The 57,671-nt window shown below is 40.8% G+C and carries 56 protein-coding genes and 4 pseudogenes (2 of these 60 running past the window's edge); 40 read left to right on the top strand and 20 right to left on the bottom strand.

What is annotated here, in order from left to right; translation table 11 throughout:
• The 3 genes from EEL30_02245 to EEL30_02235 form a co-directional block, all read left to right on the top strand.
• Nucleotides 1–1,214: the 3' portion of a hypothetical protein gene (locus EEL30_02245; GenBank protein QDX91302.1), read on the top strand. The gene continues 175 nt to the left of window position 1, outside the view; the window shows 1,214 of its 1,389 coding nt (coding positions 176–1,389); its start codon lies off the left edge, out of view; it ends in the stop codon at nucleotides 1,212–1,214.
• 172 nt (nucleotides 1,215–1,386) lie between these two features.
• Nucleotides 1,387–2,628 carry a glycosyltransferase family 2 protein gene (locus EEL30_02240; GenBank protein ID QDX91301.1) on the top strand — a complete coding sequence of 414 codons (1,242 nt, stop codon included), beginning with the start codon at nucleotides 1,387–1,389 and terminating at the stop codon, nucleotides 2,626–2,628.
• Between the two features lie 12 nt (nucleotides 2,629–2,640).
• Nucleotides 2,641–4,926, top strand: a complete 2,286-nt coding sequence (locus EEL30_02235; protein QDX91300.1) for a hypothetical protein — start codon at nucleotides 2,641–2,643, stop codon at nucleotides 4,924–4,926.
• Nucleotides 4,927–4,990: 64 nt separating this feature from the next.
• Here the strand turns inward: EEL30_02235 and EEL30_02230 are convergent, their stop codons facing one another.
• Nucleotides 4,991–6,025, bottom strand: coding sequence for a M23 family metallopeptidase (locus EEL30_02230; protein QDX91299.1), 1,035 nt, complete (start codon nucleotides 6,023–6,025; stop codon nucleotides 4,991–4,993).
• 140 nt (nucleotides 6,026–6,165) lie between these two features.
• On the opposite strand from EEL30_02230, the gene EEL30_02225 reads away from it, so the two are divergent.
• The 4 genes from EEL30_02225 (at nucleotide 6,166) to lipA (ending at nucleotide 12,128) form a co-directional block, all read left to right on the top strand.
• Entirely contained in the window at nucleotides 6,166–7,110 is a 945-nt protein-coding gene (locus EEL30_02225) for a DUF111 family protein (GenBank protein ID QDX91298.1), read from the top strand.
• A gap of 103 nt (nucleotides 7,111–7,213) precedes the next feature.
• Nucleotides 7,214–8,338 carry a DNA repair exonuclease gene (locus EEL30_02220; GenBank protein QDX91297.1) on the top strand — a complete coding sequence of 375 codons (1,125 nt, stop codon included), beginning with the start codon at nucleotides 7,214–7,216 and terminating at the stop codon, nucleotides 8,336–8,338.
• Complete coding sequence (locus EEL30_02215) at nucleotides 8,335–11,169, top strand: hypothetical protein (protein QDX91296.1); 2,835 nt, start codon at nucleotides 8,335–8,337, stop codon at nucleotides 11,167–11,169. The genes EEL30_02220 and EEL30_02215 overlap by 4 nt, the downstream gene beginning before the upstream one ends.
• Nucleotides 11,170–11,237: 68 nt before the next feature.
• Nucleotides 11,238–12,128, top strand: coding sequence for a lipoyl synthase (gene lipA / locus EEL30_02210; protein QDX91295.1), 891 nt, complete (start codon nucleotides 11,238–11,240; stop codon nucleotides 12,126–12,128).
• 120 nt (nucleotides 12,129–12,248) lie between these two features.
• Here the strand turns inward: lipA and EEL30_02205 are convergent, their stop codons facing one another.
• A complete protein-coding gene (locus EEL30_02205; protein QDX91294.1) occupies nucleotides 12,249–13,247 on the bottom strand; it encodes a sporulation protein in 999 nt (332 codons plus the stop codon).
• Nucleotides 13,248–13,364: 117 nt separating this feature from the next.
• Here EEL30_02205 and EEL30_02200 point away from each other — a divergent pair, with 117 nt between their 5' ends.
• A complete protein-coding gene (locus tag EEL30_02200; GenBank protein ID QDX91293.1) occupies nucleotides 13,365–13,985 on the top strand; it encodes a DUF1027 domain-containing protein in 621 nt (206 codons plus the stop codon).
• Between the two features lie 203 nt (nucleotides 13,986–14,188).
• Here EEL30_02200 and EEL30_02195 read toward each other — a convergent pair.
• The 3 genes and pseudogenes from EEL30_02195 to glpX all read right to left on the bottom strand — a co-directional run bounded on the left by EEL30_02195 (nucleotide 14,189) and on the right by glpX (nucleotide 15,905).
• Nucleotides 14,189–14,380 (bottom strand): annotated as a pseudogene (locus tag EEL30_02195) (hypothetical protein).
• Between the two features lie 265 nt (nucleotides 14,381–14,645).
• On the bottom strand, nucleotides 14,646–14,918 hold the full coding sequence (locus EEL30_02190; GenBank protein ID QDX91292.1) for a DUF3055 domain-containing protein: 273 nt from the start codon (nucleotides 14,916–14,918) through the stop codon (nucleotides 14,646–14,648).
• Nucleotides 14,919–14,927: 9 nt separating this feature from the next.
• A complete protein-coding gene (gene glpX / locus EEL30_02185; GenBank protein QDX91291.1) occupies nucleotides 14,928–15,905 on the bottom strand; it encodes a class II fructose-bisphosphatase in 978 nt (325 codons plus the stop codon).
• A gap of 351 nt (nucleotides 15,906–16,256) precedes the next feature.
• Between glpX and EEL30_02180 the strand changes: the two genes are divergently transcribed.
• The 3 genes from EEL30_02180 to EEL30_02170 all read left to right on the top strand — a co-directional run bounded on the left by EEL30_02180 (nucleotide 16,257) and on the right by EEL30_02170 (nucleotide 18,345).
• Nucleotides 16,257–16,688 carry a DUF86 domain-containing protein gene (locus EEL30_02180; GenBank protein QDX91290.1) on the top strand — a complete coding sequence of 144 codons (432 nt, stop codon included), beginning with the start codon at nucleotides 16,257–16,259 and terminating at the stop codon, nucleotides 16,686–16,688.
• A 118-nt stretch (nucleotides 16,689–16,806) separates the two neighbouring features.
• Nucleotides 16,807–17,439 (top strand): transcriptional regulator, encoded by a 633-nt coding sequence (locus EEL30_02175; GenBank protein ID QDX95645.1) that lies wholly within the window; start codon nucleotides 16,807–16,809, stop codon nucleotides 17,437–17,439.
• Between the two features lie 120 nt (nucleotides 17,440–17,559).
• Nucleotides 17,560–18,345, top strand: coding sequence for a TIGR01457 family HAD-type hydrolase (locus EEL30_02170; GenBank protein ID QDX91289.1), 786 nt, complete (start codon nucleotides 17,560–17,562; stop codon nucleotides 18,343–18,345).
• Here EEL30_02170 and EEL30_02165 read toward each other — a convergent pair.
• Nucleotides 18,311–18,859 (bottom strand): phosphatidylglycerophosphatase A, encoded by a 549-nt coding sequence (locus EEL30_02165; protein QDX91288.1) that lies wholly within the window; start codon nucleotides 18,857–18,859, stop codon nucleotides 18,311–18,313. The two genes, EEL30_02170 and EEL30_02165, sit on opposite strands and share 35 nt — an antisense overlap.
• A 123-nt stretch (nucleotides 18,860–18,982) precedes the next feature.
• Between EEL30_02165 and EEL30_02160 the strand changes: the two genes are divergently transcribed.
• From EEL30_02160 to EEL30_02150, 3 genes are read left to right on the top strand one after another with little or no spacing between them, the layout of a single operon-like run.
• Nucleotides 18,983–20,107 carry a hypothetical protein gene (locus EEL30_02160; protein QDX91287.1) on the top strand — a complete coding sequence of 375 codons (1,125 nt, stop codon included), beginning with the start codon at nucleotides 18,983–18,985 and terminating at the stop codon, nucleotides 20,105–20,107.
• Complete coding sequence (locus tag EEL30_02155; GenBank protein ID QDX91286.1) at nucleotides 20,025–20,987, top strand: D-glycerate dehydrogenase; 963 nt, start codon at nucleotides 20,025–20,027, stop codon at nucleotides 20,985–20,987. The genes EEL30_02160 and EEL30_02155 overlap by 83 nt, the downstream gene beginning before the upstream one ends.
• Entirely contained in the window at nucleotides 20,984–21,976 is a 993-nt protein-coding gene (locus EEL30_02150; protein ID QDX91285.1) for an alpha/beta fold hydrolase, read from the top strand. The genes EEL30_02155 and EEL30_02150 overlap by 4 nt, the downstream gene beginning before the upstream one ends.
• 91 nt (nucleotides 21,977–22,067) lie before the next feature.
• On the opposite strand, the gene EEL30_02145 is transcribed toward EEL30_02150, so the two are convergent.
• Nucleotides 22,068–22,289 carry a NifU family protein gene (locus tag EEL30_02145; GenBank protein ID QDX91284.1) on the bottom strand — a complete coding sequence of 74 codons (222 nt, stop codon included), beginning with the start codon at nucleotides 22,287–22,289 and terminating at the stop codon, nucleotides 22,068–22,070.
• A gap of 258 nt (nucleotides 22,290–22,547) precedes the next feature.
• Between EEL30_02145 and cysK the strand changes: the two genes are divergently transcribed.
• From cysK to EEL30_02115, 6 genes are all read left to right on the top strand, one after another.
• Nucleotides 22,548–23,471, top strand: coding sequence for a cysteine synthase A (cysK, locus tag EEL30_02140; GenBank protein ID QDX91283.1), 924 nt, complete (start codon nucleotides 22,548–22,550; stop codon nucleotides 23,469–23,471).
• Between the two features lies 1 nt (nucleotide 23,472).
• Entirely contained in the window at nucleotides 23,473–24,606 is a 1,134-nt protein-coding gene (locus EEL30_02135; protein QDX91282.1) for a bifunctional cystathionine gamma-lyase/homocysteine desulfhydrase, read from the top strand.
• A 238-nt stretch (nucleotides 24,607–24,844) separates the two neighbouring features.
• The gene (locus EEL30_02130; GenBank protein ID QDX91281.1) at nucleotides 24,845–25,168 is read left to right on the top strand and encodes a DUF1462 family protein; all 324 of its coding nucleotides are present in this window, start codon (nucleotides 24,845–24,847) and stop codon (nucleotides 25,166–25,168) included.
• 100 nt (nucleotides 25,169–25,268) lie between these two features.
• On the top strand, nucleotides 25,269–25,868 hold the full coding sequence (locus EEL30_02125) for a hypothetical protein (protein ID QDX91280.1): 600 nt from the start codon (nucleotides 25,269–25,271) through the stop codon (nucleotides 25,866–25,868).
• Nucleotides 25,869–26,015: 147 nt separating this feature from the next.
• Nucleotides 26,016–27,119, top strand: a complete 1,104-nt coding sequence (locus EEL30_02120) for a YheC/YheD family protein (protein ID QDX95644.1) — start codon at nucleotides 26,016–26,018, stop codon at nucleotides 27,117–27,119.
• 457 nt (nucleotides 27,120–27,576) lie between these two features.
• A complete protein-coding gene (locus tag EEL30_02115; GenBank protein ID QDX91279.1) occupies nucleotides 27,577–30,597 on the top strand; it encodes an EAL domain-containing protein in 3,021 nt (1,006 codons plus the stop codon).
• 247 nt (nucleotides 30,598–30,844) lie between these two features.
• Here the strand turns inward: EEL30_02115 and EEL30_02110 are convergent, their stop codons facing one another.
• On the bottom strand, nucleotides 30,845–31,912 hold the full coding sequence (locus EEL30_02110; protein QDX91278.1) for an NAD(P)/FAD-dependent oxidoreductase: 1,068 nt from the start codon (nucleotides 31,910–31,912) through the stop codon (nucleotides 30,845–30,847).
• A 192-nt stretch (nucleotides 31,913–32,104) separates the two neighbouring features.
• On the opposite strand from EEL30_02110, the gene EEL30_02105 reads away from it, so the two are divergent.
• Nucleotides 32,105–32,353 carry a DUF1450 domain-containing protein gene (locus tag EEL30_02105; GenBank protein QDX91277.1) on the top strand — a complete coding sequence of 83 codons (249 nt, stop codon included), beginning with the start codon at nucleotides 32,105–32,107 and terminating at the stop codon, nucleotides 32,351–32,353.
• A 91-nt stretch (nucleotides 32,354–32,444) separates the two neighbouring features.
• Here EEL30_02105 and mqnE read toward each other — a convergent pair whose 3' ends face one another.
• Nucleotides 32,445–33,548 (bottom strand): aminofutalosine synthase MqnE, encoded by a 1,104-nt coding sequence (gene mqnE, locus EEL30_02100; GenBank protein QDX91276.1) that lies wholly within the window; start codon nucleotides 33,546–33,548, stop codon nucleotides 32,445–32,447.
• A 245-nt stretch (nucleotides 33,549–33,793) separates the two neighbouring features.
• Between mqnE and EEL30_02095 the strand changes: the two genes are divergently transcribed.
• From EEL30_02095 to EEL30_02085, 3 genes are all read left to right on the top strand, one after another.
• Nucleotides 33,794–34,009, top strand: a complete 216-nt coding sequence (locus tag EEL30_02095) for an aspartyl-phosphate phosphatase Spo0E family protein (protein ID QDX91275.1) — start codon at nucleotides 33,794–33,796, stop codon at nucleotides 34,007–34,009.
• Between the two features lie 192 nt (nucleotides 34,010–34,201).
• Entirely contained in the window at nucleotides 34,202–34,558 is a 357-nt protein-coding gene (locus EEL30_02090) for an iron-sulfur cluster assembly accessory protein (GenBank protein QDX91274.1), read from the top strand.
• A 169-nt stretch (nucleotides 34,559–34,727) separates the two neighbouring features.
• On the top strand, nucleotides 34,728–35,468 hold the full coding sequence (locus EEL30_02085; GenBank protein ID QDX91273.1) for a metallophosphoesterase: 741 nt from the start codon (nucleotides 34,728–34,730) through the stop codon (nucleotides 35,466–35,468).
• Nucleotides 35,469–35,546: 78 nt separating this feature from the next.
• Here the strand turns inward: EEL30_02085 and EEL30_02080 are convergent, their stop codons facing one another.
• The 5 genes from EEL30_02080 to EEL30_02060 all read right to left on the bottom strand — a co-directional run bounded on the left by EEL30_02080 (nucleotide 35,547) and on the right by EEL30_02060 (nucleotide 39,732).
• Complete coding sequence (locus EEL30_02080) at nucleotides 35,547–36,338, bottom strand: DUF4247 domain-containing protein (GenBank protein ID QDX91272.1); 792 nt, start codon at nucleotides 36,336–36,338, stop codon at nucleotides 35,547–35,549.
• Between the two features lie 12 nt (nucleotides 36,339–36,350).
• On the bottom strand, nucleotides 36,351–36,857 hold the full coding sequence (locus tag EEL30_02075; protein QDX91271.1) for a DUF4178 domain-containing protein: 507 nt from the start codon (nucleotides 36,855–36,857) through the stop codon (nucleotides 36,351–36,353).
• A 12-nt stretch (nucleotides 36,858–36,869) separates the two neighbouring features.
• The gene (locus EEL30_02070; GenBank protein ID QDX91270.1) at nucleotides 36,870–37,280 is read right to left on the bottom strand and encodes a DUF350 domain-containing protein; all 411 of its coding nucleotides are present in this window, start codon (nucleotides 37,278–37,280) and stop codon (nucleotides 36,870–36,872) included.
• Nucleotides 37,281–37,381: 101 nt separating this feature from the next.
• The gene (locus EEL30_02065) at nucleotides 37,382–38,047 is read right to left on the bottom strand and encodes a PspA/IM30 family protein (GenBank protein QDX91269.1); all 666 of its coding nucleotides are present in this window, start codon (nucleotides 38,045–38,047) and stop codon (nucleotides 37,382–37,384) included.
• Between the two features lie 680 nt (nucleotides 38,048–38,727).
• A complete protein-coding gene (locus EEL30_02060) occupies nucleotides 38,728–39,732 on the bottom strand; it encodes an NAD(P)/FAD-dependent oxidoreductase (protein QDX91268.1) in 1,005 nt (334 codons plus the stop codon).
• A 388-nt stretch (nucleotides 39,733–40,120) separates the two neighbouring features.
• Between EEL30_02060 and EEL30_02055 the strand changes: the two genes are divergently transcribed.
• The 6 genes from EEL30_02055 (at nucleotide 40,121) to EEL30_02030 (ending at nucleotide 45,293) form a co-directional block, all read left to right on the top strand.
• Nucleotides 40,121–41,320, top strand: coding sequence for an NAD(P)/FAD-dependent oxidoreductase (locus EEL30_02055; GenBank protein QDX91267.1), 1,200 nt, complete (start codon nucleotides 40,121–40,123; stop codon nucleotides 41,318–41,320).
• Between the two features lie 11 nt (nucleotides 41,321–41,331).
• Complete coding sequence (locus EEL30_02050; protein ID QDX91266.1) at nucleotides 41,332–41,586, top strand: hypothetical protein; 255 nt, start codon at nucleotides 41,332–41,334, stop codon at nucleotides 41,584–41,586.
• 123 nt (nucleotides 41,587–41,709) lie between these two features.
• Nucleotides 41,710–42,186, top strand: a complete 477-nt coding sequence (locus EEL30_02045) for an NUDIX domain-containing protein (GenBank protein ID QDX91265.1) — start codon at nucleotides 41,710–41,712, stop codon at nucleotides 42,184–42,186.
• Nucleotides 42,187–42,703: 517 nt separating this feature from the next.
• Nucleotides 42,704–43,893 (top strand): IS3 family transposase gene (locus tag EEL30_02040; GenBank protein QDX91264.1). Its coding sequence is split into 2 segments (ribosomal slippage): nucleotides 42,704–43,004 and nucleotides 43,004–43,893, totalling 1,191 coding nucleotides; the frame shifts between segments, so codons are not numbered across the junction.
• Nucleotides 43,894–44,076: 183 nt separating this feature from the next.
• On the top strand, nucleotides 44,077–44,352 hold the full coding sequence (locus EEL30_02035) for a hypothetical protein (GenBank protein QDX95643.1): 276 nt from the start codon (nucleotides 44,077–44,079) through the stop codon (nucleotides 44,350–44,352).
• A 260-nt stretch (nucleotides 44,353–44,612) separates the two neighbouring features.
• Nucleotides 44,613–45,293, top strand: a complete 681-nt coding sequence (locus EEL30_02030) for a hypothetical protein (protein ID QDX95642.1) — start codon at nucleotides 44,613–44,615, stop codon at nucleotides 45,291–45,293.
• Nucleotides 45,294–45,388: 95 nt separating this feature from the next.
• On the opposite strand, the gene EEL30_02025 is transcribed toward EEL30_02030, so the two are convergent.
• Together EEL30_02025 and EEL30_02020 are read right to left on the bottom strand one after the other, a co-directional pair.
• Entirely contained in the window at nucleotides 45,389–46,216 is an 828-nt protein-coding gene (locus EEL30_02025) for a cobalamin-binding protein (protein QDX91263.1), read from the bottom strand.
• A gap of 66 nt (nucleotides 46,217–46,282) precedes the next feature.
• Nucleotides 46,283–46,717: a divergent PAP2 family protein gene (locus tag EEL30_02020; GenBank protein ID QDX91262.1), complete on the bottom strand. Its 435-nt coding sequence runs from the start codon at nucleotides 46,715–46,717 to the stop codon at nucleotides 46,283–46,285.
• 239 nt (nucleotides 46,718–46,956) lie between these two features.
• Between EEL30_02020 and EEL30_02015 the strand changes: the two genes are divergently transcribed.
• The 4 genes from EEL30_02015 to EEL30_02000 all read left to right on the top strand — a co-directional run bounded on the left by EEL30_02015 (nucleotide 46,957) and on the right by EEL30_02000 (nucleotide 50,009).
• Entirely contained in the window at nucleotides 46,957–47,355 is a 399-nt protein-coding gene (locus EEL30_02015) for a DUF309 domain-containing protein (GenBank protein QDX91261.1), read from the top strand.
• Nucleotides 47,356–47,441: 86 nt separating this feature from the next.
• Entirely contained in the window at nucleotides 47,442–48,938 is a 1,497-nt protein-coding gene (locus tag EEL30_02010; GenBank protein QDX91260.1) for a leucyl aminopeptidase, read from the top strand.
• Between the two features lie 31 nt (nucleotides 48,939–48,969).
• A complete protein-coding gene (locus EEL30_02005; protein ID QDX91259.1) occupies nucleotides 48,970–49,401 on the top strand; it encodes a CoA-binding protein in 432 nt (143 codons plus the stop codon).
• A gap of 14 nt (nucleotides 49,402–49,415) precedes the next feature.
• On the top strand, nucleotides 49,416–50,009 hold the full coding sequence (locus EEL30_02000; GenBank protein ID QDX91258.1) for a sulfite oxidase-like oxidoreductase: 594 nt from the start codon (nucleotides 49,416–49,418) through the stop codon (nucleotides 50,007–50,009).
• A gap of 122 nt (nucleotides 50,010–50,131) precedes the next feature.
• Here EEL30_02000 and EEL30_01995 read toward each other — a convergent pair.
• A pseudogene (locus tag EEL30_01995) lies at nucleotides 50,132–51,433 on the bottom strand (IS1182 family transposase).
• Between the two features lie 188 nt (nucleotides 51,434–51,621).
• Here EEL30_01995 and EEL30_01990 point away from each other — a divergent pair.
• Nucleotides 51,622–53,073 (top strand): IS1182 family transposase, encoded by a 1,452-nt coding sequence (locus EEL30_01990; protein ID QDX91257.1) that lies wholly within the window; start codon nucleotides 51,622–51,624, stop codon nucleotides 53,071–53,073.
• A 218-nt stretch (nucleotides 53,074–53,291) separates the two neighbouring features.
• Here the strand turns inward: EEL30_01990 and EEL30_01985 are convergent, their stop codons facing one another.
• Nucleotides 53,292–54,053 carry a hypothetical protein gene (locus tag EEL30_01985; GenBank protein QDX91256.1) on the bottom strand — a complete coding sequence of 254 codons (762 nt, stop codon included), beginning with the start codon at nucleotides 54,051–54,053 and terminating at the stop codon, nucleotides 53,292–53,294.
• The gene (locus EEL30_01980; GenBank protein ID QDX91255.1) at nucleotides 54,043–54,627 is read right to left on the bottom strand and encodes a sigma-70 family RNA polymerase sigma factor; all 585 of its coding nucleotides are present in this window, start codon (nucleotides 54,625–54,627) and stop codon (nucleotides 54,043–54,045) included. The genes EEL30_01985 and EEL30_01980 overlap by 11 nt, the downstream gene beginning before the upstream one ends.
• A gap of 400 nt (nucleotides 54,628–55,027) precedes the next feature.
• Between EEL30_01980 and EEL30_01975 the strand changes: the two are divergent.
• The 5 genes and pseudogenes from EEL30_01975 (at nucleotide 55,028) to EEL30_01955 (ending at nucleotide 57,328) form a co-directional block, all read left to right on the top strand.
• A pseudogene (locus EEL30_01975) lies at nucleotides 55,028–55,325 on the top strand (PBSX family phage terminase large subunit).
• Between the two features lie 177 nt (nucleotides 55,326–55,502).
• Nucleotides 55,503–55,952 carry a LytTR family transcriptional regulator gene (locus EEL30_01970; protein ID QDX91254.1) on the top strand — a complete coding sequence of 150 codons (450 nt, stop codon included), beginning with the start codon at nucleotides 55,503–55,505 and terminating at the stop codon, nucleotides 55,950–55,952.
• On the top strand, nucleotides 55,952–56,371 hold the full coding sequence (locus EEL30_01965; GenBank protein ID QDX91253.1) for a DUF3021 domain-containing protein: 420 nt from the start codon (nucleotides 55,952–55,954) through the stop codon (nucleotides 56,369–56,371). The genes EEL30_01970 and EEL30_01965 overlap by 1 nt, the downstream gene beginning before the upstream one ends.
• A gap of 325 nt (nucleotides 56,372–56,696) precedes the next feature.
• Nucleotides 56,697–56,771: pseudogene (locus tag EEL30_01960) on the top strand (DNA mismatch repair protein MutT).
• A gap of 77 nt (nucleotides 56,772–56,848) precedes the next feature.
• Nucleotides 56,849–57,328: a DUF2306 domain-containing protein gene (locus tag EEL30_01955; protein QDX91252.1), complete on the top strand. Its 480-nt coding sequence runs from the start codon at nucleotides 56,849–56,851 to the stop codon at nucleotides 57,326–57,328.
• Between the two features lie 188 nt (nucleotides 57,329–57,516).
• Here the strand turns inward: EEL30_01955 and EEL30_01950 are convergent, their stop codons facing one another.
• On the bottom strand, nucleotides 57,517–57,671 hold the 3' portion of the coding sequence (locus EEL30_01950; GenBank protein ID QDX91251.1) for a CapA family protein. The gene runs 1,003 nt beyond the window's last position; 155 of the gene's 1,158 nt are visible here — the last part of the coding sequence; the start codon falls outside the window, past its right edge; its stop codon occupies nucleotides 57,517–57,519.

The raw sequence follows: 57,671 nt of genomic DNA, 5'->3' as shown, positions 1-57,671 counted from the left end.
AAAATGAACTTTTGCTAATGCTTTCCCTATTTCAAGAGAAGGTAATGCCGATTAATATCGACCAACAGATACCGCCACAGTCTAGCTTTGATTGCCTTGTGTATGTAGGGAATGGTGCTCAGTCAAACGGTGCGCTCACTAAAGAATGGCAACAAGTAATGAAAAAAAGTCATGTTCCTGTTTATGTAGTTGGGGGAAATCCAGCCAGTTTAGCATTACATACTCCCTATAAAATCACAGGTATGATTGATGAGGCGCATCTGTTTACGATAAAGGGAAATAGATACCCACTCGATCAGTTAATGGATATTCCTATGTTATCTGTACCTTATGAAAAACAGAGTGCAATCACAGCATTTATAGAAAATGGCGTACAGAAAGCACCTTATTTACTTGCAGATCATCTGGGAGTGGAGGGCAGACCTTTCTATTATAGTGCTCAATTTGTTGGAACAGGAGAGCTAAGCTATGCCTTTCTCGATTCATTGTATGATTTTTATCAGCAAAAAGTAGTAACCCGACACTCTCTTCATGTTTATTTGGACGGGATAACTCTTACATCTGATCCTAACAAGCTACTGACTAAGGCACGTTTACTAAAGGATTTGGGCATTCCCTTTAGTATTTCGCTAGATCCGATCGAACGTGGGAATCAGACTGATTTACGCCATTATCCTGATTTGGCTAAAGCATTATTGCTGATCCAACAAGATTTAGGAGGGCAGGTTGTTGTAAAAGGACACAAGGTTACTCTACAACCAGATAGCCCAACAGATTTGCTCAACAAAAAAGAGATTTTATATGAGCTTGGAATCTCGCCTGTTGCTGTCGAATTACCAGAACAAGGTGTATCGATGAACCAAGCGATGGAGGCAGCTCCTTTATTTCAACAAGCGATCGGCTTACCCGATTTGGGGGCAGAGTGGCCTAAGGTTGCCTTATCAAGACCGCTATGGGAACAAGAACCAAATCAACTGGCCTTTTACTCCAAAGTGCCAATTTCTAATATGGACCCTGGACAGTATGTATCATCCGCTTTGCAACAAGTTCAGACATCCATGATCATGCGACATACCCAAATGATTTTACCAGTGCCAAGCAACTTACCTGATGCTGAATTAAAAGATTTGATTCTTAGATTGAAAAACATGCGAGTTCTGTTCTATTTCTTACCAGAAGGAGAGGGCCCCCGATACAGCCTCAGCAACAAATAAAGGTCGATGAACAAACCAGGGTACAGAAGGCTAGCTTTTATATATCCTGGGGTCTTGTCATTGTGGTGAGTAGCGTTGTACTGTATTTCCTTCTAGAGGTGAGTATCCTTCGCAAAAAGAGAGCACAGCGTATGTTTGAAGAAAGTAGTAAGGAAGTGGGAGGGTCAGGGTAATGACTGATCATATTTTTATCTTTTCATTGCTAATGATTTGGGTCATGCTTTTGTACCACGTTATCTTAGCGATGTCAGGTTATCGTTATGAAAAAAAGCTATATGAGATCGGCAAAACTCTGCGATTTCCTGAACAGCCCCCTTTTGTGAGCGTTCTGGTTCCTGCCCATAATGAAGAAATGGTGATTGAGCGAACGGTAAAAGCGCTGTGCTCTTTTGATTATCCGGAAGATTCTTTTGAAGTTATCGTTATAAATGACTGCTCTACGGATCGCACAGGCGACATTTTGGATCGTCTGGCGAAACAATATCCGATGCTACGACCATTGCACATTCATCCGCCAGAAGGAGGGACAGGGAAATCGGCTGCATTAAATAATGGCTTGCGACACGCTAGAGGCGAGGTTTTGGCTGTTTATGATGCAGATAATACACCGGAACGAACGGCTTTGCGAAGGTTGGTAGCTACCTTGGTTAGCAATCCTGATTATGGGGTGGTTGTGGGTAAGTTTCGGGTCATTAATGCAAAAAACACCTTACTTACAAGGTTTATCAATATTGAAACGATTAACTTTCAGTGGATGGTACAGGGAGGGCGCTGGAGTCTGTTTGGCATCGCCAGCATTCCAGGGACCAACTTTGTAATTTGGCGGGATGTGTTAGAGGAAGCTGGAAGCTGGGATGAGAAGGCACTAGCAGAGGATACTGAACTTAGCATCCGTATTTATGAAGCTGGAAAGAAAATCTGTTTCATGCCTGTCGCGGTTACGTGGGAGCAGGAACCAGAGACTTGGAATGTTTGGTTAAAACAACGAACACGTTGGGTTAGAGGTAATAGCTACGTAGTCATGAAGTTTATTCGAATGATTTTCTCTTTAAAAAATAAACGGATTATGTTTGATATTTTTTATTTCTTCTTTACGTACTTTGTTTTTTTATGTGGTGTACTCATTTCTGACGTTATTTTTGTACTGTCTCTAGTTGGTGTGGTGGATTTAACGGTGGAAGGTCCTTATTTTATCATCTGGGTACTAGCCTACTTATTGTTTATTGTTGAGATCATGGTTACCTTAGAGATTGAGAAAACCCAATTAACCTGGTCGAATTTATTCATTGTCATGCTGATGTACTTCACGTATTCACAATTATGGATTTTCCTAGTAATTCGCGGGATGTTGATTCAGCTAAAAAGCGTACTGTTACAGGAAAAAGTCGTCTGGTACAAGACCGACCGCTTTTAAAAAGGAAAGGGGATGACGTGCATGAAGAAAGAAGAGAAACAGGTCGTCACGGGCAGTCAGGTATTCTCTTTCCCTGGTTGGGTCACATGTCTTCTGATTACTTGTCTGTTTAGCTTGAGTGTTTTGAGCTTCATTCCAACTCAAGCAGATGCAATGGCGAATGTTAGCAATACATTTATCACCAAGGAAGATCAGAGCTTAAATCCCACGCACAGCCAGTATGATTACTACCTGAAAATCTCGGACCAATGGGAGATTAAACAGGCAGAATTTCAGGTGTATTTCCGCTATTCTCCCACATTAATATCAGAGTCTAATGTAAGTCTTTTCATGGATGGAAAACCGTATGGGACGACTCGTCTGATCAAAGGAAGGAATGGTCAGGGAAGCCTAAAGGTAGTTATTCCTGCTAAGGATTTGACGCCGGGATTCCATCAATTCTCGGTGGGAACGTATTTGCAATCAAGCCCTTATTTTTGTGCGGATCGACTAAACCCAGCTAACTGGCTGGTGTTAGATAAAAAGAGTTACATTCATGTAGCCTATGAACCTTTATATCCAAAGTCAACCATTCAGAGCTTCCCGCAGTCATTCATTGGAGACGACGCTAGTCCGTCATGGAATACGGAGATAGTTGTCCCAAATAAGGCAACGGATGCGGAATTAGAAGCGGCTTATCAGGTGGTAGCTACGCTTGCTAGTTATGTGCCTCAGGAAAGCCAGGCTGCTCGCGTACTTAGGTATAATGATTGGAAAAAGGCGCCCTCCAAGCGGAATGTCATAGCAGTGGGCCAGGCTAGTAGTTTTCCAACTGAATGGCAAAAGAAACTTACACCTTTGTTAAAAAACAAAACGCAAGAAGGACTGCTCCATCAAATGACACTCTATGATGGAGATCAAAGTAGCACACGTACCTATTTGTTTGTATCAGGAGAAAAAGAACAGCAGGTGCAAGTAGCTGCAAAAGCATTACGATATCCTTTATTGACCAAGCAAATAAATGGATACACAGCTACTGTATCAGATAACATGGTAAGAAAGGCAGAGAACCTAGCACAAACCCAGCTTGCCCCATGGCAGAAAGCTAGTAGTGATTCTGTTACTTTACGGGATCTGGGGTATCATCAGGTAACGTTGTCCAATGTCTTTAGTGAATCCACTAGCTATCAATTCGCAACCCCACCTGACTGGCAGTATGTAAAAGGTGCTGGATTTCGTCTTGTTTACCAACATTCTGAGCAGGTAAATAAAAAAACAAGCTCAATTACTGTACGGATTAATGGGGTGCCGGTTAATACGATCGCTTTAGAGGGAACAACGGGTAAGCCAAAAGAGGCATTCATTCCCTTTCCGTCAACTTTGCGTACGGGAGAACCAATTAACGTAGTGGTGCAGGCCAATTTAAATATCAGAGACACAGGATGTGACGAAGTAACGAATCGTTTGGAGCATTTTGTTAGCATTTTGCCAGAAAGTCAGTTTGTAGGTAAGCATGAGCAAATGAAAACAGCGGCACTCTCCCATTTCCCCAATTTATTTGTTGATCAGGATAATCAGGTGAAAGCAACAGCCTTGTTATCAAAAGAACCAAACAGTGTTGAATTAACAGCACTAGCTCAACTGACAGCAGGGGCTATGAAGAATGTTCATGACTTACAAGTAACACTTAAGCAAGGTCCTGAGACATTAGAAACAAATAGTGAACACGTATGGATCTTGGATGTAAATAAGCAAAATAAGCTACTAAATCAGTGGAAGCAGGATCAGGGTTTACAGATTCATACTACACCAAATGGGCTTTCCAGTGATGTAGTTCCTGTGCTTGAGTCTTCGCAAGTTAATGGAGCAAGCATTCAGCAGATTTTTGCACATAAAGAAGGTCAGGTAGCTTTAGTCATAAGTGCCAACACGCCCGAAATGTTACTAGCGGCAACAACTGCAATGAGTGATCAAACAAAAGTCCCGGCGGAATCTAAAGAAGAGGCAGCGATTGTAACCTCGAATGGTAAAGTGATATTACTACCTCTCACAAGTGAAGCCCCGATTCCCGTCAGAACCAAACTGGTGAATAAGGTAAAGGGCTGGTATGAATATGTGAATACCGCCGAAGGTCAGGCAATGATGGCAGTTGTCGTATTTGTCATTACGGTTCTTATCGTTCTCTTTTTCCTGATACGCTCGTGGAAAAGAAAACGTCGTCTAGAAAATAGTAATCAAAAGGACAAGACAGATTCAGATTTTAGAGGCAAAAATGGTCAAAGTCTGACTAGAATAGGTCGTGGACCGAAGAAAAAATAAATGAAATGTAAAACAGAAGCCCCTGCAACGGGGCTTCTTCTCGTATCAAGGATTTTAACAAGGGTTATTTGTAAATAGGTTTTGGCTGTTTTTTCTGCATTTCCCAACGCTTTAATAGCGGGTAGGGATCAAATGCCCATTCATTATTTCCATTGTCCCGATACGTTCCATAATGAAGGTGGGGTGGGAATTTACCTGAGGTACCAGGCTTACCATAACCAGAACTGCCAACATAGCCGATTACTTCGCCAGGGACGACAATATCACCCTCTTTTAAACCCTTCTTAAAGGAGGACAAGTGAGCAAAATAATGATAAATATTGTCGATGTCCCGAATACCTACACGCCAACCACCATAGCGGTTCCAGCCTAATACCTCAACGACTCCATATCCAGTACTCATAACCGGTGTAGAGTATCCGGCAAAAATATCAACGCCTTCATGAATGCGGCGTCCCCCCCAGCCACGCGGGTCTCCCCACGTACTCCGATAACTATAAGAGAAACGTTTGGGGATAGGAAAAGCATGTTCATGCAATTCAAGTGTTTGGTATTTCTCATAGATCCGTGAGAACTGCATGATGGTTCTTACCGCCGAGTCGCGCTTATAATAGTTCCATAGACCAATCTTGAAATCATCGGAGGTATAGCCATAGGTACCTAGGAAACGAACAAGACTAGTTAATACGTCTCGGTCATTTTCTTGATCAGCTACACCATCACCAGAACCATCTAAACCGATCCCATGAAAGAAAGTAATCGAAATCAAATTATGATCTTCGGAATCAGGATTAAAAACGCCACACCATAATTCAGTGGGTACCTTGATTGCGGTGAGCCGTTTTTTCTCAGACTCTGCTTCACTGTTTTTTCGTTTCTTTTTGATGGTTCGTTCGTACTGATCAATAGCAGCTAAATACTTCCATGGGATTCCATATAATGCTTCGTATTCAATAAATAATTCCATACGTTCATCCCACTCTGACTTAGCAGGGGAAGTTATTGGTGCCTTAGTCGGTATAGATGCTGCTAATCCTTGAGATGGAACCATAAGGATAATAGCTATGATCCAACATGAATAAAGGCGTAGAAAACGCATACGTCTCCCTCCAGCCATTAGTCTCCTTATGATAGAATGACCGATACGATTATGATTTATGCTTATAAATTTTGGTAATGGTTACGAGTGGTCAAAATGACTTTTATGATAAATGGTGAGGGGAAAGGAGGCGTTTTAGTATGAGCCGACATTACATTTATATCGGAGGCGAAGGAGCGTATCAACTAGCGTCGCTAGTACCACTCTGGCAGCAACTGCAAGCAAATGAGAATCTGCCTTTTTCAAAATTGCTCGTTTCATCGATTGACACAAGTGATTGGGATATAAAGGAAACAGATGCTTGGAATGCTCTAGTAGAAATAGGAATTCCAGAAGATTGCCAAGTCATGGTGAGCCATTTGATCCTTCCCGAAGATGATCAGATGAATGGCACATTGCTTAAGCTGGCAATAGGTCATTACATTAAAAAATGGCAAAGGAAAGAGGACGGGGAAGCGTGTAGCCCACAATTTCTTAGGTGGTTACAAATGGTGGGGGCACTCTCTGTAGCAAATCCACCATCTGGTAGGATGCAGAGGGTGTGGAGTGGAAAAGGCTTATATATAGCTTTAATTAGCCCTATGGATGAAGGCGTGAAATCAACTGGTGACAGCAGCAGGCGTAATAAAACTAATTCCTATAAAAATCAGGCCATGATTCTCTTACAAGCGAATCTGGAGGATACGCCTCAAGAATGGTTGGGATATACCATGCAAAGCCTATATGCAGCTGGAGCCAAAGACGTTTCTTATATGACGATTACCATGAAGAAGAATCGTCCGGGCCTGATGTTGCAAGTGATGTGTTATGAAAGCCAACAGGAGATAATGAAAAGTATCATGTTTCAGGAGACGACAACGTTTGGTATTCGCTATTTTCCCGTTACATGCCACCGTTTAACCGAACAAGTACTGGATGTGAAAACAAGATGGGGAGAAGTGAAAGTAAAGTTAGGCTTTTATCACGGAGATTGTGTCCAGATTGCTCCTGATTTTGAAATTTGCTCGAAGCTGGCGGAAGAACATGATACTCCGTTACGCAAAATCTACCAAAAGGCAATGATGATGGCTAAGGCGCGCTTATAAGCGTGCTTTTTGTATTTTTATTCGGAAGGGAAGATATGTTCGTAATATAAGCAGGAACATAGTGGGAAAGTGAAGAAATTAGCCATAGACGGGAGGGGCGAATATGATCAGATTTATTCATACTGCTGATGTCCATCTGGATGCACCTTTAACGAACTTATCTTCCATTTATGAAGTAAGACAGGATGACTTTCGGCGTACCATGCGACGAATGCGTGATGTAGTGATAGAAAAGCAAGTTGATTTTTGGCTAATTGCTGGGGACTTATTAGAATATCATGGAGGTACGAGAGCCACTGCATTATTTTTGCGAGAACTGTTTGAAAGTATGGCTCCTATTCCTATATTCATCTCACCAGGCAATCACGATCCTTGGCAGGAAGGTTCATTTTATCAGACAATGGAGTGGCCTGCACATGTTCATATTTTCACAGATGAATGGGGTGTATATGAGTATCCAGAGAAATCGTGCGTACTGTATGGATGGGGTTTCCCACAAGCCCACGTTACCACGTCACCTTTAGATACCTTTCCTGGAAAGTTACCTGATTATCGCTTTCATCTGATGGTCATTCACGGTTCCGTGGTTACGGGAGAACATATGGATCATTCTGTCTATGCCCCGATGACAATCGGAGGACTCGCCGATACAGGAGTAAACTATGTGGCACTTGGACATATTCATAAACCGATGCAATTTTTACATCCCCAGACCAAACAAGTGCTGGCAGCATATCCAGGTTCACCCGAAGGACTTTCAATCAAGGAAAGTGGAGAGCGGTATGCCATCTTTGGAACTATTTCTGATACAGGTGTGGTAACGATAGAACCTATTTCTGTGGAAAGTCGAATCATCAAAAAGATGACTATTTCACTTAAAGGATTAGAGACAGTGGATACAATTGTTGAGCGAGTGGAGAGGGAACTCTCTCAAGAAAATAAGGATTACCTGCTCCATGTGACATTTGCAGGAGAGCGAGCCAGTCACCTGCATGTACCCTTAGAGATAATAAAGGCACGGTGCAAGGACTATTTCTTTATTCAATTTACAGACCTGACATATCCAGACATAGATGAACAGCAAGTGAGAGAAAAAGGTGGCGTTTTTGGGAAATGGTTGGAAAAGCTAAATGATTTAGAACAGGCTACAACAGATGAACGGGAGAAGGCGGTAATCCAATTGGCGAAACGAGAAGCCTTACAGCGGATAGGAGGTGTGTTTCGTTGATCATCCATGATATACATATTAAAGGTTTTGGTAAATGGCAGGAGCAAGCCTTTACCTTTGCACCAGGTCTAAACTTATTTTATGCCCCAAATGAGGCTGGAAAGTCTACCTTACTACAAGCACTTGTGGCTAGTTTGTATGGAATGAAAAAAGATTTTATTAAAGTTTCCCGCTATTTAGAGGAATATGACCGTTACTATCCTTGGCATCAGACCTCTTATGAAACGATCGTGCGGTATACATTAGCAGATCAACACTTCCGTTTACATCGAATTCTAGATAAAGAGCGTGAGCAAATGAAGCTTTATCTAGAGCCAGAATTAACAGAGGCTTTGGCTTTATATAAAGAGGATAGGCGTCGGGAATACAACGTTATCGAGAAGCATCTCGGACTTAACCGTAGTTTATTTACCGATATTACTTGGATAAAACGAGAAGGGTTGCAGGCAGCGGAACATTTACTACCAAATCTCGCACAACAAGGTGAAGTGGACCCTGCAGTACAAGGTGTTTTAGCTACATTAGAACAAGAGTATAGTGCTATCGGGAAAAAAGAGAATGCTGAAAGTACACTATGGGGCAAAGTTAACCGTCAATGGCAGCAAGCCAATCAGGCTCTGCAACAAGCGGAAGAAATCTGGCATACAAACAAGCATCTTCACCAATCTGTGATCGATTGGCAAAAGGAAGAAGAGCTAATACAGGCACGATATGACACACTATCCAAGCGATTGGCCTATCATCAACATTTTATGGAAATCTGGCAGGAGTGGTGGGCATACACTTATCAGACTATGCATAGCTCTCAATTGATTCGTTGGTTAACAGACTCTACTGAAACACTGCCTTCTTTATACAATGGGACGCCAGAGCTTATCGAGTGTCATCGATCCACGCAACAACAACTCGCTGAGCTAGAGCAAGAGAAGATGGTAGACCAAGAGAAGGTGAATGCAGATGGAGTTGATGCATATGAGAGTAATCGGATTGAAACGGGAGCAAAAGGAGAGCCAGAGGAAGCGGTAGATAAACCCGCAGAATGGGTGAAACGCGACGAATTAGCACAGGAAGATGTAGAGCAATTGAACCGTGATTACCAATTAGCGCGTACCATGTATAAGCATCTAGAAGATTTACGCCATCAACGATATCAGCAGGAGAATTTGTTGGCTCAGTTGAAAGCTACGTTACAAAAAAAGATAAGTATTCATGACAAAAGTGAGGAACAAATCCAGCTTCTACAACAATCACCCCAACTGGCTTATTATGATGAATTAATGGCTATACAAGCGGAGAACTATCTTCGACAAAATAAGCTGGATGAAGTAGAACTTTTTGTTTCAGTGAGTAGCCGTCGTGCCAAACATCGAAAGCAACAGCTAGAAAGGTCAAAACAACAGACAGCACGAACAAAAACCAAAATGCCACTTCTCGTCTGGGTAGGTGGTGAGATAGCAATCGTTACTGCTATCTGGAGTATCTGGATGGTAATCGAACAGCGCTGGGATATAGGGAAGATCGGTGCAGGAATAGCCCTCTTTTCTGGATTACTTGGTATGACTTCTTATTTACTTTATAAGTTCAAAGTCATTGATAATAGTTTGGGGAATTCGCAAGTTTTGCAAATTCCTGAGGCTGTCCAGCAATGGCTTACCCTGATGGATATTCAATCAGGAGAACAAGTTCGCACATTACGGGAGAAATATGTCAGATTACAGCATTGTAGACGCGAGATAGAGGATATTTCGCAAGATATAGACGAACAGGCTTCCTCATTAAGTAAGATACCATCAGAAATTAGAGGGCTTCAGCAGCAATTCGATCACTCTGAACAGGCTCTACTGCAACTGATTGAGCAGGAGCAAAAGCAGATTACTACTCTCACTACTATTTTTTCTGTTTATCAGGTAGATAATTGGGAAGAATTTACCGATAAACGGGAATCCTTATTAGTAAAGATTCATGTATTAACCGCGAATCAAGGACAATTACAAGAGATTGAGCGATTAGAGGAAGAATTACATGCGGAAAGATTACGAGTAGAACAGTCATCATATATGGAGAGACAAGAACAACAACGGCAAACGCTTCTGTTGAATTGGGCAGAAAAAATACGAGAGGCGATGTTGATAACCAAAGAGATAAAGGAGCACGAGCAGGCTACAAGCTTGCAGGAAGCCAAGGAGTTGGAACAACAACTTGTTCTTCTGAGAGAGCGTATAGCTAGGGCCAGAGGAGAGATTGGACAGCGTGATCAAAGCTCATGGGCTAGAGCTAAAACAGCCTTTGATGAGGCTGAGATGGCAGTAGAAGAGGTACAATTACGACGAGATAGTTTGCAGATCGCTCGTGACACTCTTCAAGAAGCTATGAGGGAATGGCATAGGGAAATCTCCCCAGACATTAGCCAGATTGCTTCAGAAGTGACGAGTCATGTGACAGAGGGACGATACCAAGATGTGCGAATTGATCCCATCAATCAATTTTCGATGAAAGTGATCGAACCTGAATTACATCGAGTTATTGACCAGGAAAAACTTTCCAATGGCATGCAAGATCAACTCTATTTTGCCCAACGAATAGCTTTTATTTTGCAAATTAGTAAGGCCAAAGAGCCGCTTCCGATCTTTTTAGATGATCATTTTGTGCATTATGATGAACGTCGTTTGCAGAGCACAGTAGCGTACCTACTTGCTTTAGCTGAGACTCATCAGATTTTTTTATTTTCTTGTCAACAGAGAGAAATGTTATTATTAGGTGAACAATTAAAAAATCATCCGCGTCATCGGCTTCATAACTGGTACAATAAAGTAGCAAACAGTAACACCTAATAGGTTGCAGATAATAATCATTCTAATTATAATTGAGACACTGAAAAATGTTAGGAGTGTGACGGTAGATGGCACAACGCAAACCAGATTGGTTAAAAATAAATCTCGCATCTGGACAAGATTTGGACAACTTCCGTGAAATTAAGCAAATGATGCGTGGGAGAACCCTGCATACGGTTTGCGAGGAAGCAAAATGTCCCAACATACATGAATGCTGGGTGAATCGAACCGCCACTTTTATGATTTTAGGCGATATCTGCACACGTGCTTGTCGTTTCTGTGCAATTAAAACAGGTCTACCAACCGAGTTGGATCTGGCAGAACCAGAACGCGTAGCAGAAGCAGCTGAACAAATGGGCTTAAAGCATGTCGTTGTTACTTCTGTAGCGCGTGATGATTTAGCAGATGGAGGAGCAAGTATCTTTGCAGCTACGATCAAGGCTATTCGTACTCGACTTCCTCTTGCTACGATCGAAGTCCTTATCCCTGACTTTATGGGGAACTGGGATGCCTTGAAATTGGTTATGGATGCGCGCCCTGATGTATTGAATCATAACATTGAAGCGGTACGCCGCTTATCTGACCGTGTACGGGCACGTGCTAAATATGATCGTACTCTAGAGTTATTGCGTCGTGCAAAAGAGATGCAACCAACTATTCCAACCAAATCAAGCTTGATGATTGGTGTAGGTGAGGAGATTGAAGATATTATAGAAACAATGGATGACTTGCGTGCAGTTGACGTGAATATCATGACCATTGGGCAATACCTACAACCAACGAAAAAACATATCGCTGTATCTAAGTACTACCATCCAGACGAATTCCGCATGATGAAAGAAGAAGGAATGAAGCGTGGATTTAGTCACGTAGAATCAGGTCCGTTGGTGCGAAGTTCTTATCATGCACACGAACAAGCCAATGCAGCAAAAGATACCATTGCAGCCGCTAACGCTTAATAGATAACGGATAAGAAATTCAAGCATGCGTCTACTACAAACGCATAATAAGTTCATTATTATAATGGAAAAGCACCCTTATACCAGAGGCTTCGCTGGCAAAGGGTGCTTTGTTGTCTCTTAGCGTGTCTTACTTTGTGTCTTGTTCATCATGCTTTTTGTTTTTTCGTAATCGGTCATTCCACCAAAGCTTTTAACAAGGTGATCTACCGTCTGGGAATGAGCAGTCCCATTGGTGCTATGAGTGCTTACTGTTTTTGTAGAGGCACTCGCGACATGAGACAATTCCTTGGACATCTTTGGATCGTTGGTTAAATAGACCTTGTAATAACGTGGTGCAATAGACAAGGCGCTATTACGAGCTTTTACTGTAGCGGAGCGAGTATCTTTATCGGATACTTTCACACCAACAAAAATCTCTTCATCCGTTACTAAGACAGTAGCATTTTCAATCCCTGGAACACTAGAAACCACTTGTCCTACTGCTTGTGCCAATGCATCACGGTCAATATAGACGCGAGATGTTTTTTCATACCCGCGTAATTGATTACGTTGTACAACAGCATATCCTGTTGTATTTGCATTTTGGCCATAGGAGGTGTTATAGGTACTATAAATACTCGGAGTACCTGTGCCATTCATTGCATTGTAATACGGATAAGAATGCGTACTGTTTGAGTTGCCATATGCGTTGTAGGTGCCTACACCGTTCATGCGATAGCTTTGTCCATAGCTTTCATTGGAATATAGGCTGGCTCCTTTGGTTAAAGAACGACCAGAATAGGGATAACCACTCTTGCTGTACGGATTTGCGTTATACATAGAGCTAGGAGTAGTAGTTCCATAAGAGGTTGTTCGATAAGCAGAAGTTGTCCCATCTTTTAGGTAATCATTGTAATTAGGCTCACTACCATAGAAGAAGGTTGGTCGCCCAGAATTGTTACGATAACCAAAACCATAATCATGGCCATATGTGCTTGTACGGTAATCCATACGATTCATATGAGAAGAGTTGGTATAGGATTTCGTCTGGGCTGTTCCGTTACCAGAGATGTTTCCACAAGCAGATGTAAGCAATGCTAAGCTGGCTACAGTAGCAAAAATCCATTTCTTTTGCATGGATGGACACCTCCTGAGAATAGGTTGCCCTTTAGAGGATATGTTTTTCCGTAAAAAATGTGGTAAGATTGGAGAAGATGTTCATGTTCTGAGGTTTAAGAAGAGGAGGAAGTACTCTTGATTCGCTTGCAAGCAGGTGTTTATGAATTAATGGAAGAAAATCGTGATGGCTGGAATCTGGAAGTCTGTAAGGAACGCTACAGCGATGTATTGGATAAATACGATTACATCGTTGGTGACTGGGGCTATGGCCAGCTTCGTTTACGTGGATTCTTTGAGAATACGAATCGTAAAGTGCCTTTTGAGCACAAAATTGCTGCATTAGATGAGTATCTTCAGGAATACTGCAATTTTGGCTGTGCTTATTTTGTTCTAAAGCGCACGAAACGTCTGAACGGATCTGAGCTAGGAGACGAGACAGACCAAGCTCTGATTGATGCGGAAAGCCTGGATAAGGAATCATCTTCTCAAGCGACCCAAGCTCCTACCCGACCTCGAAATTATGAACGTCCCTTTAAACGTCGATCGGACAAGAATGATAAGCCCTCACGTTTTCCTCGACCAGATCGGGATCGTCCGAATAAAGAGGCAAAAGATGGGAAGGATCGAGGGAATCAGAAGGCAATTCGCGCCGAACAAGGAAGCAAAGAGAAGCGTGTTAACAATCAGACGCCAAGAGGACCACGTGTCAAACCAACTGCCACATCTACGAAAAAAACAATTCAAAATGAAAAATAACGATACAACAACGAAACACCTGATGAAAGCAAAAGCTGCTTTCGTCAGGTGTTTTTGATTAGCTACACAGATTCATACCCATATCCATACCCATCTTCTCCATATATGGGAGCATCTGTGCGACGATACATAAACGGAGGGTAAGGGAAGGCTGGGTCATATGGTGAAAAGGGTGGATAAAAAAACAGTGGAAATGTCCCGGAATAAGGGTGGTAGCGGCGATGACCACCATGATGATGGTGAGGGAAGTGGTGATGATGACTATCATGATGAGGATGGTGTCTACCATGATCATCATGGCCGCCTCTTTGTACAGGAACGATTTCATACGGAGAATACGTAGGAGCTAAATAAGGTGTATAAGGATTGTAAACGGGTGTATAGTAGTTGGGATAAGCAGTGTGATAGGGGGCATTTCCTTCGACATATCCTGTATAATGATTCTGATCCCTTGCCTCAGGATGTTGAAGAGAATCATGTTGGATTGACTGGCTTTCGTATTGACTTTCCATAATCGACGGTACACTCCTCACATTTTCTGTTTTTGTATTTATGGGAGCAGTATACGGGGCAAATAGGCATTTGGCGTATGTCCATGTGTAAAATGGGCACAAATGACAAAGAAAAAAGCCCCCTGCAATGCAGAGGACCCAGTAAAGATTAACCAATTACTCGAACTAAAAACTCCTTTAGTTCTTCCGCTTCCGATTCAGTGATTTGAAAGGCATACTCTATGTACCCTTCTTCCTCTAAATCATCTGTTCCGATAATCGCGCTACGACCGTTTTGAATATTGACAACTAATTTTTTTCCATAAAAACGACTTGTTTTGATAATCGCCAGATCAAAACGAGTGGATTCGCCCATAAAGCTGACAAAGCGAGTAGTAGTCTCTTCCGTTTCATCATACAGATAAAAAGGCTCGTGGGACATAAGATTACCCTACTTCCATACCAAGTTTGGTTTATGATCTAAACTGTGTCTAGCCTCGACAAAGCGAACTGTTCTAGTTTTTGCTCTCATGACTAGGGAATGTGTCTTAGCTATATTATTGCTTAGGAACTTAACCCCCTGCAATAGTTCTCCGTCTGAAACTCCAGTTGCGGCAAAAATAGCATCGTCTCCAGATACTAAGTCATTAATTGTCAGCAGTTGCTCAGGGTCAGCTAGTCCCATTTGACGGCAACGTTCCCGTTCTTCTTCGCTTTGTGGTTTTAATCGTGCTTGCATATCTCCGCCTAAGCATTTGATGGCTGCTGCACTAATGACACCTTCAGGAGCACCGCCAATACCAACAAACAGATCAATTCCAGATTCTTCTGGCATACAGGCAGCAATGGCAGCTCCCACGTCTCCATCTCCAAACAGTTTGACACGAGCTCCGGCTTCTAGAATGGAGTCAATGATTTCTTGATGACGCTCCCGTTCTTGAACGATTACGGTTACTTCTTCAATGCGCTTTTGATTCGCTTTAGCAACTGTTTCTATCATTTTTTCAATCGAATCATCTAGATTGATTAAACCAGCCGCAGCAGGTCCTACCACCATTTTTTGCATGTACATATCTGGTGCATGTAACATAGTGCCACGGTCTCCAATGGCAAGTACAGCCATGGCGTTATTGTGACCTTTAGCAAGAATGGTTGTTCCTTCCAATGGATCTACGGCTACGTCAACCTCGGGAGAATCTTCAGACCTATTACCTAGTTTTTCACCAATATACAGCATAGGTGCCTCATCGAGTTCTCCTTCACCGATGACAACCGTACCGCGAATGGAAATCGTTTCAAATACGGCGCGCATAGCTGATGTTGCAGCATCATCCGCTTCATTTTTTTTGCCACGTCCCATCCAGCGTGCAGAAGAGAGTGCTGCTGCCTCTGTCACACGAACAACTTCTAACGCTAATTCTCTTTCCATCTGATCCCCCTGTTACATTCGTTGTTATCGTTTTCCCAAAAAGGAATTTATCGACTTCATTTTATCACAACATCAGAAAAACAACAGATGTTCTCCTGATTAAAAGCGAAAGAAAAGATTGGATAGATAAGTGAATGTACGGAAATCGTTCAAATCTGTTAGATAAGTTATTTCATTCAGCATTTTTGTTATAATGGGACAAGGAAACGAGGTGAGTTTGTTGACGGAAGACCTTGGGATGAGCTTACTTGTATTAATGATGGTGGTATTCACGTTTTTTGGAACCGTGATTTGGGCAAAACTTGCTTCTAAAAAACGCAAAAAATAGATGATTGGGCGGAGGAAGACAACATGTATGATGTAAACACAGCAAAAGTGGACCAAGTGCTTACTTATATGGAGAGCATGCTTACGCTCTTATCTCAAAATATGACTTATTCTAATGAAGAACTGGCTTGTGACCAGATCAAACAGTTGGCAATCGAACGCGCTCTGCATATATGTATAGAAGGGATTGCAGATGTTGGAAATGCTCTCATAGATGGATTTATCATGCGCGATCCTGGTAGTTATACAGATATCGTTGAAATTCTACGAGATGAAACAGTACTTACTAGCGACCAAGCCACTGTTTTACACCGCATCATGGAATTCCGAAAACCGCTTGTTACGTATTCAGAAATATCTGTGTTGGAAATGAGTGAGTTGATTAGAGAGGCTCTACCTGTTTTGACAACATTTGCATCTGCTGTTCGGGCATACATTCAAAAGGAATTATTCTAGAGTATCAGACGTGGCTAAAAGGCTAGTAACGAAAGTAGATTTTTTAAACAAAAACCTTTCATTAGTTTACTAATGTTATTCCTTGCTGTAAAATGGAGGAGAAAGGACGGTGATTGTTATGTCAAAGGAACAGACTTCAACACGTGACCAAATTCTGCATATGTTAAAAGTTAAAGGTTCCCTGTCGGTTAGCGACATCGCGTTGGATTTGGGTATCACGGAGATGGCAGTACGTCGTCATTTGAACACGTTGGAGCGTGACAATCTGATCAAGTCCTCGCTGGTGCGTCAGGCGATGGGTCGTCCGACTAATGTATACTCCTTATCACAACAAGCGGATGAATTATTTCCGCGTAACTATCATGATCTTACGCTAGACTTCCTTCAGGATATAGTTGATATAGACGGAGCGGACAAGGTTGCAACCCTGTTTCGCAGACGAGAAGACCGTCTCGAAGAAATTTATCGCCCCTATATTCAAGGCGAATTGGGAGAAAAGGTAGCTGCATTAGCGGATATTCAAAATCAGAAGGGCTACATGGTGGAATGGGGTCAAGAAGAGGAAACAGGGGACTATTTTATTAAAGAGTTTAACTGTCCGATCTCTCAGGTAGCTCGCCAGTTTAATCAGGCATGTAGCTGTGAACTCTCATTATTTAAACGCGTATTAGGCACTGAGGTGGAGCAAACCTCTTGTATGGCCAAAGGCGGAGACAAATGCCTGTATAAAATTAGACCAAAGGCTGAATAAAAGCTAACAAACCACTCATTCTGCGGGTGGTTTTTTGTTTTGCTATAGGTGTCTATGTGATTTGTCATGTCCAAACCGAACAAGTACAATAAAGATATTCTAAGGCAAGGGAGAGGCAACATGAAAACATATAAAGGATACCTGCTTGATTTAGATGGCACCATTTATCATGGGAATCGCGTTATACCCGAAGCTGTAACTTTCATTGATTACCTTCAAGAAACGAAAACTCCCTATCTATATGTTACCAATAATTCATCGACCACCGCAGAAAAGGTGGCAGAACGACTAAGCAATATGGGATTACCTACTACAGCTGATCAGGTATATACGACCAGCATGGCTACAGCCAAATATTTGTCTGAACAAAAGGTACAACAGAAAACATATTTTGCTTTAGGTGAAGAGGGGCTATTTAAAGCCATGGAGGAGGCAGGGTATTCTTTTACAGAAGAGAATCCTTCGTATGTTATCATTGGCATTGACCGTACTCTTACCTATGAAAAAGTAGCAACGGCCATGCGGGCCATACGTAATGGGGCCACATTTATTGCCACGAATGCAGACCCTGCCCTACCGACTGAACATGGTTTGATGCCGGGAAATGGAGCCTTAGTAGCTGCCGTAGCGACTGCATCAGCACAGCGTCCAATCATTATAGGTAAGCCAGAACCCATAATTATTCAATATGCATTGGAGAAGCTCGGAACAAAGCCAGAGGAGACCATCATTGTGGGGGATAACTTACATACAGATATCCAAGCGGGCATCAATAGTGGTATTGACACCCTACTTGTACTTTCGGGGTATTCTACACTGGAAGATGCAGATAAACATGATGGACCACCTACGTATGTAGAACAAAGTCTACTTACTTGGATGGATAAGATACGCCCTGCGCTTTAAGTTCTTCTTCTTCCTGATGACGACGGCGGTGGGCCAATCTACTGGATGCAGCTGCCGCGATTGCGCCTACCAGATCGTCTAAAAAGGTATGTACACCATTCTTTTTATCGTTTAATTTCTCTAACACACCGTATTTAATTTTGTCGGCGTAGCCATAGTTGGTAAATCCGATACTTCCGTACAGATTTACAATTGCGAGCGACATGACCTCATCTACTCCGTAGAGAGATTCATCAGTAGCCAGCATCTCTTGTAAAGGGGATATCAGCTTGTTCTGTTCGGCTAGTATATCTAACTGAATGCCTGTTAATAGTGCGTTCTGTACTTCACGCTTTTGTAAGACGGCATGTATGCTTTCCAGACATTGTCCCATCTGTAGGTTCGGAATATATTTTTCTTGGAGGAACATCACGATTTCTCCAATATCTTCAAGTCTTACTCCTCGCTCTTGCAAGAGTTCAAGTGCCTTTGCGTAAACTTGTTCGCCCCAAATGGGATGTTGTTGATTCAACAAAAATCGCCTCTTTCTAGCAAATATAAAGGTAGTATTTATCTTTTAAGTAAAGCTATACACTCACCTATGCCCACGATGCTTCATAAGCTATTTAAACAGAGTCAGGGCCAGGAGGTTTGTGCAATGGAAGAATTATTAGGCAAGTTTTGTGAGGAGTATTCTTTTATTGATGCAGAGTGGAAAGAGGAGAATGGACGCAAGATGTTGTATACCGATCGGGGATTGCATTACATCCATGCTTGTCCACCATCATATCGAGCAAAAGGGTTTTTATTGGAGAAGGCAATCGAGACGATCCATAAGAATTGTGATTTGAAGGTCCTACCGGTTTGCAAGGCAAATGATGACAAGTATCATGTAAAAGACGGAGAAGTTTTGTACTATTTGCAAGAAGGCATGAGGGAGACGACCTGGGAACGCCATTATTTTCATTTGGGCAAATCGCTTGCAGAATTCCACCAGGCGACGCGTTCATTTTCATGGGATAAGCTGTATTTACCGTATCGCTCTTTAGGCACGTGGCCTGAGATGTGGGAAAAAAAGTGCAAAACCTATGAGAGCTTACTCGATAGTTTGGAAAAATCGGATGCATTTACTCCTTTTGAGGTTTATTTATTTACGATGTTTACGTATGTGCAGGTATCTGCTAACACCGCTATTGATTATCTGAATGGTAATGGTTACAAGAAATTGACGAATGATCTTAGTAAACAAGGCAAGCTTGCTTTTCAGAATTTTCAAGAGGGTTATATTTTGTTTCATGAAAGTGGAAAAAGATACATTGCGGGACAATATAGCTGGGTGCTGGATATGCGTACGCGTGATATTGGGCAAGGCATTAAATGGATGGTTCGCAAACATGGATGGCAAGCGGAAAAAGTAATGGAGTTTCTAGCGGGTTATCAATTTGTGACACAGCTTTATCCAGAGGAGTTTGCCTTTATTTTTGCTATGTTGCTGTATCCCTCACGCTTTTTAAAAACAGTGGAGCTGTATAGTCTCATGGGTGATGAGGATCGTGAGAGGGCAGGGGATGAATGGCAGGCACCACTGGATGAAGAGCTTGCCACAATGGAACAGGTACTTGGACAATATCCAGAAGCAATCCGTCAGCACTTCGGCGTTGGAATTCCCGAAATACATTGGCTATGGAGGTTCCCAGAAGATGACGAAAAAACCATTTGTGTATGTGACACGGAAAGTAGCGGACGAAGCTTTGAATCTTTTAGCGAGTATAGCGACTGTTGAGGTGTGGGATCAAGAGTACCCTGTACCACGCGATATTTTATTAGAAAAAGCAAAACGGGCGGACGGCTTATATGTCATGCTGTCCGACCGGGTTGACCGAGAGCTAGTAGATGCAGCCCCGCATTTAAAAGTGGTATCTACGCTTGCAGTTGGCTATGACAGTATTGATCTAGAGGCTTGCAAAGAGAGAGGTATTGTCGTAACAAATACACCAGACGTATTGACGGATGCTACTGCCGATCTGGCGTTTGGTCTGTTAATGGCAGCTGGTAGACGTTTTGTAGAAGCAAACAGGGTACTGATGAATGGAGAGTGGAGAACATGGAGTCCTTATTTCATGGCGGGCCAGCGCATTCATGGTGCAACGATTGGAATTATTGGAATGGGACGAATTGGCGAAGCGGTTGCCAAGCGGGCGAATGGATTTGACATGCGTATTTTATACCATAATCGGAGCAGAAAAATAGAGGCGGAACAAGCCTATGGGGCTACGTATTGCTCTTTAGCTGATTTGTTGCGTGAATCTGACTATGTGGTGTTATTAACCCCATTAACGGAGGAAACGAGAGGATTAATGGGAGCTGAGCAATTTGCCATGATGAAATCTACAGCAGTTTTTATTAATGCTTCACGTGGAGCTACTGTAGATGAAGAGGCCCTCTATCAAGCTTTAAAACAGGAAATAATCTGGGCAGCGGGTTTAGATGTTTTTCAACAGGAACCGATTCCGACAGACCATCCTCTCTTATCACTTCCAAATGTAGTCGCTCTCCCACACATCGGTAGTGCTACATATGAAACTCGTGATAATATGGCGATGCTTGTCTCCAAAAACATAGTAGCCGTACTCTGCGGGGACAAAGCGATTACTCCTGTATGAGCCAAAATCTATTGATGTTCCTGCTTTGTTTTATCATCTTAGTGATGGTGTTGCTAGTGGTGATTGGTGTGTATGTTGGTCAAAAATTACTGCATCCACCCCGTAAGCCTATCACCATACGTCCAGAGGATAACGGTTTACCTGTATATGATTGCATTTCATTTCCAAGTCGTGACCAGTTGAACATGAAAGGCTGGTATTTTTCTTCTGATAAGCACCGAGAAGCATTTTTGAAACAAATTGATGAAGGATTAGACACGGCTAAACAGGAAGTGAAAAAGTTACAACCGCTCAAGCATGCTACGATTATTTTTGCGCATGGCTACAGTCAGAATCGCCTAGAGCCGCATTTGCCAGCTTTAACGCTTGCTAAATCTTTTGTGCAAGCTGGCTATGACGTGATGATGTTTGATTTTCGCAGTGCGGGGGAGTCGGAAGGAATACTATCCACAGTGGGCTTGCATGAACAGAAGGACCTGTTAGGGGCAATTGATTTTGTCAAAAAACACGAACCAAATCATCGTATCGGTTTAATTGGCTTTTCTATGGGAGCAGCCACCTCTCTGATGGTTGCAGGAGATGATGAGCGTGTGAACGCAGTGGTTGCAGATTGTTCATTTTCTTCGTTACCTGATTATCTTTCTAACAATTTGCCGAGGTGGACAAGACTCCCTGCGTTTCCGTTTACTTCTATTATTTTAACAGTGATGCCAATGCTGGTGAAGGAAAGCCCAGAGCAGGTGAAGCCTATTGAGGCGGTCAAGCGATACGGCTCCAGACCGCTGTTACTGATTCATGGTAGAGAGGATAAGACTATTCCTTACAAGGAAAGCGAAAAGTTATATGAAGCAGCCGTGCATCCCGAAGCAGAATTATGGCTGGTACAAGAAGCAGGTCATGTGCGTTGTTATGCTAAAGATAGAGCGTCATACTGTGGTCGAGTACTTGGTTTTTTTGATCGATATGTGGGAAAAAGTCCGAGTAAGTAGATTTCGGACTTTTCCTATATGTTAATCTGGTTTTAAACAAAAAAAGCATTCAAGGCATATGCGCATGAATGCTTTCAATCGTATAATATTCTTAGAATACTTGTTGAACTTCTACAACACCAGGTACTTCTTCAACTAATGCACGTTCAATACCGGCTTTTAGGGTGATGGTAGAAGAAGGGCAGCTACCGCAAGCACCCATCAAACGTAGTTTTACGATGCCATCTTCAACGTCAACAAGCTCAACGTCACCGCCATCGCGTTGCAGGTACGGACGAAGCTTTTCTAGTACTTCTTGTACTTGTTCTTTCATGTATAATCACTCCTTTTCAACTCCATTCTATTATAATCTCCCTACTTACGAAAATCCATGAGTTTCTATACTTATTATCATTCTTTTATCAAAAATAGGGGGAGAAATGGATAATTGTTTCTAAATAGTATGTGAGTCCGTCATGGATGGATCATATTAAGATAAATGCAAAAAGTTTGCTCAAAGCATGGTATACTAATGGCGTTCGCTGTACTTATACATTCCTGCATATAAACATTGGATCGGAGGAAGATCTACGTGAAGGTTTATCGCAACATAAAGGAATTAATTGGAAATACACCTATTGTTGAACTGACACAATTTGCTTTACCCGAGGGGGTCCGTCTGTTTGCCAAATTGGAGTCTTTTAATCCAGGGGGCAGTGTCAAAGATCGGCTCGGAGTAGAATTAATACGAAATGCAGAAGAAAGCGGCCTATTACAACCTGGTGGGACTATTATTGAACCAACAGCGGGTAACACGGGAGTAGGAGTAGCGCTCGCCGCAGTTAATACTTCTTATCGCGTGATCTTTTGTGTACCTGAAAAGTTTTCAATGGAGAAGCAAGAGCTCATGCGTGCTTTGGGAGCTGAAGTGGTAAATACGCCAACGGAATTAGGGATTAAGGGGGCAATTGCTAAGGCAAAGGAATTAGCTGAGACGATTCCAGGAGCATTTGTGCCGCAGCAATTTGCCAACCCGGCTAACCCAGAGGCTCATTATAAAACAACAGGACCCGAAATTTGGGATCAAATGGATGGTCAGGTTCACACCTTTGTGGCTGGTGCAGGATCAGGTGGTACCTTTATGGGAGTGGCGCGTTATCTAAAGGAACAGCGTTCATCCATTAGGACCGTCATTGTTGAACCAGAAGGCTCCATCTTAAATGGAGGAGAATCTGGCCCCCATAAAACAGAGGGCATCGGTATGGAATTAATCCCAGACTTTATGGATACGTCCTATTTTGATGAAATATATACAGTGTGGGATGAGGATTCATTCTCTCTTGTAAAAGAGTTGGCACGTAAAGAAGGCATTCTGGCTGGTAGCTCGGCAGGCGCAGCTTTGCATGCGGCTTTAAAGGAAGCAGAAAAATCAGCTCCAGGAACGAATATTGTTGTACTATTTGCAGATAGTAGTGAGCGTTATCTATCGAAACAAATTTATCAGGGAGGTATCTAACATGAGAATGAAAACACGGTTAATTCACGGTGGTATTGAAGGGGATATTCATACAGGGGCAGTTTCCACACCGATTTATCAGGTAAGTACCTACAAGCAGGACGGAATTGGCGTTCATAAAGGCTTTGAGTATTCCCGCACAGGTAACCCGACTCGACATGCATTAGAAACCTACATGGCTGATTTAGAAGGTGGCGCACGTGGATTAGCCTTTGGTTCGGGAATGGCAGCACTTTCCACCATTTTATCTTTATGCAATCAGGGCGATCATTTGGTTGTGGGAGATGATGTCTACGGTGGTACTTATCGCGTTATTACACGCGTTTTCTCAAAATTGGGCTTGGAAGCCACTTATGTAGATACGACTGATCTTGCGGCTGTTGAAAAAGCATTACGTCCTAATACTCGTATGATTATTATGGAAACACCTACCAACCCTTTACTAAACGTAACAGATGTGAGAGCGGTAGCTGAGATTGCGAAATCCAAAGGAGTCCTACTCGTAGTAGATAACACATTCATGACCCCTTATTGGCAGAATCCATTAGACCTGGGTGCAGATATTGTTTTCCATAGTGCGACCAAATACTTAGGTGGGCATAGTGACGTGGTAGCTGGTGTTGTTGTTACTAAGGAAGCAGAATTAGGAGAACAGCTTCACTTCCTACAAAATGCGATTGGGGCTATTCTAGGTCCTCAAGATTCATGGCTATTGTTACGTGGGGCCAAGACATTGGGAATCCGTATGGAAGAACAAGAGAATAATGCTAATCAATTAGCTCTTTGGTTGCAAGAACAAGCTTCTATAAGCCGAGTGCTTTATCCAGGTCTTGCTTCCCATCCGGGGCATGAGCAAATGAAAAAACAAGCACGTGGTTTTGGTGGCATGATTTCTTTTGATGTAGGTAGCAATAGTCGTGCAGAAGAAGTTTTATCTAAATTGAAATATTTTACCCTGGCTGAGTCATTGGGAGCGGTCGAAAGCTTAATCGGTTTACCTGCTCGTATGACGCATGCCTCGATTCCTGCTGAACGACGTGCAGAGCTAGGTATAACAGATGGTTTAATCCGCATTTCCGTGGGAATTGAGGATGTAGAGGATTTATTGGAGGATTTGGAACAAGCCTTGGTATAAAAAACTATAGGTGTGAAGGATAAAACTAGAGAAGCCAATCCAAACAGCGTAAAAATGTTTGGGCTGGCTTCTTTAGATTTACGAATCATCCAAGTCAGCCAACTAGTTTATTCAAACCATAGCTACATACTAATGGTATTCTCTAAGTCAATCAGATAAAATACAGAAAGATTGTCATTACGCATATCGTAATCAAAAACCATATAATGAAGACAAACAGGGAAGCGGAGGGGTTCAAATGAAAGTAGAAATCTTGGTATATGGAACGGAACAATTATGCGCAAGCTGTGTGAATCTGCCTTCAGCAAAGGAAACAGCAGTCTGGCTAGAAGCAGCAGCTGGGAGAAAATTTGTACAGGAACAATTTGCTGTACGTTACTGTGATTTCTTACAACCAACGACAGAAATAGATAAATTGTGGGCAAAACGTATTGAAGAAGAAGCTTTATGGTATCCACTTGTCGTAATTTCCGGGGAAATTGTCGGAGAAGGAAATCCAAAGCTAAAACAGGTGTATGATGCCTTAGCAAAAGCAGGAGTACAACACTTAGACCAACTCTGAACAAATGGAAAAAATAAGGTGTAACCTTTTTGTAAAGACTTCACTACAAGGTAAAAGTTATGATAAGGGTGTTAATCATAACAGAAAGAGAAGATGATGAATGAAAAATCATAAATGGATGGGGCTTGTAACCCTTAGCCTCTTACTTGTAACTGGATGTAGTGATGCGACCTTAACGAACCCATCAGTGTTATCGAATGAGACTACAAACCTAGAGAAGAAGCAAGAGAAAGCTCAACCTGGTAAAAGTGGGGAGTCCCATACTGAGAAACAAGCGGGTATAGAGAAACCATGGGAAAAAGATGTAATGCCAATTGATCCTAGTAAAGTTATTGGTATGACAATTGATCAATTGTTTGCAGAAAAAGGGGAAGGCAAAAAAGAATACGGTGACAATGCAGACGGAACGTTCCTTTCGGCCATTGAATACAAGGAAACCTGGTTTAAATGGACTGAACCAGCGAAAGCCCAATATATTATAGATGATAACAAAGTAATGCAAATTACATTAACATATGAAAAGAATACCAAGGTTCATGATTTAATCAAACAAATTTCCCAGTTTTTAGGGAATGGTGAACAACGTAAAGAGACAGGGGTTCCTTCTTCATATTCCGCCCATTGGAAAACAGGAGAGGCAACATTTAACTTACAGTACTTTGACACCTACACGGAGATTTACATATTTCTTAATCGATAAATGAATGACAGATCAAATAATTGATACTACAAAACCTACCTTACCCAGTTATTGAGGGAGAATGGTAGGTTTTTTACGTTTCTATTCACTTGAGCGTTAGCCTATTCATAATCTGAATGATAGCAAGGATGAAAAAGGATGATGAGAATGGCTAACAGAAAACTGATTGGAATCTTAACATGGAGAGAAGGAACAAAGTTCAGTGAGCCCAAATACTTTCGTAATCTGATCCGTCAGGGAAAGGAACTAGGTGTAAAGGTATTTTTATTTTCCCATCGTGATGTGCTCGTAAAGCAACGACGGGTGAGAGGGTATATACCAGATAAACAAGGAGGCTGGAGTAGTAAGTGGTTTGGATGGCCAGACGTAGTAATAGATCGTTGCCGAACCAGACAACCAGGATATTTATCGTTTCGTCGTCAAAAACATTTTTTGTATGCGAATAGCGTGTTTTCCAACAAATGGAATATAACAGATTACCTATGGGAAGACGAAACAATGAGAAAATGGATGCCACGTACACAAATTTATTCAGAAAAAGCCTTGCATGCCTATATGGAGGATTTTCCGATTGTTTATGTAAAACCGGGAAACGGTACAGGTGGACGTAGTGTTCTTAAAATTTCAAGAATAAAAGGTGGCTTTTTGCTGGTTGGCAGGAATAAGAAAGTTCAGCATAAAACATGGCAAGTAACATCTAGGGATGCTTTGGTTGAACGTGTCAATCTTTGGGTTGATCAGGAACAGATTCGCAAAGGTTATTTTATGGTTCAACAAGGACTTGATTTAGCATTACTACCAGACCGACCAAGTGATACGCGCTTATTAATTCAAAAAAATCAACAAGGAAAATGGAGTATTACTGGGTTAGGTGTAAGGGTTGGAGTGTTGAAAAGTGCTACTTCTAATTTGCATAACGGTGGGAAAGCAACTGACTTTATCAGTTTCATGAACAACAAATTTGGTGAGGAGAGAGGTAAGGAAATCTTACATGAATGTCATGAATTAGCTTATTATACGGTGAAGAAATTAGAAGAAAAGTATGGACGTATGTTGGAATTTGGTTTAGATATCGGGATAGATACATCTGGTCATATCTGGTTAATTGAGGTTAATCCCAAACCAGGTCGTGATATCTTCTTAGGAATGGGGAAAGCAGAACTATATAAAGAGGCGGTTCGTAATCCCCTAGCCTATGCCATTTGGCTTGCAGAAACGGAGAATAAAACTGTTGCCAGATATGATAAGTGAGATAACGAGACATACATGACAATTGATAAAAGGGGAAAAATGGATGTAAAGTGTATAAATAGATGATGATAGCTACGGAAGGGCTACTCATTGTTAAAACAGTGGGTGACATCCGTAGCTTTTGTTCGAAAACATTAATAAGGATGTAAAATTTATTTTGAGAAGCAACATTATTATAGAATATATATCTGGGCCGAAATATATAATTTACTTATAAATAATAGGAAGAAAAACCACGTTTTTTTAAAACCAAGGCAGGAATTATCGCGAAAAAAGTCGAATATCAAAGTGCTATCGATGCGATCTTTAATAGCCTTCTATAGCATAAAAAAGCAGAGAGTGGTATAGATGGGTCCTCTATAGATAAACCAGATAGAGTGAGTGGTAACGAGGAGTATTAGAGTGGATAGAGTGAGTCCACATTCGTGGGAAAAGGTGTAAGGGTAGGAGGTAGCTCATGTCTGACAGAGATCATTATTCCCCGCAACAATTGAGGAACAACGAGCGTCTTCGCACCATTAGAGAGCAGGAGCATCAAATTGCTAATTTACAAAAGAGCATGGCTCAAATGGAAAAAAAGTTTCAGGAAACGACACAGCAGCATACGAGAATCCTTGAAACCTTGCATAATCAAATTTTTGCAGTAAAACGACAAGAGAATGGCTCATTTGTTCTAACCTTGTCGGAAGGAAAAATTGCAGAGAATCTAGGAGTGACGACAAAGGATGTAGAGGGTAAAACCGTTACCGAAATTTTTCGTCCTGATTTTGTGCCCGTTGTACAGCAAAAATTTGAAGAAGCATTCTCTGGCAGCTGCGTGTGGTATGAATTTGAGCAGAACGAACGCTTTTATATTACGCAAATCTCCCCCCTTTTGGAAGGCGATAAGGTGACCGAGATTGTCGGCACAGTGTTAGATATTACGCAGTCTAAACGTGCGGAGCAGAAAAAGAAGCAGTATGGTCAGAAATTTAAAACTAGCCTATCTATTCTGCCTCACGTCCTGTTTTCCTTTGAAAAGCGAGAAGATAACCAAATTACCGTTACATTATTTGAAGGGGCACTTACCAAGCATTTTGGAGTGGGCATGAAAGAAGGGCCTTTAGAAGATGTAATGCTACCTGATATGGTAAAAATAATGAAAAGTCACATGGAGCGTGCCTTTTTGCAAGAGACAGTTGATTTTCATCTTTCATTGGATAACCGGCTGTATCATGGACATATGAAACCAGTAATCATACAGAATTATGATACAGACAAGCAAAGGGTAACAGAAGTCGTTGGTTTTTTAACTGATGTGACTGAACAAAAACAAATAGAAGAAATGCTACATGTGGTGACCCAAGGAATTACTAACAAGATGGGTGAAGAGTTTTTTCGCTACTTGAGTCGTACACTGACCGATGTGTTGGAATTAGATTACGCATTTATTGGGATGCTGCATAAGAATAAACCGGGTCGCGCAGTTACCTTATCGATTAGTGGCAAAGAATCTGATTTAGAGAACATTGAGTACGATATTGCTCACACCCCTACTGAAGAGGTGATTCGAGCTGGAAAAAGCTGTGTACTAGAAGGTGCACAACAGGCATATCCTCTCGATCAATCTCTATGTTTCTTTAAAGTGGAAGCTCAGATGGGGCATCTCTTATATGATTCTAATGGTAATCCGATGGGAGTACTTGCGGTTATGAGTTGCAAGCCAATCACCAATCCTGGATTGATTGATTCCATGTTACATGTATTTGCTTCCAGAGCTTCCGCTGAGCTGGAACGAAAACTGGCGGAAGAACAACTCATTAAAAATAATGCTATTTTGCGAGCCACACACGAATCAATGATGGATGGCATGTTAATTGTAAATGAATGGGAACAAATTGTGCATTATAATCGTAAATGTAAAGAAATGTGGAATATACCTGAAAACGTGGAACAACAGACCAATGCTAATCATTGGCTCATGTACATGTTGCCACAAATCAAGAATAATCATCAATCAACTACTATATTTGATCTTAATCAAGTGAACAAGCTACACGCTGACACAGTAGAGATCAGTTTCTGTGATGGGCGAGTCTATGAAGTGTATTCGGGACCAATTGATTCCAGCCAACAACAATACTACGGTAGAATCTGGATTTTTAAGGATATGACCGATCGAAAAAAACACGAAGAAATGATGCGCCAAAAGCTATTTTATGATTCGTTGACCGGATTGCCAAATCGAGTGATATTTGATGACCGTCTACTATTAGCTATTTCTCAAGCAAAGCGTACAGAAAGTATGCTAGCCGTAGTCATTTTAGATTTGGATTGTTTTAAAGTATTTAATGATACCTTGGGGCATGCGGCAGGAGACCAGCTATTGCAACTAGTAGCAGCTCGATTGGCTGATCATATGCGAGAGGGAGATACTGTTTGTCGTTTGGTGGGGGACGAATTTCAATTCATATTCCCGGATATATCTAGCCTTCAGGATGTAGCTCATCTTTCTCAACAATTACTACACAAGATAGCGTTACCATTTGAGGTGGAAGGTCAGAGTTTGACCATGACTTGCAGCATTGGTATTAGCTTGTATCCAAATGACGGGACTACACAGCTAGAATTAGTGAAGAACGCCAAGGCAGCATTATATCGATCGAAGGAAAAGGGCGGCAATTCCTATCAATTGTATACGCCAGCCATGACAAAGAGTGCTTTTCAGAAGTTAACTCTCATGCAGGATTTACGCTATGCAATTGAACGTAATGAACTTTTTTTACAATACCAACCCCGTTTTGATCTGAGTACAGGAGAACTAATTGGGATGGAGGCGCTGGTGCGATGGGATCATCCTAGATTGGGACTAATCTCACCAGGTGATTTTATTCCATTAGCAGAAGAAATGGGTTTCATCGTTACATTGGATGAATATGTTTTAAAAGCAGCATGCATTCAAAATAAGAAATGGCAACTAGCCGGTTTAAAGCCTGTACGAGTAGCTGTTAATATTTCTCCAGTTGAGTTCCAACAACGCAATCTCGTCGCGACAATCGCTGAGGTATTGCAGGATACAGGACTTGCTCCTGAATATTTGGAAGTGGAGATTACAGAGGGTGTCACTATGCACAAAGTAGAGACGGCTATTACTACCTTGCATGAGCTAAAGGATTTGGGGATTCATCTATCTATTGACGATTTTGGGACAGGATATTCCTCTCTTAGCTATCTGAAGAAATTTCCAGTAGATACACTTAAAATAGATCGTTCCTTTATCCGTGACATTACAGTAGATCCGGATGATGCAGAGATTGTTTCTTATATCATTGCGTTAGCTCGCAGTTTAAAACTGAATGTAATTGCTGAAGGGGTAGAAACAGAAGAGCAGAAGAGATTTTTAACTGAAAAGCACTGCTATGAGATGCAAGGATTCTACTTTAGTCCTCCGTTACATACAAATGACTTTGCTAGATTGCTGGAGACTGGTAGTAAATAGTGAATGGCATACAATTATAAAAGTCAGAAACCCGGAGCATTGTTTCGGGTTTTCTTTTACATCCTCAAGAATACAATTTGATAATTAAATATGATGTAATATTTAAAATGTTTTGATACTATTGATAAGAGTTTTAGGCTGGTGCTTTTTGATGAGAATAGACTGGCAAAAAGCCTCTGGCCATAAAAAACAAACAACCGCTCCTTTGAAAAAGGAACGGTCGCTGTATCAACATTCATTTATTTGGCTAACCTAAATGATTTTTATACATCCAAAGGACGCCACTTTTCATTACCCGAGGCATTTGACCTACGAGCGACATTTTGCCCATTACGCCAAATCCTTCTTTTTTCCCGAGGGAGCCAAGCGTACCTTTTAGCTTAATATCAGGCATTACAGTAGGATAACCTTCGCCTTTCATTTCGCGTTTTAACACCATGGCAATCTGTTCGCCTTGCATCTCAGCAAGCTGAGCGCTTGGTGCATACGGTAAGCTGGCGCTGTCACCTACGACATAAACGTTAGTATAGTCTGGAACCTGATGATAAGGATTGAGGACTGCTCGTCCGCTGCCATCTTGCTCAATAGGAAGGTTGCGTACAATTCGATTGGCTTGAATACCTGCTGTCCAAACGATGACATTGCTTTCTACAGGCTGATCGTTGTTATATACAACGCCATCCTCCACACAGGTTACGTTGGCCATATTAATTAGTTGAATGTCATTTTTTATGAACCATTCTGAAGCATAATCCTGCAATTTTTTCGGGAAAGGGCTAAGAATGCTTGGCCCACGATCCATTAAGCGAATGGTAAGATCCGAACGGCTTTCACGTAATTCAGCAGCAATTTCTACACCACTTAAACCACCACCGACAACGGTAACTGAACCATAGGGGTTAATACTATTAATCGCTGCATAAGCACGACGTGTAGAGCCCAATGTTTGAATGGAATGTGTGTACAGATCGGCTCCTGGAATATTATGATAACGATCCTCACAGCCCAAACCAATAATGAGCCAATCGTATTCTAATTCTTCTTCATTTTCGAAAAGGATCAAGCGCTCAGTTAGGTTGATGTCAATAACTTCTCCGTGTTTAATCTGTAAGCGTGGATCGCTTGGAAAGGCTACTCGCACTTTGCTTTCTGGTTCCGTGCCGGCTGCTAACGCGTAGTATTCGGTTTTTAAACCGTGGAAGGGCATTCGATCTACTAGCGTTACCGTAACGTCTTCAGGCAAGTCAGGGGTAAGTATGTGTTCGATGATGCGCAAGCCCCCATAGCCACCACCTAAGATAACTAGTCGTCTCATAGGAAGTCTTATCCTTTCTATGCCATATTTAAAACGGTTCCATTTTTAAAATGGAAGTGCAACAGAAACTTTTAAACGAATAAGGAAAATGATATAATTTGAAGTCGTCCCCAATCATTATAACTCTACCGTCTGCCTAGGTCGAGTTCCAATATTCACATAACTGCAATAATTTTTGAATAGGAGGGGCCCATGAAAGCCTTAGTGGAATTTTGTTCGAGCAATGTCATTTCTTATACCAAAACAGTCATCGATGCGTTAGAAAATGACCCTGACTTGGATGTGGATGTGGTGGAGTATGGTTGTTTAGGACATTGTGGCGAATGCTATATGCAGCCTTTTGCGCTAGTCAATGGAGATTTCATCACAGCAGAAACGACAGACTCACTTTTGACGTTAATTAAACAAAAAATACAGGAATTTGTTAAAGAATGGGAATGACGGGGCGATGGTGTCCATTAAAAAGAAGAAGAACGCCTTGTTGAGAGCCCCCAGATCATGGTCAACTTTAACTAAGCGTTCTTCTTTTTTATTAGTATTCTTTAATTACGTTATAGTGTGTATCGCGTTCAACAGCAACTTTACCTGCACCTTTAATTAACCAGATCAGATCTTCCTTGGTTATCCCCTGGTCAGATAGAGCACCGGCAGCATGACTGATACGTTCTTCTACCAGTGTACCATGAGCGTCAGAGGCACCAGCACGCAATGCTAGCTGAGTTAATTGTGTACCGATATTAATGAAATAAGCTTTGATATGGTCTACATTATCTACCATCAGACGGCTAATCGCAATCGTCTTGATGTCGTCCATCGCAGAAGTACGGCGTCTAATACCTGCTGTAGCTTTCAGAGGTTGGACTGCTAGTGGAATGAATACCTGGAATCCGTTGGTCTCATCCTGTAATTCTCGAATACGTGACATATGAATTAAGCGTTCTTCTTTAGACTCAATTGAGCCGTACAGCATGGTACATGGTGTTTGCATACCAAGTCCATGTGCTGTGCGATGAGCAAGTAGCCAATCGTCTGTGCTTGCTTTATCAGGGCTCATTTTAAGACGGTAGCGCTCGGTCAATATTTCGGCTCCGCCACCAGTCAGGCTTTCAAGTCCTGCTTTCATCAATTCTTGTAGTACTTCTGTCATGCTGATTCCAGCTAGACGGCTAAAAAATTCGATTTCAGCTCCGGTGTAAGCTTTGAGTGCTACATCTGGATAAGCTTTCTTTAATGTGCGAAGCGTATCTAAGTAGTAATCAAAAGGTACATGGTTATTATGACCACCAACGATATGGAACTCACGAATGCCATCGTTAAAGCGAGTCCCTACATAGTGGAGTAATTCATCCATACTCATGGTGTAAGCACCGTCTTGGTTCTGATCGCGACGGAAACCACAGAAGCGGCAGTTCGCTTCACACACATTGGTTGGATTAATATACATATTTTGAACAAAGTAAACTTTGTTGCCATTTATACGCTCATTCACTAGATTAGCTAGTTGAGCAATACTAAAAACGTCGTCTGATTCGTAGAGGGCTAGACCATCTTCCATGGTGAGACGCTCTCGGTTTATCACTTTTTCAGCAATCGACGCCAGCATTTTATCTTGCGTTGCAATTGTTAGCAAAGACATATTTTCAACTCCTGAATAGTTATATAATACGCAATTTTTGTAAGCGTTCCAAATAGTAAAGTACTTCTATTATAAGCTTCTTTGATAAATGCAACAACCTTCTAAGTTTTTACTGTGACAAGTTACAATATTGACAAGAATACACAAAATTGTACAAAAATACAGTATAAATGGTGAATTTTGTTTGCAGAGGAATTTATTCTAAAGTAAAATATGATATATAGTACATGAGAGGGGGAGAGCAAATGCGGGAACAATTACTCGAGAAAATGGAACTCCTTCGCCAACAAATGGTACAAATTGGGACTCAATATGGTTTACATCACCCAGAAGTATTACGTTGTAGCCGGGAGATTGATTTGTTACACAACCAGCTTTTGCAATTGGAAAGAGAAATATCCTTTTATCAGGAAAAGTCTTTTCCCCTTCATATATTTGAGAATCAAACCCATTTTGCCTGAGCTTACACTATACCTTTCCAAGGTCGACGTCAAAGAGATGTCGGCTTTTTAATAAATGATAATTTTGAAAATTCTTGTTTGTAATAAGTGCATCGTTACCTTGTTGCGGTATATAATTCTTTGTATACTTAAGAGAAGCTGTTTTATAATAAAAAAACAGCATTCTATATTGTTGATCGAGGAGGGAATGGCATGATCAACTTCACACCTCAAGCAAGTGCTAAAATTCGTGAATTGCTAGAAGCGGAAAATAATCCAAATATCTTGTTGCGTGTTGGCGTGAAAGAAGGCGGATGTAGCGGTTTTTCATATGGCATGGGAACGGATGAATCAACGAACGAGGGCGATCAGGTTTTTGACTTTGAAGGATTTAAAGTAGCGGTTGATGCTGAGAGCTATAAATATATTGAAGGACTCGTAATTGATTATAAGGAATCCATGATGGGCGGCGGATTTTCTATGGAAAATCCTAATGCTGTTGCTTCTTGTGGATGCGGTGCTTCATTCCGTACGCGTAATTACGAGGGTAAAGCTGAAAAATGCGAGTAGACGCTTTGTAATAAACAAGCAAGCTTCGCAAATCAGAGAGAAGGCCTTCTTGCCTCGTGTAGGGGAATTCATACATGAGCAAGAGGCTTCTCTTTATTTTTTGGCTATACCAGAGGATTGGAGAAGCCAAGTTTTCTAATACGATAAGTGAAAAGAGGGAGGAGAAGACGTGGAAAGGATAGCCGTAATCTCTGATATTCATGGAAACATACCAGCTTTGGAAGCGGTGCTAAAAGACATAGAGACGCGTGGAATTCAAGAGATTTATTGCTTAGGGGATTTGGCTGGCAAAGGACCTGAGCCAGAAAAAGCTGTCGATATGATAAAAGAAAGGTGTACAGTCACAGTACGTGGAAACTGGGATGAGTTCATCGGCAATCCTACGGAGGATGAAGCGTTTCTTTGGCAGCAACGACGCTTGGGGGGAGAGCGGATTCGTTATCTGAATACCCTGCCTTTTTCGTATGATTTTTGGATGAGTGGCAGGTTGATTCGTTTGTTTCACGCTTCTGCAGATAGTGTGTTCCATCGCGTTCGGTTTTCTTCCCCGTTGGAAGAACGTCTTGCTATGTTTGAGAACACAGAAGCAACTGGAGGAGGGAAACGTACACCAGATGTAGTCATCTATGGAGACGTACACCATGCATTTATCCAAGGATTAAAAGAAAGGTCACTATGTAATGCTGGGAGTGTTGGAAACCCGCTGGATACGACACAACCATCTTATATGGTAGTAGAGGGTAATTTACATAATCAACAACTAAGTAGTTTCTCGATGGCATTAGTGCGTGTTCCTTATGATGTGGAGATAGCTATACAAGTGGCGATTGATGAGGGGCTACCATCTGCAGAACTAGCTGCTTACAAAAAAGAGTTACGAACAGGGCGCTATAGGGGATTGCCTGACTAAATAAAAAAGGATCCAAGAAGATTATTCTCCTTGGGTCCTTTTAAATTAGAGATCAATGTTTTCCACGAAGAAAAATCATCAGCGCCGCTTGATGCTTCCAAATCCCTTTTTAACCTTTGGAGGAGAATTGGTGCGTGGGCGGTCTAACACGGATGAATTCTTTTTAGTTGAGGAAGAACCGCCAAACAAGGAACTACTTCCGCTGTCACCTTGAGAGTCTCTAATGATTTTCCCCTTGGATTTAGAGGTGTCAGCATCAGATTTCTTAAAGATACTGTCGTCAGAGGAAGAGGATTTTCCACTATTATCGGAGGAACGGCGTAGGATAGAGCCTTTGCCTTCCGTAGTAATAGGAGCATACGTCTTTTTCTCTTGTTTTGTTGGAGCATGATAATCTGTCCCTGATTTGTAGATATCCCGACTGGAATAGCCACGATAGTTACCTTGGCCTTTGGACTTCATAGAATCAAACAGATCACCTAGTACAGTGGCAATGAAATATCCTTCTAGGAAGGACATATTATAATTTTTTTGAACGAATTCCTTGCTATCTACTTCAATCAAGGTGTCGCTTGGTTTGGCTTCATCTTTTTGTAGATGGTACCATTCATTGGAGTAGATGAGAAACATGTGATCTAGATCTTCTTTAGAAATTTCCTTAGGCTGACGCTCTTCGGCCAGCTCCTTGGCAACTTCAGGAACCGTTTTGTCCGTCGCACGATAGATGCGAGAGGATTCGGCCCCGTTTTTCGTAATCTTCTCTAGTGGATAAGATGATCCTACTGACTGATCGGCGCAACCAGTTAAGAGTCCGGCGACCAGAGAGAGGACGAGGGTTGTCTTTAAAAATTTTGACAATGCTTGCCACATGAGGCCTCCCTCCTACACTCCCCGGAGTACTTTTACATCAGCGGGGATGATAAATTCTCCTTCATACAACATGAAGCGTCCGTCTTGCCATTCAATACGTAATAGTTTGCGATTATCGGATTGAAATTCCCAGACATATTGCTCGCCATCCGCAGAAAATGGTGTTTTTCCTTGTGCGGTCATTTTTCCATCGTATTGTTCTTCCAGATGATATTCAATGTCATCTAGTTCAATGGTTGTTGGAACCTCATCAGGAGAGTCAAGTCGGCCATCAATCGGTGTATACAGCTCGTAATTAGTTTTTTCCCGTTCTTCAATGTTCAAATAACGAAAGGTATTTCCATCCTGTAACGTTAGCATAATCGCGTTTCGTTTGGGATTACGAATACGTCCCACAACTTGATACGTAACGAAAGAAACTTCAACAATATCGCCTGGTCCCAAAGTTAAAATGCTTTTTTCAACAAGGGGAGCCTCAGGTTTTTTTAAGATATTTTTGACACGTTGAAAAAAACTCATGTGTAATTCCTCCTACAGTAGGCAAGCCGCAATAATAAAGGCACCGGTAAGATGGAGAGAGCCAGAGAAGAGTGCGTGTGCTACTTTTCCTTCCTGTGTTCCTTTATTTAATTCGAGACCTGCTATCTGGTATACACCAAATTGAACAATTTTTTCAAGTATAAATAGCAAGACGAAAGATACAACAGAAACGAGTAGCCCCTGAATTAAATCGTTAGATATAGACAATGATTGCGATAAAATATAGCCTTGAGCAAATAGTTTCATAATAAAGCGAGTGGATACGGCTACGTTGCCTCGCTTAATCTCTTCCATATCTTTATACTTGGTAAATAAAGTATCAATCCACATCAAGAGGCATAGCAAGAGAGCGCCTGAGACCGTCCAGACGATCATTCGTAAAATATTCATATCTCCCAGCATACAAAACCTCCTTTATCATTGTGACGCATGATGCGCTTAATATCCAGTGAAAAAACGTGGAATATGTAACAAAAGAAGAAAAGGGAACCGCATAAAGCGGTTTACCCCTCATATTTTTTTAGTAGCGCAGCCAGTTCGTCTTCTACTACTTTATCTTTATGCAATTGAGCAATTTCATCATCTAGCGAGGTTTGCTTTTTATAAATTTCCCCACTTGCCTCAGCTTCAGCCTCTAGTTGTAGGGCACGATCTTCCATGCGTTTGAGACCAGCCATTGCGGTATCACTGTTAAATCCAGCCATACTTTTGTTGATATTTTTTTGTGCATTTGCTGCATTCACGCGAGCCACTAGAGTCTCACGCTTATTTCTTAATTCAATTACCTGTTTACGCATCTCTTCTAATTTCAAGCGTAAATTGTCAGCAGCTTCTTTATTTTTTGCATAGCTGGCTTTGTATTCATCCATCTTCACAGTAGCAGATTTTTTCTCTTCCAATGCACGGCGAGCTAGATCAATGTTTTGAGCTTGAGCGGCAATGTGAGCTTGCTCTTCACGTTTTTGAACCAAAGCTTCCTGTTCTTCATACAGCAGCTTGAACTTTTTCTCAAGTGCGATTTGAGCAGCTACAGCTTTCTCAGCATCCTCTAAATCCTCTTGCATATCACGTAGATATTGGTCAGTCATTTTAATTGGATCTTCTGCTTTTTCAATTAGAGAATACAAGTTAGACATAGTTAAATCACGTAGACGTTTAAAGAATGACACAAAGCATTCCTCCTTGTTAGTACAAACATATTTGGTTAGGCTCAAAGACCCTAGCATTTCAGCGCTTATATTCTGTATTACGTCTGGAGACGAGAGAAGTTTCATTTGTAAAAAAGAATTTATGTCTTATGGACAAGAAACCATATAAGACGTTTTACAAGATGTTTCTACACGCTGTTCTTTCTTATTTTACTCGAAAGGGCAGGTAAAAAAGAAGTAAAGAATGAATGGATAACAAAAAAAGGCACAAACTCAAAAGAGTGTGCCTAGTCTATTTGAAACGAAGTCGCGCTCTGTTCCTGTACGGGTACTATTTTGGAGCATCCGCACTCTGTACAACTACATATATGCAAACAGAGATGAGGGAGTAAATCAGCATATCCATTTGATTTCTTACTATCATCTATGGAGAGATATGGGCTGTAATCCCCTTGATAATCGGAGAGTTTTCCCTTGTCTTGGAAATAGCTACGGCAATTGGGACAGCGTGCTAATAATTGCTGGAAACCATTGCAGATTGGACAAATGGAGTTGTTCATATCGCACCTCCTAGAAATAGAGTGTACGAGTTGATAAAAGGTTATACCAAAAAAACTCCCTTCTTACTAATTTAGAAGGGAGGGAACAGTATGTGAATTAGCAATGTTCTGTCTATATAGGTAGGCGGTTTTTGATGTTGTTTATAAATTCATGCTCGAGGAGTGGCCAGGTTGTAGTTTGGCATTTGGATTGATGTAAGCAATCGCATTGTTAACAGCGGTTGGGGCTTCTCCAAAACCAACTGCAATCAATTTTACTTTTCCAGGGTACGTAGCAATATCACCTGCCGCATAAATACCAGGGACACTGGTCTCCATTTTAGAGTTTACAACAATGGAGTTCTTCTCTAATTGAATGCCCCAGTTTTTGATTGGTCCTAAAGATGAAATGAAGCCGAAGTTCACGATTACATCATCTACTTCTATTTCTGTTAACTCTTTGCTGGTGCTATGTTCAATTGTCAGGCTAGTGATTCTGCCTTGATTGGATTGGATGGAGGAAAGTTCATAAGGAGTTAATACGTTCACCCGAGAAGCCATCATGTTCTCTACACTATGTTCATGGGCACGGAATTTATCGCGACGATGAACGATATGTACTTCTTTCGCAATCGGCTCCAACATCATTGCCCAATCGACAGCGGAATCTCCACCACCAAATAGAACAACGCGTTTATCTTTAAATGTATTCAGATCGGTAACGAAATAATGTAGGTTGCTTTTTTCAAAGCTCATGGAGTCGGGATGCTCCAGACGACGAGGTTCAAACGCACCAACTCCGGCTGTTATAATAACAGCTTTTGAGTAATGCACACCTTTGTCTGTAGTAATTTCTAGGTTTTTATCCGCTTGTTTTGCTACGTTTTCAACCTTTTCTTCCAAGCAAATGGTAGGGTTAAAATGAGAGATTTGTTGCTTTAGGCCATCTACCAATTCCTGTGCGCGCACTTTAGGAAATCCTGCTACATCATAGATATACTTTTCCGGATAAAGCGCACTTAATTGTCCACCTAATTGTGGCATGCTTTCGATGATTTTCACGCTCGCTTGACGCATACCGCCATAAAAAGCCGTAAATAAACCAGCGGGACCCCCACCAATAATAGTTAGATCGTATACCTGCTCATCTCGTTTTAATGAACTCAAAGCCCCATACACCTCCATATTCACTATAAAAATGCTAAACCACTTACTATTATATACAGGCAAACACATGAAAAAAAAGAGAAAGTATGATTCAACAACATTTTAGAGCAAAATTCGGCAATTTTGTGTCAAAAACCACTTGCAAAGCTCGAAAAATGTCTCTATTATTAGTTTGTGTTAGTGAAATATGTGCAATTTTTCACAGATATTTGATTTTTTTCACTGTGACATGCTTACTTTTCACTGTAATTTTTTTAGATAACCACTGATGCAATTATTTTATTATGATGCAGGGAACAGTATAAATACTATCGTTTGTCGTGAAAAAAAACACATAATGCAAGATGATTCTGAAAAATTCGTAACGAGAAATGGAAGGAGTTTACCCATGAGCACACCAAAGATTCTAATCCTGGGGGCAGGTTATGGCGGCGTTACTACCGCTTGTGAACTGCAAAAAAAACTAAATCATAATGAAGCAGAAGTAACGCTAGTCAGCAAACATGATTATCACTATCTAACTACATGGCTTCACGAGCCAGCTGCAGGTACAATGCCAGCTAGTCGCGCTCAAATTTTCCTAAATGAAATCATTGATAAAAATAAAGTAAATGTAATTAAAGGTACTGTTGCAAACATTTCTGGCGAACAACAAAAAGTAACGCTTGAAGATGGAAGCGAACTAGAATACGACTATCTTGTTATTGGTCTAGGTAGTGACCCAGAAACATTTGGTATCGAAGGTCTAAAGGAAAATGCACTTACAATCCGTAGCATCAATGCGGTTCAAAAAATTAAAGAACACATTGAATATATGTTTGCTTCTTATAATAGCGAACCAGAACGTACGGATTATTTGACGTTTGTGGTTGGTGGAGCAGGGTTCACAGGAATTGAGTTCTCCGGTGAATTGGTAAACCGTATTCCAGAACTTTGCCGTGAATATAACATTGACCCATCTTTGGTGAAAGTATATAGCATTGAAGCAGCACCAAGTGCATTGCCTGGATTTGATAAAGACCTAGTAGATTATGCAATGAATCTATTGAGTAGCAAAGGTGTTGAATTCAAGATCAATACACCTATTAAACAATGCACGCCAGATGGTGTAATCCTTGCTACAGGTGAGGAAATTAAATCTAAAACCGTAATTTGGACAGGTGGGGTTCGTGGGAATTCTGTTGTTGAAAAATCCGGTTTTGAAGTAATGCGTGGACGTGTTAAAGTAGACGAATTCATGCGTGCTCCTGGTTATGAGAACGTATTTGTCATTGGTGACTGCGCGTTGGTATTCAATGCTGAAGGTCGTCCATATCCACCGACTGCTCAAATCTCTATTCAAGAGGGCGAAAACGTATCCCGCAACTTGAAAGCTTTGGTTCGCGGTGAAAAACTAGCAATTGTACCTTTCGTACCGAATATGCAAGGTACACTTGCTTCTCTTGGTAAAGGTGAGGGTATGGGTATCATCTTTAATAAGAAAAAATTGTTTGGTCTATCTGCCGCTTTGATGAAAAAAGGTAGTGACGTTCGTTACCTATACAAAATCGGCGGAATTGGAATGATCCTGAAAAAAATTCGTCTCTAGGAGAGTAGCGAATGCGCCATGCTAGTGTACAGGTAAGAGGACTTCTTACACGTGAAGAGCTAGACCGATATAATGCGCTTATGGATGTCGGAGCTTATTTGGAACAACAAGAACGATATGATTTGTCCTATCACATTCAAAGCGAAGTGGATCTTCTGATAATGCCCGCCATCGAACGCCTGAAAGAAAAAGGTCGAGAGCGTGATCAGGAGAATCTGCGGTACATGATTGATCATGGTTTATTGGATATTCATGAGGAAGAGTAATCGTTGCTCGTAACAATAAGGCTGGTAGCCCTCCTGTCTCTTTTTAATTAAGAAGAGATGGGAGGGTTTTTGTGTTTTGATAGAAGCGTATACTGAACAAGGAGAGTAAGTTAGGAGGATTCTATGCGAAAGTCTAAGGTCTGGATTGCAGCTGGTGGTATCGTGATTAAAGGTGATGAAGTTCTGGTTGTTAAAAAGACATATGGGGGTCTAAAAGGCAAATGGTCTTTCCCCGCTGGTTTTGTGGAACCGGGGGAGACAGTGGACGAGGCAGCAGTGCGAGAGGTGATGGAAGAGACTGGTATCGTGGCGCATGTTCGGCAAGTGGCAGCTTTGCGTACCGGCGTGATTCGTGAAGAGATTAGTGACAACATGATTGTATTTTTGATGGATTACATCGAAGGCGAGCCACAACCTCAAGCAGGTGAGATCGAGATTGCTACTTTTATGCCCATTCATCATTTACTTACCGATCCACTTGCGACAGAGTACATTCAGATTATCTTGCCTCATGTTCCAACCATGTCATCGTATCTAGTAGGGAAACAATACGAGCCTGATCCCGTATTTGGTTATTCAAGCTATAAGATTTTTACCTAAATAAATGTACAAGATGCTTCGATTGATGGATATACGCTCTGAAATAGTCAGAAAAAACCTGATGATTCCGCTTACATCAGGTTTTTTGGTTCTTTTTGCAACAAACAAGAGTGGAAATCCCTTGAAAATGCTGTTATTATTTTAAAAACTAAATTATCTGAAAATAAAAGAAAAAGAAATGAGGAGAGGAACAATGATGAAACATACTGAAGAAGCGTGTCCGTATTGTAAAGGGGAGGGCTATTTTCACGTAGCGGTTGGTGGAACGGAGAATTGTCCGAGCTGTAAAGGTAATGGAATGGATATTGGACTGTATCAGGAACTAGAACCGATGCGACCTTAATATATTGGAACAAAAAATGATAGAGAGACTGGAAGAGAGCATGGATGGAAAATGAAATAGAAATAACCTGAAGTAGCCCGACGACATTTGGTATTATCCCCTTTGAGTAGACAGTGTAAAAAGCCCACTCACCTAGCGGTGGGTGCTACACTATCCTCGGAGGGGATTTTTCGTATGGCTAAAAAAGGACAAACATTTCAACGATATACGATGGAATTTAAACAGAAGGCTATTGCTCTTTACGAACAAAAAGGGATCAGCTATGAAGCGATTGCCAAAGAATTGGGAGTGCCTAGTCCTACTCAGATCAAGAATTGGGTCAGGAAATACCGAGACGGAGATGGTTTAGAGGATCAACGAGGTAAAACATCTAAAAGAGATAATCCTTTTATAGGGCGTCCACGTACAAAATTCACTAACGTGGAAGAGGAAAGAGATTATTTAAAAGCGCAGGTAGAATACTTAAAAAAGCGTTATCCAAATCTACACGGGGAGGGTGGGTTTCAAAAGTAGCTCGGTTTGCGGTTATTGATCAGTTGGTAAGGAAGTACCCTGTTACTTGGTTAGTGGAGATAGCCAAAGTTTCCCGCGCTGGTTACTACAAGTGGAAACATACGCAAGAAGAACGTGCAAAAAGGCAACAACATAATAAACTCATAAAGGAACATATGATGGCGATTCATCGTGTACATCCATACTTCGGTTATCCAAGAATGCGAATTGCATTGAGAAAGAAAGGATTTATTGTGAATCACAAGAGGGTATATCGGTTGATGAAGGAGATGAACGTTCAGTCCATCATTCGTAAGAAACGGCGCTTTTTTGGTAAAACTGCATCCATTGTTAACCCTAACTTACTTAATCGAAAGTTCACAGCCGAAAAACCAAATCAATTGTATGTAACAGATATTACATTTGTAGCACTGAACGATCGATTTTATTACCTATCGGTAATCCAAGATCTCTTTAACAACGAAGTTGTTGCCTGGAAGGTTTCTCATCGGAATGATTTAAAACTTGTTTTAGATACTCTGGAGCAGTTAGCAAAACAAAGAGACGTGCAGGAAGCCATCCTGCATTCTGATCAGGGCTTCCAATACACGTCTAAGCAGTACAATAAGAGACTGAGGGAGTTTGGCGTGAGAGGAAGCCACTCTCGCAAAGGAAACTGCCTCGATAACGCCTGCATAGAATCCTTCTTTTCTCATCTCAAAACAGAGACATTGTACTTTTCTGAGTGTAAAACAGATGAAGAGCTCTTTCAAGCCATTGAAAAGTACATATGGTTTTATAACCATGAACGATTTCAGAAAAAACTAAACCAGTGTGCCCCGGTCGAATACCGGAACACACTGGCTGCTTAGGCTTTTTTAATGCTGTCTACTTGACAGGGGTAAGTCCAATTCTTAGGATGCAGGGCTACTTTTTTGTTTTGAGTAAAAAGCAAAGCTTAATTTCAACAAGTTGTTCAATTGACCGTTAATGCACTTTTGGATACACTAAAGTCAGAAAATAAACCAAATTCGGAGGTATCTCCTGTTATGTTTATGGCATTAAACCCAATAACACTTATCATCTCTGTTGTGTTATTTAGTATTTTAGGCTTTGGCATCGGCTTTATCTTAAATATGCTATTAAAAACGACATGGCTTCCTTTTGCACTTACTATTGGATTAATTGGTTACGTAGTCGTTTCTCTCATTGTAAAAAATACGCCACCATCTGTTTGGGACTATCTTGTGTTGTATGCCGGAATTGTGGGTACTTTTGCTAGTGGCTGGACAATTCAAACCTTACGTAAAAAGGGTTATCGAATGTTTTAATCTTTGCAACCAAAATGAAGCGAACGTAAAAGCTATCTCAATGTCAAGTAATGGCAGAGGGGTAGCTTTTTTTTTATTTGTAATTGAAATGCCACAGGGCGTTACTGTAAAAAAGAAAAATAAAATAAGCGTTGCAAAAACATCGCTTATTCAAAAAAGTAGCATCCTTACCATAGGGGTGCTTTTGTTCTCTAGTAAATAATTGTATATCTCCTCTCATTCTTGGAAATGACTAGATGGTGAGAGGAGGCAAATAGATGATGAAATGGGTACGTTTTGTGAGTTTGCTCACGATTAGTATGGCACTCCTGCTTGTTCTTACGACAGACGGCTATTCTTCTACTACTATCATTGATGCAGGAGGCACTACCAGTTCACTCGGTTTGCACGAGAAAAAAGAAGGCTACAAAATGATCAAGAAAAGATATGTGCTTTCAAGTTCCATGACAGAAACAAATATGGACGTACAAAAGAACAATCAATGGCAAAACAACCAATTAGGAAATAGGATAAATAAATCAGATGTTACAGCCGCATTAGGCCAATATCCAAAGGTAAGGGTTGTGGCGACTGGTTATTATGCCGGCGTAGAATCAACTGGAAAGAGCCCAGGACATCCTTCTTATGGCATTACGTACTCTGGAATCAAGGTACAACGTGGGACCTACTCTACGATTGCTGCTGACTTACATATTTTTCCGCTTGGTACGGTATTGTACGTTCCTGGCTATGGTTATGGAGTAGTTGCAGATAAAGGTGGAGCGATTCGTGGTAAGAAGCTAGATTTGTATTTCAATACAAAAAATGATGTATACAGCCAGTGGGGTAAGCGTGAAGTAGAGGTATTTGTCATTCATCGTGGGAAAGGTTATGTAAATGAGGAAATGATGAAGGCCTTGAATAAAGATGGTGTAGAAGCTTTTGCAAGAATTACAAATTAAAAAGGAAAACAGACCTGGAGCAAAATTCAATTGTGCCAGGTCTGTTTCTGCTAGTAAAGGGCATTCCTCTTTATGGACGAGCGTATAAGTTATAACTACGGCTCTGTTGGAACCGAAGACGTAGTAAGCGCCGATTTATCTAAAGAAATGCCAAGAGAAGGATGTAGAACTTTTATTAGCTGCTCCAATCCCTCTAGCAATCGGGGAGAAGGGCGACAATATAGTCCTTCTTCTAAAATATGTACGTCATTTTTCTGTATGGCGGTAACTTGTTGCCATTCTGGGCGTTCTTTAATCATAGAAGATTTAATTCTTTTGATTTCAATCCCACACCAGACTACCATGATATGATCAGGATTTCTCTCTGCTACTTGATCACGGGTGGTTTTTACATTATCAGTGTTGTAATCAGCGAACACATTTGTAGCGCCTGCTAACTCACTTACATTGGTTAGCCAGTTTGTGCGACCAGGTGTATACAATGGATTTGGCCACCATTCCCAGTATAGGGTGGGGCGGTCATTTACATGTTTGGTTAGCATACGAATCTGCTCGATACGCTCGGTAAAATGTGTAGCTACCTGTTCTGCTTTTTCAATCCGATTGATTGATCTGCCCACCTCGCGAATATTTTCTGCGATATCTGAGATGTGAGAAGGATTTAGGATAATATAAGGAAGATTGCGTTTCTTTAACTCCTCAATATTCTTTTCCATTCCAGGGACGCTCAGTGATGCTATCACTAGATCAGGCTGTAGAGCTTCCACCTTATTCATATCGATGGTCAGGTCTGGTCCTACTTTAGGTAGGTGCTGCCATTCCAATGGCCAATCTGAATGATCATCAAGGGCAATAACGTGCTCACCTGCATCCAACGCATACAAAATCTCAGTATTACTTGGACATAGCGAGATAATTCTCACATCTACTTCCTCCCCCATGTGAGTAAGTTTACCAGAGTGGATGTAGGCACAAAGAGACAATGATACCTAACCAGCCCCCATAAATACCTCGATTGGTTGATGACCTAGAAGCTCTTTTAATTTTTTTGTTTTTTCTGTGCGAGCATGTACTTTGAAGGTTTTCATACCTTCCAGTAAATGGTTAAATTCCTCTACTAGTTTATTCAATACGACGGCTTGCATGCCAGCATGACGACGAACGCCAGTTGCATCAAACATAACGATGACGCCGATGATGGCTGAAATAGCAAAGGCATTGCTCGATAACCCTTCCTCAAGAGCAACAGCAGTAGAAAGTGCGGTGACGGCGGCGGAATGGGAACTGGGCATGCCCCCCGTGCTGAACATCAGTGGCCAACTCCATTCGCGGGTCGCCAGATAATTCAGGGGGATTTTGATGAATTGGGCCATCCCAATCGCCAAAAGCGCCGACCACAAAGGGAAATTGTCTAAGATGGTCATGCAGATATTCCGTTCCTTTCGTATAGACTTAATCCTACATGTTATTGTAACAGAAACTGAATATAGACTTCCTTAACTTTTTCTTAGGTATGATAAAGATTACGCATTTATCCTTGTAAATATTATTTCCAACTTGTTGAGCTTTGACTAGAGGAAGATTCTTGCACGATTAAGATAAAAGGCCGATTTGTCTATTTCCATGTATGATATGATTAGGAAAAAACCCGGGAGTGAGCACCATGCAACAGCGATATCCCGAGCAATATCTTCAGTTTTTTGTCAAATTTAATGAACGAGAATTTTATGAGTGTCATGATTTGTTGGAAGACATTTGGATGGAACAAAAAACAAATAAATTTTTACAAGGTTTGCTCCAAATGTCTGTAGGCTTGTATCATTTGGAATGTGGCAATATAAAGGGTGCACGTTGGATGTTTACGAATGCTCATAAATACCTAGAAGCTTATGCACCGAAATATTGGGATTTGTCAGTAAATGAAGTGCTTCTTTATTTAGAGAAGTGTCTACAAGCCTTGCCATCATCTGAGAGGATTCCGTATGATGAAGTAGAAAAGCTGGAATTCCCCTATCGTACATTCCAGTTGGTTACGAAGGAAAATACAGACTCGGAAAAGTAGGTAATAGAAAAAATAAGGTGGCACGTATATCAAGTGTAAGTAATAGCAAGATATAGGGTGCACATGTAAGAAACGAGGGAACAGCATTGATACATATAGAAACGAAGACCTCTTCCTATTTGGAAAAAAAAACGGATTATCTAATCATACCGATCTATCAGGATCAGACAATACACACTGATGAATGGAATAACTTAGATACAGCATTCCACCAGCAAATCTCACATATGATAAAAGCAGGAGAGATAAGTGATCAAAAGGGCAAAGTAACCATAATACATACACTCGGACAATTGTCAGTTACTCGATTGGTATTTGTGGGTATGGGAGTAATGACAGGACTTGATTTTGTTTCAGCAAGAGATGCGTTTGCTAAAGTTGTTCAACAGCTTAAAGTCGAAGCTTCTGAGAAAAGCCTTTCAATCCTACTGACAGAACAAACTGATCTGGACATGGAGCGATTGACTCAAGCAGTGGGTGAAGCATTTTTGCTGGGAACTTATGCATATGAAGGCTACCGAGCTATTTCGAAAAACAAACCTTCTTTTCAAACAGTAGAAATTTTAGTACATGATGAGCAAAAAGATAAAGCAGAAAGAGGATTACAGGTTGCACAAGCATTTGGTACAGGGACGAATTTGGCCCGTACGTTAGTCAATGAGCCAGGGAATTACTTACCACCGCATGAATTGGCACGAAGAGCGATTGAGATGGCGAAACGATATGGAATGAGCTATGAGCTTCTGGCAAAAGATAAACTGGAGGAGCTGAACATGGGCGGTGTTTTATCTGTCGCACAGGGCAGTGCCGAGTTACCGTATGTGGTTGTAGTTAAGTACCAAGGAAAAGAGCAGTGGGAAGATGTGATTGGTCTGATTGGAAAAGGGGTAACCTTTGATACAGGCGGAATCTCAATCAAACCGGTCACTGGAATGGAAGATATGAAAACGGATATGGGTGGAAGTGCAGCAATGATTGGTGCTATGGAAGCGATCGGTCGCCTGCAACCAGCTGTAAATATCATGATGGTTATTGGATGCGTAGAAAATATGCCATCTGGAACGGCGTTTAAGCCAGGTGATGTTATTACTACGATGAGCGGTAAAACGGTAGAGATCATTACTACTGATGCAGAGGGCCGACTGGTTCTGGCAGATTGCATCACGTATGCGAAGCAGCAAGGTGTATCTTGCCTTGTAGATTGCGCTACGCTAACGGGTGGTGTCGTGGTTGCCTTAGGGCATGTATCTACAGGGTTAATGACCAATAATCAGCAATTGGCTAACGAGCTGTTCCAAGCTGCCGATTATTGTGGAGAGCGCTTGTGGCAGTTACCAACGTTCCCGGAATACCGAGAATTGAATAAAAGCCACGTAGCCGACCTAAAAAATTCAGGTGGGAGATACGGTCATGCGATTATTGCTGGGGTATTCTTGCAAGAGTTTGCTGAAGACACTCCATGGGTTCATTTAGATATCGCAGGAACTGCCTCACAGACCAAACCAACTCCATTAGGACCAATCGGTGCTACAGGTGCAATGGTTCGCTCCATTGCTCAATTTCTGTTACAACGCACCAAGTAAGGTGCCCAAAATATAAATGAGGTGAAGAAGCATGGCATTTACAAATCCAACAAATGACGAGCGCAGAACGATTTTAGAAGAAGCGAAAACGATTGCCGTTGTAGGATGCTCTAATCGCTCAGACCGTACGAGCTACATGATTGCTGAAGCTCTTCAACAAGCAGGGTATCACGTAATTCCAGTCAATCCAACAATTGCAGGGGAAACCGTGTTGGGTGAGACAGTGATTGCTTCCCTTACTGATATTGACACACCTGTTGACATTGTAAATGTGTTCCGTCGTAGTGAAGAGACTATACCTGTTGCCGAAGACACCATCAAGATGGCTCATAAACCTAAAGTTTTTTGGTTACAGCAAGGAATCTATAACGAAAAAGCTGCTCAATTAGTAGAAGAGAATGGCATTATAGCTATCATGGATCATTGCATCAAGGTAGATCATGCTATTTTGGTACGAAAGTAAAGGAGCGATGTCATATGTTCTATGGATTAAGCCGTGGCTCCAAAGATGATCGCGTTCCCCCTAATCAAAAGGTAACGACAGGCTTTCCTGTGCTTCATTATGGTAATGTACCAGAGTATAAAGACTTGAGTCAGTGGGATTTTCGGATTTTTGGAGCGGTAGAGGAAGAAAAAACGCTCAGCTTTACGGAATTTAAAGGGCTACCTCTAGGGGAAACAAGTAACGATATTCATTGTGTGACAGGCTGGTCCAAGCTCGATAACGTATGGGAAGGTGTACCTGTAGAAGAAGTGCTGAGGCTGGTCAACATTAAGCCTGAAGCCAAATATGTGTTGCTCCATGCAGAAGAAGGCTGGACAACCAACATGCCATTGGAAGATTTTATGGCAAAAGGTAATTTATTTGCGTTTAAACATAATGGCGAGGATTTAACACCGGACCATGGCTATCCATTGCGCTTTGTAATTCCGCATCTTTACTTTTGGAAGAGTGCAAAATGGGTTCGTGGCATTGAGTTTTTGGAGAAGGATAAGCCTGGTTTTTGGGAGAAGAATGGATACCATATGTACGGGGACCCTTTCCGAGAACAACGGTATGCTTGGGATTAATTGGAACAAAAGAGGCGGTTTTCCGCCTCAGACTGTGGAGAAACCCAATTTATTATTTAACCTCAAGTAGTATTTGATTGTTCTCGTTGCACGAAGTGCATGAAAAAAGATCGTTCTCTACCTTAGCTACTCTTAGCGAGGTGAAGAGCGATCTTTTTTATATTCTGTACAGTTGCCGTCAGTAGCACCTGCTCCTGTACATTTGCTTTTCTCCGTAAACGGCAGTAGCGAAGTCCATGCAGTTCTTTCGAATCTGCAAAACTTCGCTCTATCGTTTGATATCGCAGTCTATATAGATATCTTCCAGATTTACTAAGTCGGTTCTGACGAACCCATTCTTTGCTGTTTTCCCCAGACATGTCTTACAATGATCAGCATTTGATTTATACATTCTGAAGCCAGTACGATCTGTTGTCGTGTACGCTAGCTCATGTTTCTGTGGACATATGTATACATTATTATCTGGATCGAAAGTAAAACGCCATTTTTTAAATAGCCCTTTAACGGGAGTAAATGAACGATGTCCAATGACTGCAAAAATATTCTTGTCATGTAAAGCCTTGCATATTGGAGCCGTTAAGTAGCCAGCATCTCATGCAACAGCTTCTAGAGAATGGCTAAATTGAAACTTATTGATCTGATGTTCCAAGCGATTTATATAGGGGACGGAGTCATGAACATTACCTGCTGTTACAAAAACATCTGTAATAATATTAAATTTATGATCAACAGTTCGATGATCAAGGTAAAAGAAGCCTTCGGGCTTTCCATCGCGAACCATATAGTCACTTTCTGGGTCGGTCGTGCTTACTTTCATTTCTTTTTGTTCAATCACTCCCTCTCTAGTTTTCAGTTCTTTTTTCCTTGAGAAGCACGATCTTCAGTAACTGCTTCCTCTAAATCCTTTAGATACTCTTTGGGTGTTTTTTCTACTATTTGTTTAACGAATTTTCGTTTGTTGGCGTTAGCCTTTACATGTGTAGAATCAGTAATAAGAACACGCCCTCCAACCATGCGATGTTTATTGCGAGACGGACAATTTCATCAAAAATATATTAAAAAATAGGGGTGTCCTTAAAACGATTGCGTCGATTCCAGCTAATAGCGGAATGGTCAGGTACTCTGTCTAAAAGAGACAAATCTAAAAACCAACGATAAGCAACATTGGTCTGAATTTCTCTTTCTAGTTGTCGTTCTGAACGGATACCGTAAAGGTATCCAATAAAAATCATCTTAAACAGCATGACCGGATCTATGGAGGGTCTACCATTGTCTTGACAATAGTATGGACGTACACTTTCTGTAATAAAAGAAAAATCAATATTTCCTTGAATTATTCGTAGGAGGTGCCCTTCGGGTACAAGCTCATCCAAACATACAAGTTCATATTGCATTTGAACATTCTTATCATTGGTACGAAGCATCTCGAGCACCATCCTAACTAAATAGTTTTTATAATATTATAACAAATTAATACAAAGAAAAACCCCAACAAAAATGGAGGGCACTGAAAAAGTCCACTTAACAAAAAAAAGGTATAATCCCTCATTTTTCGAGGTGATTGTACCTTTTTTCTGTATAATAAAAGTATCAATTTATGTGGGTGGGTACGATGATTCAAAAACAACAATCAATGATCTTCAGTCCATTTATAGCTATATATGATGTAGTCGTTCCGAAGGATAATTTGTTACGAAAAATCAACGAACTTATGGACTTCTCTTTTGTGTATGACGAGCTTAAGGATAAATACTGCCTAGATAATGGTCGTAAAGCTATTGATCCTATTCGTATGTTTAAATATTTATTGTTGAAGTCTATTTATGATTTGTCTGATGTAGATTTGGTTGAACGTTCGAAATATGACATGTCATTTAAGTATTTTCTCCATATGGTACCAGAGGAGAAAGTGATAGAAGCGAGTTCTTTAACCAAATTTCGAAAGCTACGTTTAAAAGACATTAACCTTCTAGATATGCTTATTAATAAAACAGTTCAAATCGCTATTGAAAAGGGGATTATCAAAAGTAAAGCTATTATTGTTGATGCTACTCATACGAAAGCTCGCTATAATCAAAAATCTCCGAAGGAGATCCTCACGGATCGATCAAAGAAATTAAGAAAAGCCGTCTACACAATAGATGAAAATATGAAGCAGAAGTTCCCTGCTAAAACAACATCCAATGTATTAGAGGATGAAATAGACTACTGTCAAAAGCTCATTGACGTAATCGAAAAAGAAGGCAATATCTCCGAGTATCCAAAAGTAAAAGAACAGTTAAATCTACTGAAAGAAACTGTCACTGATGACCTCGAACAGTTGCAAATCTCAGAAGATCCTGATGCAAAACTTGGTCATAAAAGTGCAGATTCCTCGTTTTTTGGCTACAAAACACACTTGGCAATGAGTGAAGAAAGGATAATCACAGCCGCAACAATTACTTCTGGAGAAAAAAGTGATGGAAAGCAATTACAAACGTTGATTGAGAAAAGTATAGAAGCTGGCATGGAGATTGAAACAGTTATCGGTGATACAGCTTATTCGGAAAAAGATAATATTATTTACAGTAAAAAGAATGAAATCAAACTAGTTTCTAAATTAAACCCTCTCGTTACGCAAGGGAATCGTAAAAAGGAAGATGAATTTGAATTTAATAAGGATGCCGGGATGTATGTGTGTAAAGCAGGACATATGGCAGTCCGTAAAGCTCGACAAGGGAAAAAAGGTGTAGGGAAAAATCAAACGGATACGTATTACTTTGATATTGAGAAATGCAAGCAATGTCCATTGAAAGAGGATTGTTATAAAGACGGAGCAAAAAGCAAAAGTTACTCAGTGAGTATTAAATCCAGTGAACATACTGAACAGGCAAAATTCCAAGAGAGTGAGTACTTTAAAGAAAAATCAAAGGAAAGATATAAAATTGAAGCGAAAAACAGTGAGCTAAAACACAGACACGGGTATGATGTGGCATCATCTTCGGGTCTTATTGGCATGGAGTTACAAGGGGCAATGGCTATATTCACTGTAAACTTAAAAAGAATATTGAAATTAATGGATTAAAAACAAAATAATAAACCGATGAAAATGGTAAAAAGACGACTCTTGCATTCAAGAAATGAATTTGAGCCGTCTTTTTTTTGATGAAGCTATATAATTCCTTCGGAAAATCGTAAGATTTTCAGTGCCCTCCAAAAATGTGGGGTTTCTCTTCAATCTTAGACTCTCCTATGTAGAAGAGTCTAAACACCTAATTTACGTATTTGTCATAGATTCAACTCTTATTTGCTCGAGGACAACGATTTGATGATTTGGCCAAGCGTCTTTGTATCAAAATCCTTCTCTGTCATTTGGTACAATTCATAAGTAAAGCCTTGGTGCTCCCAAAGGACGATTCCATTTGCAAAATAGACTTTTGTACCATCGATGGTTTCTGTTTTGACCCCATCTGTAGTGCCGATTTCGTTTTTTCCACCACGAGAAATTAACAAGGAAATGAAGTCTCCCTCCTTTTTATACTGCACCTCAATCATTTGTTTGCCTTGGACCACGCAGTTTACGAACTGATAATGATCAGACAGCCATTGGGGTGTCGGAAAGTCAATTCCCGTAGCGGCACGCGCCTTTTCCACTGTTATTTGCGGAGGAGTTTCCATCTGAATTGCTGTTGCTTCACTGCCTGGTTTCTTCACTTCCGCTGGGGTTACTTTCGTAGGCAGCTCTCGATCAAATTGAGTAATCTCCATATTTCCAACTTGGAAACGTGCCAATATCGATTGGATCATCCCTTGGGCAAACGATGTAGTTGAGAAAGCACCGCATAGACAAACTATGGCAATGGCACTTACGGCAAGGGACTTCCATTTAGTATTTTTCATATGAATTTCTCCTTTTTTCGTATGGTTTGGTTGGATCGTTCTGGTTTGCATTTTGAAGACTAAGCGGTTATAAATCCTCTCTTTCGAGGCGGAGTCATCTAGCTCTAAATTTGTCAGTATGTTTGTTAGGTCTCGAAATTCTTCCAAATTGTGCTTACTCCTCATACTGAAAGCCCCCTCTTTCTAATTCGGTCTGTAATTTCTTTAAACATCGGTAGAGAACGACGCCTATATTTGAACCACTGACACCAAGCAAGTCTGCGATTTCCGTATTTTTCAAGCCAGCTCCGTATTTCATTGCGATGATGTTGCGTTCCTTGTCACTCAGCTTAGCAAGCGCCTTGAATAAGGCTTGGTTATTGTCGCCTCGGATCACAATTTCTTCGGGAGATGATTTGGGCAGGACCATATCCAAGATAGATTCAAGTGAAAAGCTCATTTTTTTCTTCTGTGAGCGGAAGTAATCCGTCACGGCATTTCTGGCGATGGCAAACAACCATACCTCAAAGTTGGATTTATCCGGATTGAAGCTACTATATTTGGAAATTACCATCTCAAATACGTGGCTGCATATTTCTTCAGCCGTATAGTGGTTGTTGACCCGATAGCAAATATAGTGATAGACACGTATATAGTACGCATCGTATAGTTCCGCAAATCTCTCGGTCGACAGGATTTCATGCTTGAGTTTGCTAGTTGGGTTCTGACTGATTTCTGTGTTCATTCGAGCAATCTCCAATCTACTTCACCTCCCTTCACTTGATGACTACCTAACAAATTGCGCAATTTGTTTTGATGAGTCTTACGATTGTTAATACGGGAAAAGGAAGATTGTATTAACATGCCTCTTTTATTGGCGTAATTTTCAAATTTATTTAGCATAAAAGACTACACGGTCTCATTATGTCATATTCATCGACTTATTTACTCTCTTTATTACTAAGAAAAACCCCAACAAATGTGGGGTTTCTCGTCAATCTGAGGCGGTTTTCCGCCTCTTAATTTACTTTAAAAGAAGTTATTTCTATTTGAGTCCGTCTCCCTGGTCCACCCAATGCTTCGCCTATAGCCTGCTTGTCTTATCATAGTGCCATCGAACAAAGGCAAACGGATCAACACCACTCCCTATTGCTTGCAAGATATATGCACTAGATGAGGTGTACGGTGTCAAACACTCCAACAGAGAAGTAGCCGAAAAGATCAAGGCAAAAGGCTACGATACTACCATGAGCATTGCTGATAGCGCAGAGCCTAAGTCAGTAGATGAAATGAAAAGTGATTATCATCTGCGTATCAAAAGGAGCTAAGAAAGGACCTGGTTCGGTTGAATATGGTGAGAAATGGTTGGATGATCTAGAAGAGATTGTTATTGATGCTGAACGCACTCCTAACCTAGCTAGAGAGCTTGAGAATATTGACTATCAAACAGACTCAAACTGTATTAGTCTAACCTCCTTAAACTAATAGAAGCAAATAACATAGAAAAAATGGTGGTGAATATACATATCATCATCGCTTTTTTGCTACTTATTTGTCATATTGAACCACTTATATAAGAAAATTAAATATTAATAGTTTCCATGTTATATTTTATTTATGGAGTGGAGGGTGCATATGCAAATCAAATTAATCATCGATGAGAATGTAAAGGAAACAGAAATCCATATTCATACAAATGCGTATACAAATGAAATTGAACAAGTTATGAGGTATTTTGAGTCTTCTAACACAGAAGTAATTGATGGTTATTTACAACAGCAAATCTATATGTTGAAAATTATAGATATTTACTTTGTTTATTCAGAAGGTTCAAAGGTTTATTTTTCAACAGATGAGGATGAATATGAATCAAAGCGTAAATTATATGAGCTGGAAGATTTATTAAAAAAGAACTTTGTCCGTGTCAATAAATCAACGCTCGTAAATGTGTCTAAAATTTCCTTTATGAAGATGGAGAAAATAGGTATGATGCAGCTTGTGATGGATAATGGATCAACAGCTCATGTTAGTCGTATGTATTTAAAGGTACTGAAGAAGCGGCTAGGAATCGGGAGGGATGCTTAATGAAAAAAATAATCCAATATTCACTAATAGGGGCCCTTATTGGTTTAAGTACTTCTTATATCATTATTACAATTGTTTTACTACAAAATCAAACCAGAGTAATTAATGGGCAAGAGCTTTTGTTGGAATTTCTTTTGGCTGTATTTCTAGGAGTGGGTTGCGGTCTTATCACACTTATTTTTTACTTTGATCGTTGGCCATTTGTGGTTAAATTATCAATACATTATGTTGTTGTCTTAATACTTGTGTTTATTTGTGGTGCAATTGGGGATTGGTATGAAAATCCAGCTGAGAATCCAGTCAGGTTTCTTATGTTTATTGGAATTCAATTAATTATTTATATCCTTGTCTGGGCGGTGGTATATTGGATGAATTTACAAGAAATGAAAAAAATTAACGAGAGATTAAAGAGGAAATAATCCAAATGTTATTTATTGAGGTAAAAATTATCAACATTCAACATGTTCGGTTTCATTAAATTGATATGCACAAAAAAGTTCAACAAAATACGCCATAAGTAATCACAATTTATTCTCTTTTGTGTGAAAATAATGTAGACAATGCCAAAAGAACAGTAAAAGGAAATCAAGTGTAGCAAACTTGTTGCAAAACCGGTTCCAGACGTAATTAAACGAGCTGTCGAGGTTCTAGAAAAAGGGGAGGGTAAATAAATTAATGCAAACGAAAAAAGTAACCAATAAAGCTGGGTGCTGGAGCCTACCTGGAGACGATAGAAGACGCTGTAAAGTGGAATGGTTCCTACCCGATAACATTACGATAACTACCACTTATGCTATTAATCAGTTAAAAAATCAATAAAGACTTTCCAATTGTGTAAAGCCATTATGAGTAAGGACTTCATCAAGAACTGGATACATAAAGAAAGGTGATGGCAGTTGGGCGTTTTTCAGATGATTATTGCATTGCATATCGTTGCAGGTATAGTATGTTTAATCACAGGATTATTGGCAATCATGATGAGGAAAAAAAGAGGCCCCCATACGATTTACGGGGAGATTTATCATGGGTCGTACGTTGTGATTTTTCTTACATCCATTGTAACGGCTATTTGGCATTGGGAGCAAAGTGCGTATTTATTTTTTATTGCGTTGTTTTCGTATGGATTAGCACTATATGGGTATCTAGCTCGAAAACGTAGATGGACTGAATGGTTAGGAAAGCATATTAATGGAATGCTGGGTTCTTATATTGGTGTTATTACAGCGGTTTTGGTCGTGAACCAAACCAAGATGCCTGTTCTTAATCAGTGGCCATCACTTTTGGTATGGCTATTGCCAACGATCATCGGCTCTCCGCTTATTGCTTTGGTACAAAAAAAATGCGGGAAAAGAAAAGTATCAGAAAAGCTTGTGTAGCACCTGTATGAAGTGATGGAAGCGTAATTTATATGTTTTTAATGAAAAGGAAAAGGGCATCGCTCGCTCAAGTGGTCAATTGAGGAGTAGCCCTTTTTTCTATTTGGAAACAGTATTTCAATTGATGGTTATTTCCATAAAATGTATGTTTAGTAATTGAGACTAGCTAAACAGTCAATAGGCTTCATCTATTCTTCAGTAGCTGTAATCGTACCATCTTCAGCAATCTTAACTCCAGAAGAGATCGATTCGATTCGTTTGATCAGATCCAGGGAATTTTGCTCATTCATTGGTACAGCCTGCCCTAGTTCAGCGTGATATGGCACCATTTTAAGCTCTTTCA

The organism is Brevibacillus laterosporus (assembly GCA_007833815.1).
GTDB classification, from domain to species: Bacteria; Bacillota; Bacilli; order Brevibacillales; family Brevibacillaceae; genus Brevibacillus_B; species Brevibacillus_B laterosporus_D.
The sequence above is the reverse complement of the archived record's forward strand: the minus strand, read 5'-3'. Positions and strand labels throughout refer to the sequence as shown.

Coding starts and splice junctions, on each gene's coding strand:
- EEL30_02050 (QDX91266.1), top strand. CDS start 41,332: ATGCGCCATGCTAGTGTACAGGTAAGAGGACTTCTTACACGTGAAGAG.
- EEL30_02095 (QDX91275.1), top strand. CDS start 33,794: ATGCGGGAACAATTACTCGAGAAAATGGAACTCCTTCGCCAACAAATG.
- EEL30_02070 (QDX91270.1), bottom strand. CDS start 37,280: ATGCTGGGAGATATGAATATTTTACGAATGATCGTCTGGACGGTCTCA.
- EEL30_02175 (QDX95645.1), top strand. CDS start 16,807: ATGTCAAAGGAACAGACTTCAACACGTGACCAAATTCTGCATATGTTA.
- glpX (QDX91291.1), bottom strand. CDS start 15,905: ATGGAAAGAGAATTAGCGTTAGAAGTTGTTCGTGTGACAGAGGCAGCA.
- EEL30_02110 (QDX91278.1), bottom strand. CDS start 31,912: ATGAGACGACTAGTTATCTTAGGTGGTGGCTATGGGGGCTTGCGCATC.
- EEL30_02230 (QDX91299.1), bottom strand. CDS start 6,025: ATGCGTTTTCTACGCCTTTATTCATGTTGGATCATAGCTATTATCCTT.
- EEL30_02080 (QDX91272.1), bottom strand. CDS start 36,338: ATGTGGCAAGCATTGTCAAAATTTTTAAAGACAACCCTCGTCCTCTCT.
- EEL30_02150 (QDX91285.1), top strand. CDS start 20,984: ATGAGCCAAAATCTATTGATGTTCCTGCTTTGTTTTATCATCTTAGTG.
- EEL30_02055 (QDX91267.1), top strand. CDS start 40,121: ATGAGCACACCAAAGATTCTAATCCTGGGGGCAGGTTATGGCGGCGTT.
- EEL30_02020 (QDX91262.1), bottom strand. CDS start 46,717: ATGACCATCTTAGACAATTTCCCTTTGTGGTCGGCGCTTTTGGCGATT.
- EEL30_01990 (QDX91257.1), top strand. CDS start 51,622: ATGATTCAAAAACAACAATCAATGATCTTCAGTCCATTTATAGCTATA.
- EEL30_02145 (QDX91284.1), bottom strand. CDS start 22,289: ATGAAAGAACAAGTACAAGAAGTACTAGAAAAGCTTCGTCCGTACCTG.
- EEL30_01985 (QDX91256.1), bottom strand. CDS start 54,053: ATGAGGAGTAAGCACAATTTGGAAGAATTTCGAGACCTAACAAACATA.
- EEL30_02190 (QDX91292.1), bottom strand. CDS start 14,918: ATGTCCCACGAGCCTTTTTATCTGTATGATGAAACGGAAGAGACTACT.
- EEL30_02030 (QDX95642.1), top strand. CDS start 44,613: ATGAAATGGGTACGTTTTGTGAGTTTGCTCACGATTAGTATGGCACTC.
- EEL30_02115 (QDX91279.1), top strand. CDS start 27,577: ATGTCTGACAGAGATCATTATTCCCCGCAACAATTGAGGAACAACGAG.
- EEL30_02090 (QDX91274.1), top strand. CDS start 34,202: ATGATCAACTTCACACCTCAAGCAAGTGCTAAAATTCGTGAATTGCTA.
- EEL30_02220 (QDX91297.1), top strand. CDS start 7,214: ATGATCAGATTTATTCATACTGCTGATGTCCATCTGGATGCACCTTTA.
- EEL30_02135 (QDX91282.1), top strand. CDS start 23,473: ATGAGAATGAAAACACGGTTAATTCACGGTGGTATTGAAGGGGATATT.
- EEL30_02225 (QDX91298.1), top strand. CDS start 6,166: ATGAGCCGACATTACATTTATATCGGAGGCGAAGGAGCGTATCAACTA.
- EEL30_02000 (QDX91258.1), top strand. CDS start 49,416: ATGTTCTATGGATTAAGCCGTGGCTCCAAAGATGATCGCGTTCCCCCT.
- EEL30_02125 (QDX91280.1), top strand. CDS start 25,269: ATGAAAAATCATAAATGGATGGGGCTTGTAACCCTTAGCCTCTTACTT.
- EEL30_02170 (QDX91289.1), top strand. CDS start 17,560: ATGAAAACATATAAAGGATACCTGCTTGATTTAGATGGCACCATTTAT.
- EEL30_02205 (QDX91294.1), bottom strand. CDS start 13,247: ATGCAAAAGAAATGGATTTTTGCTACTGTAGCCAGCTTAGCATTGCTT.
- EEL30_02075 (QDX91271.1), bottom strand. CDS start 36,857: ATGAGTTTTTTTCAACGTGTCAAAAATATCTTAAAAAAACCTGAGGCT.
- EEL30_02005 (QDX91259.1), top strand. CDS start 48,970: ATGGCATTTACAAATCCAACAAATGACGAGCGCAGAACGATTTTAGAA.
- EEL30_02120 (QDX95644.1), top strand. CDS start 26,016: ATGGCTAACAGAAAACTGATTGGAATCTTAACATGGAGAGAAGGAACA.
- EEL30_02155 (QDX91286.1), top strand. CDS start 20,025: ATGACGAAAAAACCATTTGTGTATGTGACACGGAAAGTAGCGGACGAA.
- lipA (QDX91295.1), top strand. CDS start 11,238: ATGGCACAACGCAAACCAGATTGGTTAAAAATAAATCTCGCATCTGGA.
- EEL30_02235 (QDX91300.1), top strand. CDS start 2,641: ATGACGTGCATGAAGAAAGAAGAGAAACAGGTCGTCACGGGCAGTCAG.
- EEL30_02035 (QDX95643.1), top strand. CDS start 44,077: ATGGCATTAAACCCAATAACACTTATCATCTCTGTTGTGTTATTTAGT.
- EEL30_02015 (QDX91261.1), top strand. CDS start 46,957: ATGCAACAGCGATATCCCGAGCAATATCTTCAGTTTTTTGTCAAATTT.
- EEL30_01965 (QDX91253.1), top strand. CDS start 55,952: ATGAAAAAAATAATCCAATATTCACTAATAGGGGCCCTTATTGGTTTA.
- EEL30_02160 (QDX91287.1), top strand. CDS start 18,983: ATGGAAGAATTATTAGGCAAGTTTTGTGAGGAGTATTCTTTTATTGAT.
- EEL30_02105 (QDX91277.1), top strand. CDS start 32,105: ATGAAAGCCTTAGTGGAATTTTGTTCGAGCAATGTCATTTCTTATACC.
- EEL30_02045 (QDX91265.1), top strand. CDS start 41,710: ATGCGAAAGTCTAAGGTCTGGATTGCAGCTGGTGGTATCGTGATTAAA.
- EEL30_01970 (QDX91254.1), top strand. CDS start 55,503: ATGCAAATCAAATTAATCATCGATGAGAATGTAAAGGAAACAGAAATC.
- mqnE (QDX91276.1), bottom strand. CDS start 33,548: ATGTCTTTGCTAACAATTGCAACGCAAGATAAAATGCTGGCGTCGATT.
- EEL30_02130 (QDX91281.1), top strand. CDS start 24,845: ATGAAAGTAGAAATCTTGGTATATGGAACGGAACAATTATGCGCAAGC.
- EEL30_02240 (QDX91301.1), top strand. CDS start 1,387: ATGACTGATCATATTTTTATCTTTTCATTGCTAATGATTTGGGTCATG.
- EEL30_02180 (QDX91290.1), top strand. CDS start 16,257: ATGTATGATGTAAACACAGCAAAAGTGGACCAAGTGCTTACTTATATG.